General features: G+C 61.9%; 45 protein-coding genes and 2 riboswitches. Of the genes, 23 read left to right on the plus strand and 22 right to left on the minus strand.

Features of this window, described 5'->3' with window-relative positions:
* Positions 1–107: 107 nt before the first annotated feature.
* The 5 genes from cobM to fabF form a co-directional block, all read right to left on the minus strand.
* The gene (gene cobM, locus A462_RS27120) at positions 108–854 is read right to left on the minus strand and encodes a precorrin-4 C(11)-methyltransferase (protein WP_008431975.1); all 747 of its coding nucleotides are present in this window, start codon (positions 852–854) and stop codon (positions 108–110) included.
* A gap of 83 nt (positions 855–937) precedes the next feature.
* Positions 938–1330, minus strand: a complete 393-nt coding sequence (locus tag A462_RS27115) for a cobalamin biosynthesis protein (protein ID WP_003217881.1) — start codon at positions 1328–1330, stop codon at positions 938–940.
* Positions 1327–2025, minus strand: a complete 699-nt coding sequence (locus tag A462_RS27110; protein WP_008431977.1) for a CbtA family protein — start codon at positions 2023–2025, stop codon at positions 1327–1329. Before A462_RS27110 ends, A462_RS27115 begins: the two co-directional genes overlap by 4 nt.
* An 11-nt stretch (positions 2026–2036) precedes the next feature.
* Entirely contained in the window at positions 2037–2225 is a 189-nt protein-coding gene (locus tag A462_RS27105) for a CbtB domain-containing protein (protein WP_003217883.1), read from the minus strand.
* A gap of 97 nt (positions 2226–2322) precedes the next feature.
* A riboswitch (cobalamin riboswitch) is annotated at positions 2323–2538 on the minus strand.
* A 36-nt stretch (positions 2539–2574) separates the two neighbouring features.
* Positions 2575–3843: a beta-ketoacyl-ACP synthase II gene (fabF, locus tag A462_RS27100; protein WP_008431982.1), complete on the minus strand. Its 1269-nt coding sequence runs from the start codon at positions 3841–3843 to the stop codon at positions 2575–2577.
* 113 nt (positions 3844–3956) lie between these two features.
* On the opposite strand from fabF, the gene A462_RS27095 reads away from it, so the two are divergent.
* From A462_RS27095 to A462_RS27075, 5 genes are all read left to right on the plus strand, one after another.
* A complete protein-coding gene (locus A462_RS27095; protein WP_008431984.1) occupies positions 3957–4475 on the plus strand; it encodes a winged helix-turn-helix transcriptional regulator in 519 nt (172 codons plus the stop codon).
* Positions 4472–4673, plus strand: a riboswitch (cobalamin riboswitch). (Overlaps the previous gene by 4 nt.)
* Positions 4674–4766: 93 nt before the next feature.
* The gene (cobW, locus tag A462_RS27090; protein ID WP_003217887.1) at positions 4767–5828 is read left to right on the plus strand and encodes a cobalamin biosynthesis protein CobW; all 1062 of its coding nucleotides are present in this window, start codon (positions 4767–4769) and stop codon (positions 5826–5828) included.
* Between the two features lie 3 nt (positions 5829–5831).
* Complete coding sequence (gene cobN / locus A462_RS27085) at positions 5832–9605, plus strand: cobaltochelatase subunit CobN (protein WP_008431985.1); 3774 nt, start codon at positions 5832–5834, stop codon at positions 9603–9605.
* On the plus strand, positions 9605–10603 hold the full coding sequence (locus tag A462_RS27080) for an ATP-binding protein (protein WP_008431987.1): 999 nt from the start codon (positions 9605–9607) through the stop codon (positions 10601–10603). Before cobN ends, A462_RS27080 begins: the two co-directional genes overlap by 1 nt.
* 53 nt (positions 10604–10656) lie before the next feature.
* Positions 10657–11259: a vWA domain-containing protein gene (locus A462_RS27075; protein ID WP_032898884.1), complete on the plus strand. Its 603-nt coding sequence runs from the start codon at positions 10657–10659 to the stop codon at positions 11257–11259.
* On the opposite strand, the gene A462_RS27070 is transcribed toward A462_RS27075, so the two are convergent.
* Entirely contained in the window at positions 11216–12202 is a 987-nt protein-coding gene (locus A462_RS27070) for a DUF1853 family protein (RefSeq protein ID WP_008431991.1), read from the minus strand. The two genes, A462_RS27075 and A462_RS27070, sit on opposite strands and share 44 nt — an antisense overlap.
* Before the next feature lie 143 nt (positions 12203–12345).
* On the opposite strand from A462_RS27070, the gene A462_RS27065 reads away from it, so the two are divergent.
* The 6 genes from A462_RS27065 to pepN are packed head-to-tail and all read left to right on the plus strand — an operon-like array spanning position 12346 to position 18853.
* The gene (locus A462_RS27065; RefSeq protein WP_003217892.1) at positions 12346–13236 is read left to right on the plus strand and encodes an NAD(+) kinase; all 891 of its coding nucleotides are present in this window, start codon (positions 12346–12348) and stop codon (positions 13234–13236) included.
* Positions 13233–14207 (plus strand): metallophosphoesterase, encoded by a 975-nt coding sequence (locus A462_RS27060; protein ID WP_161635726.1) that lies wholly within the window; start codon positions 13233–13235, stop codon positions 14205–14207. Before A462_RS27065 ends, A462_RS27060 begins: the two co-directional genes overlap by 4 nt.
* Positions 14204–15079, plus strand: coding sequence for a rhomboid family intramembrane serine protease (locus tag A462_RS27055; RefSeq protein ID WP_008431996.1), 876 nt, complete (start codon positions 14204–14206; stop codon positions 15077–15079). Before A462_RS27060 ends, A462_RS27055 begins: the two co-directional genes overlap by 4 nt.
* A gap of 15 nt (positions 15080–15094) precedes the next feature.
* Positions 15095–15355 carry a YeaC family protein gene (locus A462_RS27050; RefSeq protein WP_003217900.1) on the plus strand — a complete coding sequence of 87 codons (261 nt, stop codon included), beginning with the start codon at positions 15095–15097 and terminating at the stop codon, positions 15353–15355.
* Positions 15352–16182 carry a DUF2797 domain-containing protein gene (locus A462_RS27045; protein ID WP_003217902.1) on the plus strand — a complete coding sequence of 277 codons (831 nt, stop codon included), beginning with the start codon at positions 15352–15354 and terminating at the stop codon, positions 16180–16182. The genes A462_RS27050 and A462_RS27045 overlap by 4 nt, the downstream gene beginning before the upstream one ends.
* 13 nt (positions 16183–16195) lie before the next feature.
* Positions 16196–18853: an aminopeptidase N gene (gene pepN / locus A462_RS27040; protein WP_008432001.1), complete on the plus strand. Its 2658-nt coding sequence runs from the start codon at positions 16196–16198 to the stop codon at positions 18851–18853.
* Positions 18854–18974: 121 nt separating this feature from the next.
* On the opposite strand, the gene A462_RS27035 is transcribed toward pepN, so the two are convergent.
* A complete protein-coding gene (locus tag A462_RS27035) occupies positions 18975–20030 on the minus strand; it encodes an aldo/keto reductase (RefSeq protein WP_008432003.1) in 1056 nt (351 codons plus the stop codon).
* Positions 20031–20212: 182 nt separating this feature from the next.
* On the opposite strand from A462_RS27035, the gene A462_RS27030 reads away from it, so the two are divergent.
* From A462_RS27030 to A462_RS27015, 4 genes are all read left to right on the plus strand, one after another.
* On the plus strand, positions 20213–20929 hold the full coding sequence (locus A462_RS27030; protein ID WP_032898885.1) for a helix-turn-helix transcriptional regulator: 717 nt from the start codon (positions 20213–20215) through the stop codon (positions 20927–20929).
* Between the two features lie 52 nt (positions 20930–20981).
* The gene (locus tag A462_RS27025) at positions 20982–21323 is read left to right on the plus strand and encodes a nuclear transport factor 2 family protein (protein WP_008432007.1); all 342 of its coding nucleotides are present in this window, start codon (positions 20982–20984) and stop codon (positions 21321–21323) included.
* A gap of 22 nt (positions 21324–21345) precedes the next feature.
* On the plus strand, positions 21346–22479 hold the full coding sequence (gene zapE, locus A462_RS27020) for a cell division protein ZapE (protein WP_008432009.1): 1134 nt from the start codon (positions 21346–21348) through the stop codon (positions 22477–22479).
* A gap of 91 nt (positions 22480–22570) precedes the next feature.
* Positions 22571–23062 (plus strand): GNAT family N-acetyltransferase, encoded by a 492-nt coding sequence (locus A462_RS27015; protein WP_008432012.1) that lies wholly within the window; start codon positions 22571–22573, stop codon positions 23060–23062.
* A 98-nt stretch (positions 23063–23160) separates the two neighbouring features.
* Here A462_RS27015 and A462_RS27010 read toward each other — a convergent pair whose 3' ends face one another.
* From A462_RS27010 to A462_RS34190, 4 genes are all read right to left on the minus strand, one after another.
* Complete coding sequence (locus A462_RS27010; RefSeq protein ID WP_003217916.1) at positions 23161–23376, minus strand: hypothetical protein; 216 nt, start codon at positions 23374–23376, stop codon at positions 23161–23163.
* 150 nt (positions 23377–23526) lie between these two features.
* A complete protein-coding gene (locus A462_RS27005; RefSeq protein ID WP_008432014.1) occupies positions 23527–25776 on the minus strand; it encodes a TonB-dependent siderophore receptor in 2250 nt (749 codons plus the stop codon).
* A 155-nt stretch (positions 25777–25931) separates the two neighbouring features.
* Positions 25932–27671, minus strand: coding sequence for a phosphoethanolamine transferase CptA (locus tag A462_RS27000; RefSeq protein WP_008432015.1), 1740 nt, complete (start codon positions 27669–27671; stop codon positions 25932–25934).
* A gap of 154 nt (positions 27672–27825) precedes the next feature.
* Complete coding sequence (locus A462_RS34190; RefSeq protein WP_157222824.1) at positions 27826–28002, minus strand: DUF6026 family protein; 177 nt, start codon at positions 28000–28002, stop codon at positions 27826–27828.
* 244 nt (positions 28003–28246) lie between these two features.
* On the opposite strand from A462_RS34190, the gene gnd reads away from it, so the two are divergent.
* Genes gnd through A462_RS26985 form a run of 3 tightly spaced genes read left to right on the plus strand, consistent with a single transcriptional unit; the run spans position 28247 to position 31595 of the window.
* Positions 28247–29254: a phosphogluconate dehydrogenase (NAD(+)-dependent, decarboxylating) gene (gene gnd / locus A462_RS26995; RefSeq protein ID WP_256579633.1), complete on the plus strand. Its 1008-nt coding sequence runs from the start codon at positions 28247–28249 to the stop codon at positions 29252–29254.
* Positions 29251–30774, plus strand: a complete 1524-nt coding sequence (gene zwf / locus A462_RS26990; RefSeq protein ID WP_003217928.1) for a glucose-6-phosphate dehydrogenase — start codon at positions 29251–29253, stop codon at positions 30772–30774. Before gnd ends, zwf begins: the two co-directional genes overlap by 4 nt.
* A complete protein-coding gene (locus A462_RS26985) occupies positions 30771–31595 on the plus strand; it encodes an HAD family hydrolase (RefSeq protein ID WP_003217930.1) in 825 nt (274 codons plus the stop codon). The genes zwf and A462_RS26985 overlap by 4 nt, the downstream gene beginning before the upstream one ends.
* 137 nt (positions 31596–31732) lie before the next feature.
* Here the strand turns inward: A462_RS26985 and A462_RS26980 are convergent, their stop codons facing one another.
* Positions 31733–31993: a hypothetical protein gene (locus tag A462_RS26980; protein ID WP_003217933.1), complete on the minus strand. Its 261-nt coding sequence runs from the start codon at positions 31991–31993 to the stop codon at positions 31733–31735.
* Positions 31994–32336: 343 nt separating this feature from the next.
* Between A462_RS26980 and A462_RS26975 the strand changes: the two genes are divergently transcribed.
* The gene (locus A462_RS26975) at positions 32337–33665 is read left to right on the plus strand and encodes a sigma-54 dependent transcriptional regulator (protein ID WP_003217935.1); all 1329 of its coding nucleotides are present in this window, start codon (positions 32337–32339) and stop codon (positions 33663–33665) included.
* 65 nt (positions 33666–33730) lie between these two features.
* Here the strand turns inward: A462_RS26975 and A462_RS26970 are convergent, their stop codons facing one another.
* The 7 genes from A462_RS26970 to A462_RS26940 form a co-directional block, all read right to left on the minus strand.
* On the minus strand, positions 33731–35044 hold the full coding sequence (locus A462_RS26970; protein WP_008432025.1) for an autotransporter domain-containing protein: 1314 nt from the start codon (positions 35042–35044) through the stop codon (positions 33731–33733).
* A gap of 49 nt (positions 35045–35093) precedes the next feature.
* Positions 35094–35843, minus strand: a complete 750-nt coding sequence (locus A462_RS26965; protein WP_003217939.1) for a hypothetical protein — start codon at positions 35841–35843, stop codon at positions 35094–35096.
* A 37-nt stretch (positions 35844–35880) separates the two neighbouring features.
* Positions 35881–36561 (minus strand): C39 family peptidase, encoded by a 681-nt coding sequence (locus A462_RS26960; protein WP_003217941.1) that lies wholly within the window; start codon positions 36559–36561, stop codon positions 35881–35883.
* A 61-nt stretch (positions 36562–36622) separates the two neighbouring features.
* The gene (locus A462_RS26955) at positions 36623–37318 is read right to left on the minus strand and encodes a hypothetical protein (protein WP_008432027.1); all 696 of its coding nucleotides are present in this window, start codon (positions 37316–37318) and stop codon (positions 36623–36625) included.
* Between the two features lie 79 nt (positions 37319–37397).
* A complete protein-coding gene (locus tag A462_RS26950; protein ID WP_008432029.1) occupies positions 37398–37955 on the minus strand; it encodes a hypothetical protein in 558 nt (185 codons plus the stop codon).
* A 1-nt stretch (position 37956) separates the two neighbouring features.
* Positions 37957–38403, minus strand: a complete 447-nt coding sequence (locus tag A462_RS26945; protein ID WP_008432031.1) for a hypothetical protein — start codon at positions 38401–38403, stop codon at positions 37957–37959.
* 317 nt (positions 38404–38720) lie between these two features.
* Positions 38721–39716, minus strand: coding sequence for a FecR family protein (locus tag A462_RS26940; RefSeq protein WP_008432032.1), 996 nt, complete (start codon positions 39714–39716; stop codon positions 38721–38723).
* A 152-nt stretch (positions 39717–39868) separates the two neighbouring features.
* On the opposite strand from A462_RS26940, the gene A462_RS26935 reads away from it, so the two are divergent.
* Entirely contained in the window at positions 39869–40138 is a 270-nt protein-coding gene (locus tag A462_RS26935; RefSeq protein ID WP_003217951.1) for a PepSY domain-containing protein, read from the plus strand.
* 41 nt (positions 40139–40179) lie between these two features.
* Here the strand turns inward: A462_RS26935 and A462_RS26930 are convergent, their stop codons facing one another.
* Positions 40180–45294, minus strand: a complete 5115-nt coding sequence (locus A462_RS26930; protein WP_008432037.1) for a dermonecrotic toxin domain-containing protein — start codon at positions 45292–45294, stop codon at positions 40180–40182.
* A 170-nt stretch (positions 45295–45464) separates the two neighbouring features.
* Here A462_RS26930 and A462_RS26925 point away from each other — a divergent pair, with 170 nt between their 5' ends.
* Positions 45465–46502 (plus strand): Ldh family oxidoreductase, encoded by a 1038-nt coding sequence (locus tag A462_RS26925; protein ID WP_032898881.1) that lies wholly within the window; start codon positions 45465–45467, stop codon positions 46500–46502.
* A 40-nt stretch (positions 46503–46542) separates the two neighbouring features.
* Here the strand turns inward: A462_RS26925 and A462_RS26920 are convergent, their stop codons facing one another.
* Positions 46543–46863, minus strand: a complete 321-nt coding sequence (locus tag A462_RS26920) for a DUF883 family protein (protein ID WP_003217958.1) — start codon at positions 46861–46863, stop codon at positions 46543–46545.
* A 175-nt stretch (positions 46864–47038) separates the two neighbouring features.
* On the opposite strand from A462_RS26920, the gene A462_RS26915 reads away from it, so the two are divergent.
* Positions 47039–47290 carry a hypothetical protein gene (locus tag A462_RS26915; RefSeq protein WP_003217960.1) on the plus strand — a complete coding sequence of 84 codons (252 nt, stop codon included), beginning with the start codon at positions 47039–47041 and terminating at the stop codon, positions 47288–47290.
* On the opposite strand, the gene A462_RS26910 is transcribed toward A462_RS26915, so the two are convergent.
* On the minus strand, positions 47265–48182 hold the full coding sequence (locus tag A462_RS26910; RefSeq protein ID WP_008432042.1) for a LysR family transcriptional regulator: 918 nt from the start codon (positions 48180–48182) through the stop codon (positions 47265–47267). The genes A462_RS26915 and A462_RS26910 overlap by 26 nt on opposite strands.
* Before the next feature lie 92 nt (positions 48183–48274).
* Between A462_RS26910 and A462_RS26905 the strand changes: the two genes are divergently transcribed.
* On the plus strand, positions 48275–49201 hold the full coding sequence (locus A462_RS26905; protein ID WP_008432044.1) for a carbon-nitrogen hydrolase family protein: 927 nt from the start codon (positions 48275–48277) through the stop codon (positions 49199–49201).
* Positions 49202–49324 lie beyond the last annotated feature (123 nt).

Here is a 49324-nt window from a genome sequence, read left to right on the forward strand (position 1 = left end):
TTTTGCTTACTTTTGCGCTCTTCAAAAGTGAGCCGCTGTAAGAGCGGAACCAATAGTCGCCGTTACCTAAATAACGGATATGTACACCATCACCACCGCCACCACCCTCAGGGCCGATACAAATGCGCATGCCCCGCACGATACAACGACGACTCACCAAAACTGTCACTGGCCAAAACCCGACCCACCAGAATCAACGCCGTACGCCGAAACCCCTTGGCTGCCACCTTCCCGGCAATATCCGCCAGCGTACCAATGGCCCAATCCTGATCCGGCCAGGTCGCCCGATGCACCACCGCAATCGGACAATCCTCCCCATAGTGAGGCACCAACTCAGCCACGATCTTCTCCAGATGATTCACCCCCAGGTGAATCGCCATGGTCGTCCCATGCTGCGCCAGGCTACTGAACACCTCACCCTCAGGCATCGCCGTCTTATCCGCATACCGCGTCAAAATCACACTCTGCGCAATGTCCGGCAACGTCAGCTCAGCCTCTAACAATGCCGCACACGCCGCCACCGCCGTCACCCCGGGAATGATCTGAAACCCAATCCCAAGCTCCCGCAACAGCCGAATCTGTTCCCCAATCGCCCCGTACAAACTCGGATCCCCGGAATGCACCCGCGCCACATCCTGGCCTTTCTCATGGGCCGTCTTGATCAACCCAATGATCTGCTCCAGATGCAGCTCCGCACTGTTAACCACCAGCTCCGCCTGATGCCCCTCAAGCACCGCCGCCGGTACCAGCGAGCCGGCATAGATAATCACCGGGCAACTGCGAATCAGCCGCTGCCCCTTGACCGTGATCAATTCCGGATCGCCTGGGCCTGCGCCGATGAAAAAGACAGTCATGGATTCATTCCTGTGAAAAAAAGCACGCGAGCAGCCCTCCAGATGAAGATTGCTCATGATCAAAGCTGACGATTATCGGGAATTCAGCCGGCGCAAGCCAATGCAAAGGTGGCCTGGGCGGTTTTTTTGCGGGTGATCAGCAGGGTGGCAGGGCTTTGAGACAGCTGTTCTGCCAGGGCCAGGGCGGCACTTTCAGCAATGCCGTAGCAGCCGGTATGAGCAAAAACCGTCTCGGACTTATGGCTCAGTCGATCTTCATAGGGCGCCAATTGCTCCGCACTGAAAAATACCAACGGCAAATCCAGAACCTGAGCCAGTGCCAGCAACCCCGGCTCATCCCGCTTGCGATCAAGACTGGCCAGCGCAGTGATGCGCTGACGCTCAATGCCACCCTCGGCGAGGGCGGCGTTGAACAGTTCACGCAGGATGTCGACAGAACAACCCCGCTGACACCCCAGGCCAACCGCCAGGATCATGCCGAATACTGACCATCACGGTTACGGCGAAACAGCCAGGCACTGATCAAGCCCAGCGCCAGCCAGAAGGCAACGTTGGTCAACTGCGAGGCGATCTTGAATTGAGCTTCCAGAGCCTCCGGCGCCAGCATCGAGTGGACTTCCGGCTGTGGTGCGCCAATCACATGGGGCACAGCCAGGATCGCCACGCCCAGGATTTTCAGCAGCCAGTTACGACCGAACACGATCAGCGCGATACCGGCAGCGGTAGAGGCGGCAGTGCCGATCCACCAGATTTGCCGTTGCGCCAGGTCTGCCGCCGCAGTCCCCGGCAATTCAGGCGGCAAGCCCAGGGTCGGCGCCAACACAAAGGTGGCGTAACCGGCCAGGCCCCATAGCAGGCCTTGGGCCGTACGGGTCGGTGCACGCAGGGTGTACAGGCCGGCAAGCATCAGGGCAAAACCTACGGCGACCACCAGGTTACCGCCCGTAGTCGACAGCACACGCTGCCAGCCATCTTCCGGCTCCCAGGCTTCAGCGTCGTGGGTGTGGGCCGTGGCTTCGGCATGTTCATGCACTTCGGTCGCGGCCGGGGCGTTTTCGAAGGTTTCCGCCTGCAGGATCAGCGGGGCAACCCAGAAGCTTTGCAGCAAGGTCAGCAGCAAGGCGGCCAGGAGGCCGGTGAAACCTGCGGTTTGGGCAATACGCTTGATCATGTCGGCAGGTCTCAGTGGCACGGGAACGCAGCGCTGTGACGGGTATCGTGGGCGGCGTTGTGCACCGCTTCGATGTGCGAGAAACCGGCGAAATACACCAGGCACGCGCCGAGGATCGACGCGCCGATGGCGGCAGTCAGGCGTTGGCTCAGGGTGGCGGTGGTGCTGGCGGTAGAGGCGGTGCTGCTGATGATCGACATGGCGCGTCCCTTCAGGGTTTCAGGGTGACACGAGCGCATGAAAACCCCGCGAGCCAGGCACGCAGGGTTCTGAACAGCGCCCGCCCACCGCGGGTTTGTTATCTGATTTTTTCGGGCCGGTCTCCGGGCTTGCGAGGGGCCTGGGCCTTGAAAGCATCACCTTCCCATGCCGTAGAGGCACAGTGGTTTTGATGCTTCACTCGCTTACCGTTGCGGGGGCAGCACCGGACTCGTCACGCCCTTGAGTAAAGGAACATGATTCACCGGTTTCCCGTTTCACCCTGTGAAGGGCACCCGAAACAAGATGTGTAGGAGAGCATGGGCGGGCGATGGGCGTCAAATCGCCGGGTTATTGCCAGCGTTTGAACAGCACGCTGGCATTCACGCCGCCGAATCCAAACCCATTGGAAATCGCGTATTCAATCGGCAACGACCGGGCTTGGCCTCGGACCATATCCAGTCCTTCGGCAGCGGGGTCCGGGTTGTCCAGATTGAGGGTCGCCGGGGCAATCTGGTCGCGCAGGGCGAGCACGGTGAAGATCGCCTCGATCCCGCCCGCGGCGCCCAACAGATGGCCGGTCGCCGACTTGGTGGCGCTGATCGCGACGCTGGCATTTGCACCGAACAGCGTATTGATCGCTGCCAGTTCGCCGTTGTCGCCTACGGGGGTCGACGTGGCATGGGCGTTCAAGTGCTGGATCTGTGCGGCGCTGATCCCTGCCTGCGCGATCGCCAGTTCCATTGCCCTGCGTGCACCCGAGCCATCTTCCGGGCCCGAGGTCATGTGATAGGCGTCGGCGCTGGTGCCGTAGCCCACCAGCTCTGCAATAGGCGTCGCCCCGCGAGCCAATGCATGCTCCAGTTCCTCGATCACCAACAGCCCGGCACCTTCGCCCATCACAAACCCGTCGCGGCCTTGATCGAACGGGCGGGAAGCCAATGCCGGCGTGTCGTTGTAATCGCTGGACAGCGCACGCGCCGCAGCAAAACCGCCGAGGCTGACTCGGTGGATACAGGCTTCGGCGCCGCCACACACGGCGATGTCGATTTCGCCGGCACGGATCATGCGCGCAGCATCACCAATCGCCTGTACGCTGGCGGCGCAAGCAGTGACGGGGGAGCCCAGCGGACCTTTAAGTTGATGCTGGATCGACACGTGCCCGGCCGCCATGTTGCCGAGGAATGACGGGATCGTGAACGGCGACAGGCGGCGAGGCCCTTTGCTGTCAGCCGTACGAACGGCCTCGGCAATCGCGGGAAAACCACCCACGCCGGAGGCGATGATTGTCGCGGTACGTTCCTGCTGCGATGGCGTCTGCGGACTCCAGCCTGCCTGGGCCAGGGCCTCTTGCGCGGCTGCCAGGGCAAACACGATGAACCGGTCCATCTTGCGTTGTTCCTTGGCCGGGATGACAGTGTCCGGGTCAAAGCCGGCTTCAGGGTCCTGGATGCGGTCCAACACTTGGCCGCCGATGCTGATTGCCAGGTCGCCGATCAATGCCTCGGGTAGCCTGCGAATCCCGGATTCACCGGCCAGCAGGCGCTTCCAGGTCTGTTCCACGCCGGTTGCCAGCGGTGTCACTGCACCCATGCCGGTCACAACAATTCGCTTACTCATGATCGCTTAGCTCCGCAAATTTCAGGTTGGTAGCAATGCATGGACGAAACTATCATTATGAAAGTAACATCCGATAGCTGAAATTTCCGTAGCCGCCCCACAGAGGAACTGCAATGCAACGTAAGTCGCTGGTGAATGCCGAATGCCCGGTAGCCCGTGGAGTGGAACGGGTAGGCGAGTGGTGGAGCATCCTGATCATGCGCGACGCGCTGCAAGGTTTGCGGCGTTTTGACGAGTTTTCCCAGAGCCTGGGAATCGCTCCGAATATGCTCACCCGCCGGCTCAACAGCCTGGTCGAGGCGGGGCTGCTGGAGCGCCGGCAATACAGCGAGCGGCCGCCCCGTTTCGAGTACGTACCGACGCCGGTTGGCGAGGATTTCCGGGTGGTGATCATGGCGTTCGTCGGTTGGGGCAACCGCCATTTCGCCAACGAAGGTGAAAGCCTGCAATTGGTTGACCGGGAAACCCGGCGCCCGGTGGAAGTGGCGGTGGTGGACGCCGACGGTGTGCGCGTGTCCGTCGAGCAATGCAGCGTTCAAGCCGGGCCTGCTGCCAGCGAGGGCATGCTGGAGCGCCTGGCGCTGCTTCGCGCCAAACGCTCGGACATTGACCCGTCCCCGCGCACTGCGTAGCCTTGCACCTTCGAGGTTCTTCGGCCCAGGCCGAAGCTAAGAAGGGAACGCGGTCAATGCCGCGGCTGCCCCCGCAACTGTAAAGGGTTTGTCTGACTGCCACGCCACTGCCTGAACAAGGCGGGAAGGCGCAGCCAGCGCCGGCCTCACCGCCGGCAAGCCCCAAGCCAGGAGACCTGCCTCGCAACCGATTTTCTACTTCAACCGGGCGGGGTGATCCGGTGGCGAATTCTGCTTCTGCGCACCCGCGCAGGGCCACTCGTCCCGTATGCCCGCCCCAAAGGGCATCCGATGAAAACACTGGCCAAACTCCCCGTCACCATCGTTACCGGCTTCCTCGGCTCGGGCAAGACCACCTTGCTGCGCCACATGCTGGATAACGCCCAGGGGCGCCGCATCGCGGTGATCGTCAACGAGTTCGGCGAGCTGGGCATTGACGGTGAAATCCTCAAGCAATGCTCCATCGGCTGTACCGAAGAAGAGGCGAACGGCCGCGTCTACGAATTGGCCAATGGCTGCCTGTGCTGCACGGTCCAGGAAGAGTTCTTCCCGGTGATGCGCGAACTGGTGGCCCGTCGCGGCGACCTCGACCATATCCTCATCGAAACTTCGGGCCTGGCCCTGCCAAAACCCTTGGTCCAGGCATTCCAGTGGCCGGAAATCCGCAGCGCCTGCACCGTTGACGCAGTGATCACCGTGGTCGACAGCCCGGCCGTGGCCGCCGGTACTTTCGCCGCCTTCCCGGACCAGGTTGACGCCCAGCGCAAACTCGACCCGAACCTGGACCACGAATCGCCGCTGCACGAGCTGTTCGCCGACCAACTGGCCAGCGCCGACCTGGTGATCCTCAACAAGTCCGACCTGATCAGCCCTGAAGACCTGGCCCGTGTGCGCCTGGAAGTGGCAGAAGAACTGCCGCCGGCGGTCAAAATCATCGAAGCCAGCAGCGGTCGCCTGCCGCTGGACGTATTGATCGGCCTGGGCGCGGGCTCGGAAGAACACATCGATGGCCGCCACAGCCATCACGATCATCACCACGAAGGTGAAGACGACCACGACCACGATGCCTTCGACTCCATCTCCATCGAACTGCCCCAGGCCGACGAAAGCCTGCTGCTGGACGCCCTGACCCAACTGGTGGTCAAGCACGGCATCCTGCGGGTCAAGGGCTTCGCGGCGATCCCGAACAAGCCGATGCGCCTGCTGATCCAGGGCGTGGGCACGCGTTTCGACAAGCACTTCGACCGCGCCTGGCGCGCCGATGAGCCGCGCGCCACGCACCTGGTGCTGATCGGCCAGGAACTCGACGCCGCGTTGCTCGAAGCGCAACTGCGCGCTGCCCTCAGCGTTTAAACCATGCATCTGCTCAGGACCCAGCCCGGCGGTTTCGTTTCGGATGACAACATCGCCGACCTTGGGCAAACCCCCGCCGAGCTGGTGATCCTGTGCAGCGGTGATTCCAGCCTGGCGCTGCTGGCCGAAGCGGCCCAGCAGTTGCCCGAGGATTACCCGAGCCTGCGCCTGGCCAACCCGATGCAGGTGCAGAACCATGCTTCGGTCGACCTGTATGTGGACGAGGTGCTGCGCCACGCCAAGGTCATCCTGATTTCGCTGCACGGCGGCATCGGTTATTGGCGCTACGGTATCGAGCGCCTGGTGGAGTTGGCCGAGCGCGGCGTGCAGCTGATCCTGGTGCCGGGGGATGATCGCCCGGACCCGGAACTCAGTGGCCTCAGCACCGTGGGTGCCGAGGAACGTGACCGGCTCTGGCACTTCCTGCGCCAGGGTGGTTTGGGGAATGCGCTGGATTTCTATCGTTGCCTGGCCGCCGGCTACCTTGGCCGCGATTACGCCTGGAGCGAGCCGCAAACCCTGCCGCGCACGGCGATTTATCACCCGCATAAAGCCAATGCCCGTCTCAACGATTGGCAGGCTGACTGGCAAGCTGATTTTCCCGTGGCGGCGGTGCTGTTCTACCGCTCCCATTTGCAGGCGGCCAACACCGGCTTTATCGATGTTTTTTGCCAGCGCTTGCAGGCCGCGGGTCTCAACCCGCTGCCGATGGCGGTGGCCAGTTTGAAAGAGCCCGGTTGCCTGACCGTGGTCGAGGATTTGCTGGACGAGGTGCACGCCTCGGTGATTCTGAACACCACCGGTTTTGCCCAGTCCAGCCCCGAAGCGCCGCACCTGCGGCCGTTTCGCCGCAATATCCCGGTGATCCAGGCGATTTGCGCCCAGGACAACGAGCCCGGCTGGCAGGCCAGCGAGCAAGGCCTCGGCCCACGTGACCTGGCGATGCACATCGCGTTGCCGGAACTGGACGGGCGCATCATCAGCCGGCCCATCAGCTTCAAGGACCTGGCCTGGCGCAGTGAGCGCAGCCAGTCGGATGTGGTGTGCTATCGCGCACAACCGGAGCGCATGGACTTTGTCGCCGAACTGGCGCGGCGCTGGGTCGAACTGGCGCGGGTGCCGAATGGCGAAAAGCGTATCGCGCTGATCCTCGCCAACTACCCGACCCGGGACGGACGTATCGGCAACGGCGTGGGTCTCGACACCCCAGCCGCCGCGCTGAATATCCTGCGGGCACTGAAAATCCAAGGTTATCCGCTGCCGGACGAGCTGCCGGAAAGCGGAACGGCACTGATCCAGGCGCTCTTGGGCGGCGTCAGCAACGACCTGGACAGCCTCGACTTGCGTCCGTGTCATCAGAGTCTGGCGCTGGATGACTACGAGGCGATGTTCAACCGCTTGCCCGAGTCCAATCGCCAGGCCGTGTTGGCACGCTGGGGTACGCCTCATAGCGATCCGATGTTCCGCGACGGGCGCATGATGATCGCGGGCCTGCGTTTGGGCCTGACCTTCGTCGGCATCCAGCCGGCCCGGGGTTACCAGGTGGACGCGAGTGCGGTCTATCACGACCCGGACCTGGTGCCGCCCCATGGCTACCTGGCGTTCTACTTCTGGTTGCGCCACACCTACGGCGCCCACGGCGTGATCCACGTTGGCAAGCACGGCAACCTGGAATGGCTGCCGGGCAAGGGCGTCGGGCTTTCCGAGAACTGCTGGCCCGACGCACTACTGGGGCCGCTGCCGAATATCTACCCGTTTATCGTCAATGACCCGGGCGAGGGCGCCCAGGCCAAGCGCCGCACCCAGGCCGTGATCATCGACCACCTGATGCCGCCGCTGACCCGCGCCGAAACCTACGGGCCGCTGCGCGACCTGGAGTTGCTGGCCGACGAGTATTACGAGGCACAACTGCTCGACCCACGGCGTGCCCGCGAGCTGCAAAAGGACATCCTCAAGCTGGTGCGCGAAACCCGCATCGACCAGGAACTGGCCCTGGACGAAAACCTCGACAGCGACGCCGATGCGGCGATCTGGCTGCCGCGCCTGGACACCTACCTGTGTGACTTGAAGGAGTCGCAGATTCGCGATGGCCTGCACATTTTCGGCGAGTCACCCGAGGGCCGCTTGCGCATCGACACCTTGCTGGCGTTGTTGCGTATTCCGCGTGGCGATGGGCGGGGGCCGCAATCGAGCCTGCTGCGGGTATTGGCTAAGGCCTTCGACCTGGGCTTCGATCCGCTGGACTGCGCCCTGGCCGAGCCGTGGACGGGGCGCCGGCCAGTGGTGTTGCAGAAGATCGACACGCAGTTGTGGCGCACTGCCGGCGACACCCGTGAACGCCTGGAGCTGTATGCCGCGCGCTTGATCGAGCAGGCGCTGGAAGGTGCCGTGGAGCAGCTTGAAGAGCCCGGCTGGGAAGACGTCAAGGCGGTGATCGAGAGCTTGCGCATCGTCGTCGCGCCACGCCTGGATGCCTGCGGCCCGGCGGAAATGCGCGGGTTGCTGGATGCCTTGAGCGGGCGCTTCGTCCCGGCCGGGCCCAGCGGCGCGCCGAGCCGGGGCCGTCTGGACGTGTTGCCTACCGGTCGTAACTTTTTCTCGGTGGATGTGCGCAACCTGCCCACCACCACTGCCTGGCGCATCGGCTTCCAGTCGGCGAACCTGATTCTTGAGCGTCACCTGCAGGATCATGGCGACCACTTGCGCCAGCTCGGCCTGTCGGTGTGGGGCACCGCCACCATGCGCACCGGTGGCGACGATATCGCCCAGGCCATGGCGCTGATGGGCGTGCGCCCGGTGTGGGCCACCGGCAGCCAGCGGGTGGATGACTTTGAAATCCTGCCGATCAGTCTGCTGGACCGGCCACGGGTGGATGTGACCTTGCGCGTGTCGGGGTTCTTCCGTGATGCATTCGCCAACCTGATCCGCCTGTTCGATGCGGCGGTGCAAGCCGTGGCTGCGCTGGACGAACCGGATGACCTGAACCCGCTGGCCGCCAAGGTGCGCAGTGAGCGCGAAGCGTTGCGCCTGTCGGGCCTTGACGAGGACGCGGCGGCGAAGCAGGCCGGTTGGCGGATCTTCGGCGCCAAGCCCGGTGCCTATGGTGCCGGCGTGCAGGGCGCGATTGATGGGCGCTTGTGGCAGAGCCGCGAAGACCTGGCCGAGGTTTACCTGAACTGGGGCGGCTACGCCTATGGCGGCTCCGACGAAGGCACCGCCGCCCGCGAACAGTTTGCCCAGCGTTTGAGCCAGGTGCAGGCGGTGTTGCAAAACCAGGACAACCGCGAGCATGACCTGCTGGACTCCAATGATTACTACCAATTCCAGGGCGGCATGCTCGCCGCCGTGGAAACCCTGAGCGGCGACAAGGCTGCCAGCTATCATGGTGACCACAGCCAGCCGGACTTGCCGAAGATCCGCACGTTGAAGGAAGAGTTGAACCGGGTGATTCGTGCCCGGGCGGCCAACCCGAAGTGGATCGAAGGGGTGAAGCGCCACGGCTACAAAGGCGCGTTCGAGATGGCGGCCACCGTGGATAATCTGTTCGCGTTCGACGCTACGACGGCGTTGATCGACGATCATCAATATGCATTGCTGGCGGATGCCTACTTGCTGGACCCGGGCACCCGCGCCTTTGTGCAGCAGCACAACCCGGATGCCCTGCGGGACATGACCGAACGCATGCTCGAAGCCCAGCAACGCGGCATGTGGCAGGAGCCTGGGGCGTACCGCGAGGCGTTGGAAAACCTGTTGTTGGATATAGAAGAAGGCAGTTGATGACCGACATTCCACATTTCCCGCTGTCCGCCGTGGTCGGCGCCGACGACCTGAAACTGGCCCTGTGCCTGACCGCCATCGACCCGAAGATCGGTGGCGTGCTGATTGAAGGCCCGCGCGGCATGGCCAAGTCCACCCTGGCCCGTGGCCTGGCGGACCTGCTCGCCAGCGGCCAGTTCGTCACGCTGCCGTTGGGCGCCACCGAAGAGCGGCTGGTGGGCACACTCGATCTGGACGCGGCACTCAGTGAGGGCCGCGCACAGTTTTCCCCCGGCGTGCTGGCCAAGGCCGACGGCGGCGTGCTCTATGTCGATGAAGTCAACCTGCTGCCCGACCACCTGGTGGACCTGCTGCTGGACGTGGCCGCCAGCGGCACCAACCTGATCGAGCGCGACGGGATTTCCCACCGGCATTCGGCGCGTTTTGTACTGATCGGCACCATGAACCCGGAAGAGGGCGAGTTGCGCCCGCAATTGCTCGACCGGTTTGGTTTCAACGTAGCGCTGAGCGGGCACACCCAGCCGGCCGAACGCGGGCAGATCATCCGTCGCCGCCTGGATTTCGACAGCGACCCTCAGGGTTTCTGCGGGCAATGGGCCGACCGGCAGGCCGCGTTGCGTGAGCGCTGCACCCGGGCCCGCGCCTTGCTGGATAGCATCCCGTTGGATGACCAGGCGCTGGCGCAGATTACCGAGCGCTGCTTTGCCGCCGGGGTCGATGGCTTGCGCGCCGACCTGGTCTGGCTGCGTGGCGCACGTGCCCATGCGGCCTGGCGGGGCGCGACGGCTATCAGCGAAGAAGATATCGAAGCGGTCGCGGAATTTGCCCTGCGCCATCGTCGTCAGGAGCAATCCCCGCCTGCAACGCCGCCCGCTGGCGGTCAATCACCCAAGCCCAATGATGCACCTGAAGGCCAGGGCCAATGGGGCGACATGCCCGCACCCGCCTTGCCGATAGGTGCTCGCCGTGATGTGCCCACCTGGCCAAAAAAGCCCTAGGCATCCGCCCCAAACCTGACGTGGGGGCGGATGCACGGCCCAAGGCGGGTCGACTGAACAAGGGCCGGCGAGGCCAGGCGCGCAGCGCGGCCGAAGGTTCGATCAACTGGCCGGGCACCTTGCTCGGCGGGCGGCCGCAACGCCGCGAAGATTTGTTGTATCAACTGCGTAGCCGTACGCCCCATGAACTGTGGCTGGTGATTGTCGATGCTTCGGCGTCCACCCGGCGGCATCAGGCGCTTAGCGATGCCAAGGGATTACTGGCCCAACTGTTCGACGATGCCTATCGACAGCGGGCGCGCATGGCGTTGCTCACCGCGAGCGGGCAATCGCCAAAGTGGCAGGTGCAGGGATTAAAGGCGGCAAAAGGGCTTGGTCATTGGCTTGATGGCCTCGGTGCAGGCGGTGGCACGCCATTGTTGGCAGCGCTGAACGAAGCGGGGCACTGGTTGGCGGCTCGTCGCAAGCGTTACCCGGTGGAGCAGCAGCGGTTGCTGGTGATCACCGATGGGCGGCTGAAGGATGTGGCGGGTTTGCCGCCGCTGGACTGCCCGGGTTTGCTGGTGGACATCGAGCGCGGCCCGATTCGGTTGGGCCGTTCAAAGCAGCTGGCTATGGGGTTACAGATTGACTATCGGCATATCGATAACCTGTAAGCGCCGGCACGTTCGGCCAAAGATCCGCCACCAGAAACAACCGTTCGGCTTCTTCCCATTCGCCTTCGCTGTTTTCCACCAGGCGCACCAGCAACTGCGCGGGCGCCATGGGGTCCAGTTCGGTTAGCCAGTGCTGCATCCGGGCCGCGTCCCAGGCTTCGTCCGCCGGGTAGTGCGCCGGCGCCAGCCATGCGTGGCGGGGCAGCGGTTGCCAGCGTCCTGCCGGGCTTTGCTCGATAAACCTCGACCAATCGCGCTGATGCAGCCAACGGCCATTCAGGTGTTGGGGATGCGCGCCCTGCGGCGCCTGCGCCATGCCCGGCCATGGGTAGAGCAGATAACCGCCCAGCCACAGATGGGCATCAAAAGCCTGGATATCCAGCGCGGCCAGGACTTCGCGGCTCTCCGGCCGGGCGGAAATCGGCAGTTGGTGCTGGGCCAGGTGGGCCAGCTTGCGGTCGAGCCGGTCATGACAGCCGGGGCCGAGCCATTGCGCGGTGTCCCGGCCATTACCGTCCTGGGGCCCGAGGTAGAGTTTGATCGCCAGTTCCAGATGATGCACACCGTCACGGTCGCGCAGCAGCATGTCCAGCTCGCCCAGGGTATGCCCGGCCTGGCGGATCGGCAGGTTGGCCGCCAGCAGTTCCACGCCCGGCGCATGCTGCACGGCGAATTGCCACAGCCGTTCGTAATACAACCCCAGCCGGCGGGTGCGTGCCTGGCTCAGCCAATGCAGCAAGGCACTGCTGTCCTGGTCCAGCTGGCGCAGCCACTGCTCCAGCAAATGCGGGGCCTGCACCCAGTCGCTGCCGGTCAGCGGGTGGCGTTGTGGCCACGGCGTTTGCGCGAGCATCGGCGGGGCGAGCATCACCCACGCGAGATCGCGCACCTCGGGGTGACGCAGTTGGCGGGGCAGGTGCTGCAAATCAGGGAACAGAGTCATGGTCCGAGCATAGCCTTTTACAGCCGGGAAGGGGGCTGAGAACCGTTGTCGTCTGGGGTTTGCGGCGACAAAGGATTTTGTGTAACGCCGGCTTTCGCCCATAATCGTTCTTTTTTGCAGAACCCGAACCCCGCAGGAGCCCCATGGAGCAATTTCGCAATATCGGCATTATCGGTCGCCTGGGCAGTACCCAGGTGCTGGACACCGTCCGCCGACTGAAAAAGTTTCTGCTCGAGCGCCACCTGCACGTGATCCTCGAAGACACCATCGCTGAAATCCTCCCGGGCCATGGCCTGCAGACCTCGTCGCGCAAGATGCTCGGTGAAGTCTGCGACATGGTGATCGTGGTGGGCGGCGACGGCAGCCTGCTGGGCGCCGCCCGGGCGCTGGCGCGGCATAACGTGCCGGTGCTGGGGATCAACCGCGGAAGCCTGGGGTTCCTCACCGATATTCGCCCCGACGAGCTGGAAGTCGAAGTGGCCAAGGTGCTGGACGGCCACTACCTGGTGGAAAACCGCTTCCTGCTGCAAGCCGAAGTGCGCCGCCACGGCGAAGCCATCGGCCAGGGCGACGCCCTCAACGATGTGGTGCTGCACCCCGGCAAGTCGACGCGGATGATCGAGTTCGAGTTGTACATCGACGGCCAGTTCGTGTGCAGCCAGAAGGCCGACGGCCTGATCGTCGCCACGCCGACCGGGTCCACGGCCTACGCGCTGTCGGCCGGTGGGCCGATCATGCATCCCAAGCTGGATGCCATTGTGATCGTGCCGATGTATCCCCATATGTTGTCCAGCAGGCCTATCGTGGTCGATGGCAACAGTGAGCTGAAAATCGTGGTGTCAAAAGACATGCAGATCTACCCGCAAGTCTCCTGCGACGGGCAGAACCATTTCACCTGCGCCCCCGGTGACACCATCACCGTGAGCAAAAAGGCACAGAAGTTGCGGTTGATCCACCCGCTGGACCACAACTACTACGAAGTGTGCCGGACCAAGCTGGGCTGGGGCAGCCGCTTGGGGGGTGGAGGCGACTGATGCTCGATCCCGCGCGTAGCTACGACCTGATTGGTGACGTGCACGGTTGCGCTCATACCCTTGAGCACTTGCTCGACCGATTGGGTTACCACAAGCAGGGCGGTACCTGGCGGCATCCGTCGCGAATGGCCGTGTTCCTCGGCGATATCATCGACCGTGGCCCGCGCATTCGCGAGGCGCTGCATATCGTCCACGACATGACCGAGGCCGGCCAGGCGCTGTGCATCATGGGCAACCATGAGTTCAACGCGCTGGGCTGGAGCACGCCCGCCGCCCCGGGCAGCGGCAAGCAGTTTGTGCGCGAGCACACGCCACGCCACGCGCGGTTGATCCACGAGACCCTGACCCAGTTCGAACAGCACCCGGCAGACTGGCACGATTTCCTCGGCTGGTTCTATGACATGCCGCTGTTTGTCGACGCCGGGCGATTCCGCGTAGTGCACGCTTGCTGGGACAACGGCTTTATCGAGCCCCTGCGCGCGCATTTCCCGGACGGCTGCATCGACGAACACTTCCTGCAAGCCGCCGCCGTGCCTGGCAGTTTCGCCAGCAATGCCTTCGACCGCCTGTTGCGCGGCACCGACATGCGCCTGCCGGACGGTTTGACCCTGACCGGCGGCGACGGCCTGACGCGTTCGTTCTTCCGCACCAAGTTCTGGGAAGACGACCCGAAAACCTACGGCGATATCGTGTTCCAGCCCGATGCGCTGCCGGAACCTGTGGCCGCCACGCCGCTGTCGTCCACTGAAAAGAATTCCCTGCTGCGCTACGGCGTCGACGAGCCATTGCTGTTCGTCGGCCACTACTGGCGCAGCGGCAAACCGGCGCCGATCCGCCCGAACCTGGCCTGCCTGGACTACAGCGCGGTGCTGTACGGCAAGCTGGTGGCGTACCGGCTGGATCAGGAAACCCGCCTGGACCCGCGTAAATTTGTTTGGGTCGATGTCGAGCGCCCTGAGGTTATTTCATGAGTACCGTTGCTGTGTTACGCCTGCCGCTGGCGGTGGATTTGAGTGGTTTCGTCAAGCTTCTGCAACGCATGCAAGTGCCCCATCGCGTCAGCGAAGAAGCCGGGGAGCAGGTGCTGTGGGTGCCTGACTCCATCAGTGAAGACGTGAAGGTCCTGTACCAGCGCTTTCCGGCCGGTGACCCGGACCAGCAACTGGACATTCCCGAGCAGGCGACGTCGACCAGGCGTCCCGGGTTTGCCCAGCAGCTTCGCCACAGCCCGGTGACCGCGTTGGTGTTGCTGCTGAGCATCATCGTCGGCGCCGTTACGTTGCTGGGGGATAACCTGCAAGCCATGAGCTGGCTGACCTTCCTGCCGTTCAGCGTGGCAGGCGAGTACATCCGTTTCACGCCATTGACCGACAGCCTGGCGTCGGGACAGTGGTGGCGCCTGGTCACGCCGATGTTGATCCACTTCGGCATCCTGCACTTGGCCATGAACGGCATGTGGTACTGGGAACTGGGGCGACGCATCGAGTTGCGCCAGGGCAGCATCAACCTGCTGGGCCTGACCCTGCTGTTCAGCCTGGTGTCGAACTACGCTCAATACTATTTTGGTGGTCCCGGCCTGTTTGGCGGGTTGTCCGGCGTGCTGTATGGCTTGCTCGGGCATTGCTGGATCTATCAGTGGGTGTCGCCGAATCCGGTGTATCGCCTGCCTCGCGGGGTGTTGGTGATGATGCTGGTGTGGCTGGTGCTGTGCCTGTCGGGCCTGGTCTCGATGATCGGCTTCGGCGAAATCGCCAACGCGGCCCACGTGGGTGGCCTGGTGATGGGTTGCCTGACCGGTTTGTTGGGTGGCTTGTACAGCCGCCGCAAAATGTCTCCTATTTAGTTAAGGAAGAGTCTTATGTCCTCTTTTGTCGAAATGATCGAAAACATCACCCCGGACATCTACGAGAGCCTCAAGCTCGCCGTGGAAATCGGCAAATGGTCCGATGGCCGCAAGCTCACCGCCGAGCAGCGTGAATTGTCGTTGCAGGCGGTGATCGCCTGGGAACTGCAGAACCTGCCGGAAGACCAGCGCACCGGCTACATGGGCCCGCAGGAATGCGCCTCGAAGTCGGCGCCGGTGCCGAACATCCTGTTCAAGTCGGATGCCATCCATTGATTGAGATTGGCCGTGGTGCAGTCAGCAAGATGTCGGCGCAGCTGGGTGAGCCGACCGTTCAATACGCGTTTCGCCTGGGCGACACCGAGGTGCCGGTCAATCCATTGATCGGCACTACCGTGCGCCTGGAATACCTCGGTGCGATCCATTGCACCCATTGCGGTCGCAAGACCAAGACCAGTTTCAGCCAGGGTTACTGCTACCCGTGCATGACCAAACTGGCCCAGTGCGACCTGTGCATCATGAGCCCCGAGCGCTGCCATTACGACGCCGGCACCTGCCGCGATCCGGCCTGGGGTGAAAAATTCTGCATGACCGACCACGTGGTGTACCTGGCGAACTCGTCGGGGATCAAGGTCGGCATCACCCGCGCCAGCCAGCTGCCGACCCGCTGGCTCGACCAGGGTGCCAGCCAGGCGCTGCCGATCATGCGCGTTGCCACGCGCCAGCAGTCGGGCTTCGTCGAAGACCTGTTCCGCAGCCAGGTGGCCGACAAGACCAACTGGCGCGCGCTGCTCAAGGGCGATGCCCAGGCCGTCGACCTTGCGCAGGTGCGCGACGAACTGTTCGCCAGCTGTGCCGAAGGCATGCTCGGTTTGCAGGAACGCTTTGGCCTGCAGGCCATCCAACCGGTGACCGACATCGAACCGATCGAAATCCGCTACCCGATCGAGCAGTATCCGACCAAGATCGTCAGCTTCAACCTGGACAAGAACCCGATTGCCGAAGGCACGCTGATGGGGATCAAGGGCCAATACCTGATCTTCGATACCGGCGTGATCAATATTCGTAAATACACGGCCTACCAGCTCGCCGTGCATCAGTAGAAGGACGACAGACATGCGCACCGAACAGCCGAAGATGATTTACCTGAAGGACTATCAGGCGCCGGACTACCTGATCGACGAGACGCACCTGACCTTCGAGTTGTTCGAGGACCATAGCCTGGTCCACGCGCAGCTGGTGATGCGCCGCAACCCCGAGCGCGGCGCCGGCTTGCCGCCGCTGGTGCTGGACGGGCAGCAGCTGGAGCTGCTGTCGGTGAACCTGGCCGACCAGGAACTGACCGACGCCGACTACCAGTTGAGCGACAGCCACCTGACCGTGCACCCCACCAGCGCGACCTTCACCCTCGACACCACGGTGAAGATCCACCCGGAAACCAATACCGCCCTGGAAGGCCTGTACAAATCCGGCGGCATGTTCTGCACCCAGTGCGAGGCCGAGGGTTTCCGCAAGATCACCTATTACCTCGACCGTCCGGACGTGATGAGCGTGTTCACCACCACGGTGATCGCCGAGCAACACAGCTACCCGGTGTTGCTGTCCAACGGCAACCCGATTGCTTCCGGCCCTGGCGAAGACGGCCGGCACTGGGCGACCTGGGAAGATCCGTTCAAGAAGCCGGCGTACCTGTTTGCACTGGTGGCCGGTGATTTGTGGTGTGTCGAAGACACCTTCACCACCATGACCGAGCGCACCGTGGCGCTGCGTATCTATGTCGAGCCGGAAAACATCGACAAGTGCCAGCACGCCATGAACAGCCTGAAGAAATCCATGCGCTGGGACGAGGAAGTCTATGGCCGTGAGTACGACCTCGACATCTTCATGATCGTCGCGGTCAACGACTTCAACATGGGCGCCATGGAAAACAAGGGCCTCAACATCTTCAACTCCAGCGCCGTGCTGGCCCGTGCCGAAACCGCCACCGACGCCGCGCACCAGCGAGTCGAGGCGATCGTTGCCCACGAATACTTCCACAACTGGTCGGGCAACCGCGTGACTTGCCGCGACTGGTTCCAGCTGTCGCTGAAGGAAGGCTTCACGGTGTTCCGTGATTCGCAGTTCTCTGCCGACATGAATTCGGCCACCGTCAAGCGCATCCAGGACGTGGCTTATCTGCGCACTCACCAGTTCGCCGAAGATGCCGGCCCCATGGCCCACGCCGTGCGTCCGGACGGCTTTATCGAGATCTCCAACTTCTACACCCTGACCGTGTACGAAAAGGGCTCGGAAGTCGTCCGTATGATCCAAACCTTGCTTGGCGCCGAAGGGTTCCGCAAAGGCAGCGACCTGTACTTCGAACGCCACGACGGCCAGGCTGTGACCTGCGATGACTTCATCAAGGCCATGGAAGACGCCAACGGCGCTGACCTGACCCAGTTCAAGCGCTGGTACAGCCAGGCAGGTACGCCACGCCTGGCGGTGAGCGAGTCCTACGACGCGGTGGCTAAAACCTACAGCCTGACCTTCCGTCAAAGCTGCCCGGAAACCCCGGACAAGGTGGAAAAACTGCCGTTCGTGATTCCGGTTGAGCTGGGCCTGCTGGACGGGAAGGGCGCGGGCATCGCCTTGCGCCTGGCCGGTGAAACCGCTGCCGGCGCCACGTCCCGCGTGATCTCGGTGACCGAAGCCGAACAGACCTTCACCTTTGTCGACATCGCCGAGCACCCGCTGCCGTCGCTGCTGCGCGGCTTCTCGGCGCCGGTGAAGCTGAGCTTCCCGTATAACCGCGACCAACTGATGTTCCTGATGCAGCACGACAGCGATGGCTTCAATCGCTGGGACGCCGGCCAGCAGCTGTCGGTGCAGGTGTTGCAGGAGCTGATCGCCCAACATCAGCAGGGCAAGGCGCTGGTGCTGGATCAACGCCTGATTACTGCACTGCGCAGCGTATTGAGCGACGAAAGCCTGGACCAGGCGATGGTCGCCGAGATGCTCTCGCTGCCGAGCGAAGCCTACCTGACTGAAATCAGCGAAGTGGCGGATGTCGACGCCATCCACGCGGCCCGCGAGTTTGCTCGCAAGCAGTTGGCCGACAACCTGTTCGAGGGCCTGTGGCTGCGTTACCAGGCCAATCGCGACCTGTCGAAGAAAACCCCGTACGTGGCCGAGGCGGAACACTTTGCCCGTCGCGCCTTGCAGAACATTGCGCTGTCGTACCTGATGCTCAGCGGCAAGCCGGAAGTGCTGGCGGCGACCCTTGAACAGTTCGACGCGTGCGACAACATGACCGAGCGCCTGACGGCCCTGGCGGTGCTGGTCAACTCGCCGTTCGAAGAAGAAAAAGCCAAGGCGCTGGCGGTGTTTGCCGAGAACTTCAAGGACAACCCGCTGGTCATGGACCAGTGGTTCAGCGTACAGGCGGGCAATGGTTCGCCGGGCGCGCTGGAGCGGGTCAAGACGTTGATGCAGCACCCTGCGTTCAACATCAAGAACCCGAACAAGGTGCGGGCACTGGTGGGCGCGTTTGCCGGGCAGAACCTGATCAACTTCCACGCGGCGGATGGTTCGGGTTATCGGTTCCTGGCGGACCTGGTGATCCAGTTGAATGGCTTCAACCCACAGATTGCTTCGCGGCAATTGGCGCCGTTGACCCGCTGGCGCAAGTACGACAGCGCGCGGCAGGCGCTGATGAAAGGCGAGCTGGAGCGGATTCGCGCTTCGGGCGAGCTGTCCAGCGATGTGTTTGAAGTGGTGAGCAAAAGCCTCGCTTAACTGAGGCTGAGTACTGCATCTGTGGCGAGGGAGCTTGCTCCCGCTGGAGTGCGCAGCGCTCCCAAGATTTTGGGGCCGCTACGCAGCCCAGCGGGAGCAAGCTCCCTCGCCACAACGGGTCTTAGATAACCGGCGGCCAGCGCAGGTCTTGTGCATCATCGTCCGTATAACGTGGGAAGCGCTCCGCGATCATCTCGTGGGGCACGCCCAGCGGTATCGCGCTGGCAGCATCCAGGCGGGCCACTTGCTCAGCCGAGAGTTGCACACTCAACGCACCCAGGGTGCCGTCCAGTTGTTCGCGGGTGCGCGGCCCCAGGATCGGGATCAGCGCGGTAGTGGAACGACGGGCCTTTTCCCGCAGCCAGGCGATGGCGATGTGAGTCGGCGTGGCGTCCAGTTCACCGGCAACCGCCAGCAGGGTGTCGAGCACTGCGGTTTCCCGTGCGCTTTTTTCAGCGTGGACCAAAATCCCCAGCTTGCTGGCGCGGGTATCGTCCTGGCTGTTGCGGTACTTCCCGGTCAGAAAACCACCCCCCAGCGGTGACCATAAAGTCGCGGCCAGGCCCAGGGCCTCGGCCATGGGCAGCAGCTCGCGGTCAGCGGTGCGTTCGGCCAGGCTGTATTCGGTCTGGATCGCTACCAGGGGTGCAAAGCCGCGCACTTCAGCGAGCAGGTCGGCGCGGGCAATGCGCCAGGCGGGGAAGTTGGACAGCCCGGCGTAGTGGATCTTGCCGGCACGCACCAGGTCATCAAACCCCCGCAGGATCTCTTCCATCGGCGTGACGTTGTCGCTGATATGCGCCCAGAACAGGTCGATGTGGTCGGTGTTCAAGCGTTTCAGGCTTTCTTCGACGGCGCGCACCATGTTCTTGCGGTTGTTGCCAAGCTTGAGGGTGCCTTCGTCTTGAGGCTGGGTGCGCAGGGTGTATTTGCTGGCGATCACCAAGCGGTCGCGTTCCGAGGCAATGAACTCGCCGAGCAGCACTTCCGATTGGCCGAACTGGTAGCCGTTGGCAGTATCGAGGAAGTTTCCGCCGGCCTCCAGATAGCCGTCGTAGATTCGCTTGGACTCGTCGCGCTCGGCGCCGTGGCCCCAGCCTGTGCCGAAATTGGCGGTACCCAGGGCCAGCTCTGAAACCCGCAGGCCGCTGCGACGGCCAAAGACTTTATTGCGCATACCGAAACTCCTGACGCTGTGGTTGGTTTAAATGTTTCGCAACATCTATTAAATATGATGCTAGTCATATATTTCGTCAAGGGGCTTTTTTGGCGGCTGAAGGGAAGGGTGCCTGCTCCTGACACTTTCTGACGGAGGCCTCTGCTAAGCTGCACAACCTTTCTTTTTCGAGCATGATCAACGTGTCGCGTACCAGTCGTCTGTTGACCTTGTTGCAAGTCCTGCGGGGCAAAAAGCGCCCGGTGACGGCCGCCGTGCTGGCGGCAGAACTGGAGATTTCCGAGCGCACGCTGTACCGCGATATCGCCGAACTGACCGCGTTGGGCGCACCGATCTACGGCGAGGCGGGCGTGGGCTATGTGCTGCGTGCGGGCCTGTTCCTGCCGCCGCTGATGCTCAATGCCGACGAGACCGAAGCCATCGTGCTGGGCTTGCGGTATGTCGACCAGCGCGGTGATGACGTACTGAGCCAGGCGGCGGCCAATGCGCTTGCAAAGATCGCCGACGTGCTTGACCCGGCTGCCCAGGAAGCCTTGCGCAATCCGACGGTGCTGCCGGGCCCGCCAGGCTTCGGCTACCCGGAAAACCGCGTGCCGTTGAATGTGTTCCGCGAGGCCATTCGCGGCCAGGCCAAACTGCACATCGACTACGCCGATGCCAGCCAGACCGCCAGCCAGCGCCTGATCTGGCCCCTGGCCCTGGGTTTTCTCAACGAAGTGCGGGTGATCGTCGCGTGGTGTGAATTGCGTGGGGCCTATCGCACCTTCCGCACCGACCGAGTGGCCGCCGCGCGCCTGCAAGGTGAACGTTATCCTGGCCGCCGCAGCGACTGGTTGCGGGGCTGGCGCAAGCTGATGGAACAGAACGAATCCGGGCCGTTCACTCCTGACAAGAACTGACACAACGCTGCTTTAGGATGGCTCCATAAATCACTAAAAAGGAGCTGTCACCATGTCCCAACCCACCCCTGAACTGGCCCCGGCTATTGCAACCTACATTGCCGCGGCGAATGCCGGCGACACCTCGCTGGTGGCCGACTGTTTCGCCGAAGATGCCAACGTGTTCGACGAAGGCGAGCACCGGGTCGGTACAGCCGCCATCGCCCGCTGGATGGAAGACACCGGGCGTCGTTACCAGCCCAGGGTCCAGGTGCTGAATGTGCAGCACCGCACGGGCAAGGTGCTGGTCAGCAACCTGATCACCGGCAGCTTTCCCGGCAGCCCGCTGGAGCTGCGCTATACCTTCCGCCTCAATGAACACGGCAAGATTGCCCGATTGGATATTTCCCTGTAGCCGTCATGGCATACTGCCGGGCATGACTTTCGACTCGCCACTTGCCGCCTATCAGCACGCCATCACCGAACAGGGTTTTATCCCCGACGACGCCCAGCGTGAAGCGGTGCAAGCCCTGCAGGACTGCCATCAGGCCTTGCACCACGGCCATGGGCCCATCACCGGGGTGTACCTGTGGGGCCCGGTCGGCCGGGGCAAGACCTGGCTGATGGACCAGTTCTACCAAAGCCTGGGAGTGCCAGCGCGGCGCCAGCATTTTCATCACTTCATGGGCTGGGTGCACCAGCGTTCATTCCAGCTCACGGGCACCCACGATCCCTTGCAGGCCCTGGCCCGCGAACTGAGCCGGGAAGTGCGGGTGCTGTGTTTCGATGAGTTGTTCGTCAACGACATTGGTGACGCCATCATCCTCGGCCGGCTGTTCCAGGTGATGTTCGAGGAAGGCGTGGTGATGGTCTGCACGTCCAACCAGCCACCGGACCAGCTGTACGCCGACGGTTTCAACCGGGATCGTTTCCTGCCGGGAATCGAAGCGATCAAACAGCATATGCGGGTGGTGGCAGTCGATGGCGGGGAAGATCATCGGCTGCACCCGGGCACCGCACTGCAGCGTTACTGGGTCGACCAGCCCGACGCGTTGGCCGAGGTGTTTCGCCAGTTAAGCGCCGGGCAGGCAGTGAGCAGCGACCCGGTTGCGGTCGGCTACCGTTCCATCGTGGCAGTGCAGTCCGGTGAAACCGTGCTGTGGTGTCGCTATGCCGACCTATGCGAGCAGCCATTGGCGGCGATGGATTTCATGCTGCTGTGTGATCGGTTCAAGGCCATTTTGCTCGGCGAGGTGCCCAACCTCAGCGCGCAAAAGCGCCCGGGGCGAATCGCCCGTGGCACCGAAGACGCTGCCGAACGGGTGGACGCCGGGGACCGGGAACTGCCGGAACTGTCGGTGCATGACGACAGCGTCCGGCGTTTCATCGCGCTGGTGGACGAGTGCTACGACCGCAAGGTGCCGCTGTACATCGAGGCCCGGGTGCCGCTGGAAAGCCTCTACACCGAGGGTTACCTGGAGTTTCCATTCCGCCGCACCCTGAGCCGCCTGCAGGAGATGCAACTGGCACGGTTTGGCGAGCCTGGCGCGCTTTCACGCGGGCAAATGTAGTTAATCTCCTTCATCTAATGCCTGCACCACGCTTACAATCGAGCCCTTTTATGGGGACCGAGTCCCTGTCGCACCGTCAACGAGGAAGGAAATGGACAGCGCAGACATCCTGGTGCTGCAAGCCAGCTACACCAATCCGGTACACGCCGAGGCCATTGGCCTGGTGCTCAATCATTACGCCGAAGACCCCATGGGCGGTGGCCACAGCCTGCCGGCCGACCGCTTGCAGCAACTGCCGGCAGAGCTGGCCAAGCGTGCCCACGCGTTCAGTGTGCTGGCCTTTGTCGGCGGTACGCCGGCCGGCCTGGTGAACTGCTTTGAAGGGTTTTCCACCTTTGCCTGCCGCCCGCTGGTCAACGTGCACGACGTGGTGGTGATGGATCAATTCCGTGGCCTGGGGCTGAGTCAGAAGATGCTGCAAAAGGTCGAGGAAATTGCTCGCCAACGCGGTTGCTGCAAGATCACCCTCGAGGTGCTTGAAGGCAACGCCGTGGCGCAGTCGGCGTATCGAAAGTTTGGGTTTGATGATTCGGTATTTGATCCGCAACATGGCCGGATGTTGTTCTGGAGCAAGCCGCTTTAATTAATGTTTATTTAATTAAAGGCAAAAAAAGGCGCCAGCAAGTGGCGCCAAATTGACCTTGGCTATCAGAGCGGAATAGCACAGGTATTGCGGGTAAATCAGCTGTTCGGTGTGTTGGTAGTTTGGTCGGCCGTTGCCGGCTTTTCGGTCTTGCCGTCAGCCATTGCGGTTTGCTGGGCAGCACCGTGAGTCTGTTCCTGAACGAAGGTGAAGTTGTTGTAGAACTCCTTCGAGCGCTCTGATCCGCCCTCTGCAAAGGCGGCTACGGAAGTCATGGTCATCAGGCCGGCAAGGATAACAGTCGAAAATTTCATGGCAGTGTCTCAGTAAGTGTGTTGGGTCCGCGCGTTGTCATCAGCGGCGGGATGGGGAGACTGTGGGCCAATGATATTAAGTAAGGGTTAACCTCGCGCTGACCGAAAGTTAACGATTTCGTTAACTTCCAATCTTTAGCAGCGATGAATTCAGAGCTTCCAGTCCAGTGCGACGCTGATAGAGCGCGGGTCTCCCCAATACACGCCGTTATAGAAGCCGACGCGCTCGTAATATTTTTTATCAAATAGGTTGTTGATATTAAGTGACGCCGACAAGTGGTCATCGAACTCATAGCGGGACATCAGGTTGACCACGGTATAGGCCTGCTGGGTGATCCGGGTGCGCTCCCTGATCAGGGCTCCATTGGTGTCCCGGCCAACCGGGCGATAGGCGAAGTCGTAGAAGTCACTTTGCCAATTCACCGCGCCGCCGACCGTCAGCGCGTGCCATTCGCCGGGCAGGCGGTAGGCCGTGGACACGCGCAACAGGTTCAGCGGCAGGTGGGTGTTGTTGCGCTGCTTGTCACCGTTCAGGGAGTGGGTGTAGGTGTATCCGGCGGTCAGGTTCCAGTCGGGGCGCACCTCTCCGGACACCTCTACCTCGAAACCCTGAACCTTGTTGCCTTTGCCGCCGGATGTGAAGAACTGCTCACCGGTCTCTGGATCCGGTGGGGTCAAACTGTCCAGTTCCGCGACGTTGTCCTGTTTGCTCCAGAAGTACGCGGCCGCCAGGTTCAGGCGCTCTTCCAGCAGGCTGCCCTTGATGCCCACTTCATAGTTGCTGCCTACCACCGGCTCCAGGTATTGCTTGCCGGCGTTGCGTTCTTCCTGCGGGTTGAAGATGTCGGTGTAGCTGGCGTAGACGGTGTACTCCGGGGTCAGGTCGTAGAGCAGGCCGGCGTAGGGTGTCCACATGTCGTTGTGGGTCTGGCTGGATTTTGACGTACCGAGGAACTGGTCAGTGTCCCTGTTGTAGTTGTAGGTGGTGCTCTCGATCTCCCAGCTGCCGTAGCGGCTGCCCAATACCGCATGCAGGCGATCGGTCAGGCTCAGGCGGGTGGCCAGGTAGCCGGCCTTTTGGCGGGTGCTGCCTTGTTCGCCCTTGAGGCCGGTGTTGGTGTCGGGGAATTTGCCGATCCCGCCCATGTGTTTCCAATCGTCGATGCTGGTGTAGTCCTTCGGCACCGTACCGCTGCGCAGGTGTGGCGAAGCGTCACGCTGCTCGGACTCGCCGTAACCCACCATCAATTCGTGCTCACGACCCAGCAGGGCATAGGACCCGGACAGGTTCAAGTCGACCACGTCCATTTTCGAGGTGCCGAGCATGTGGCTGGTCCAGGCGGTCATGCCGCCGCGGTCGGCATTCGGGAAGCCTGAGCCGCCGTAATAGACCTTGCCGTCGGTGTCGCTTTCACGGTGGGTATAGGCGGCCTTCAGGTGCCAGTCACCCGCCAGGCGGTGGTCGAGGGTAGCGAAGGTGGTTTCATCTTTCAGCGGCCAGGAACTCCAGTGGGCCGCGATGTTGGCGGAGCGGGGCAGCCTGGCTTTGCTGCCGTCGCTGTTCCAGTAGGGCAAGGTGCCCCACGCGGTGCCCTGCACATGCTTGTTCTGGTAATCGAAGCCCACCGCCAGCACCGTGTCGTCGGTCAGGTCGCCTTCGAGGATGCCGTAGCCGACTTCCCGTTGCAGCGCGTAGTTGTCGCGGTAGGACTGGGTGTCACGGTAGGCGAGAACCGTGCGGCCGCGCAGGCGCCCGTCAAATGCCAGGGGGCCGCCAACGTCCAGGTAGCTGTAGTAATTGTCGTGGGAGCCGCCACTGACGCCTGTCTTGGCCTGCCACTGTGCGGTCGGGCGTTTGCGCACCATGTTGACCGTGGCCGAGGGGTCGCCGGCGCCGGTGGTCAGGCCGGTGGCGCCGCGGACCACTTCGACCCGGTCGTAGATGATGGTGTCGGCATCGGACTTCATGCGGCCGAAGGTGTTGAGCATGCCGTCAATCTGGAAGTTGGTGATGCCGTAGCCGCGCGAGGAATAGCCGACCCGGTCGGAGTCCAGGTGCTGCACCACCACGCCGGTGGTCTGGCGCATCACTTCGGTCAGGGTGTTGAGGTTGAAGTCGTCCATCTGCTGGCGGGTGATCACCGAGACCGACTGCGGGGTTTCCTTGATGGACAGGTTCAGCCGGGTGGCGGTGCCCATTGAGCCTGTGGTGTAGGCACCGGTGTGTTCGGTGTTGGCGCCAAGGCCTTCGGCGGTGATGCTGGTGCTGCCCAGTTCCAGGGCTTTGGCCGGCGCTTGGGATTCCTGGTCGGGGTCGTTTTCGGCCAGCAGGTCCGGGCTCAGCGCCACGCTGAAGAGGCCCAGGGTCAAGGTCATGGAACGGGTAATAGGCGCGAACATCGCGGCGAACTCCTTGTCGTCTATGAAAAATGCCATTGGCTCAAAGACGAAAGGAGACGGGGAACTTTAGCGCTAAACGAGAATAATTATTATCTTTACGTTACAGCTAAATCGGGTTTCACCGCATTGCGCGGATGAAACCCGGGCGATTCAAGCTACTTGACGACCACGTTGGCGGCGTCTGGCTTGGGCTTGATCAGGCTGAAATCAATCAGCGGTTTTTGCTGGCGTGCATACGGGTCGCCAATCATCCGTGGCCGAGGCTTGAAGCTGTCACTGACCAGGCTCTTGCTGTGGTCCAGTTCGTCGAAGCTCAACCCGGCCATGTCGGCCCAGGTATGGATCAGCTGCGAGCTGGTGTAAGGGCGCTGCAAGTCACCGGCAAAACTCCAGTCATGGCTTTCACGCCACTTGGGTGATGCGTAGGCCATGAACGGAATGGTGTACATCGGTGCTGTCGGCTTGCCTTCGTTGCGGCCCAGGGTGTTGTGGCCGGCCGAATCGAACACGTCTTCGCCGTGGTCGGAAAGGTACAGCAGGAATCCGTTCGGATCGGTCTTGGCGTAGTCCTTGATCAGGCTCGACACCACGAAATCGTTGTAAAGCACCGCATTGTCGTAGCTGTTGTAGGTCGGCAACTGTGCGTCGCTGACCCCCTCAGGCACGCCCTGGCGGTCGGTGAACTTGTCGAAGGTCGGCGGGTAGCGGTACTGGTAGCTCATGTGGGTGCCCAGCAGGTGCACCACGATGAATTTGCGTTCGGCAGTGTCGGACATGGCCTTGGCAAATGGCTCCAGCACGTCGCCGTCATACTGGCGCGCATTCTGGTTGCGGTTGTTGTTCAGGTACACCTGCTCGTCGGCCTGTTCGGAAAAGGTCGTGAGCATGGTGTTGCGCTTGGTCATGGTCTGCTGGTTGGTGATCCAGAAGGTCTTGTAGCCGGCCTGCTTCATCACGCTGACGATGGACGGGGTCTTGAGGTACAGGTCCGGGTTTTCTTCGTCGGCGAAGGTCAGCACCTGTTGCAGCGCCTCGATAGTGTACGGGCGCGGGGTAATGACGTTGTCGAACACCGCCAGTTGGTCCCGCAGCTTGTCCAGTTCCGGCGTGGTGTTGCGCGGGTAGCCATACAGGCTCATGCGCTGGCGGTTGGTGGACTCGCCGATCACCAGCACCAGGGTCGACGGCTGGCCGGCCATGCTGTCCTTGAGGTTGGTCAGGGGCGGGATCTTGCTGGCGCTGGTCAGCATGCCTTGCATGTTATCCAGTTGTTCGGTGTAGCGGCGGTAGGCGACGATCATCTGCCATGGCACTGCCGGCTCGATACGGGTTTCGAAGCGGTCGATGGCCAGTTCCATGGTCTCGCTCTTGGCGATCTGCTTGACCAGCGGGTAGCCGACGATGGCAATCACGATTGCGGCAGCCGCCAGCATGGCCTGGCCACGTGGCAGGTAAACCGGGCGTACGCGGGTCCACAGGAAAACGGCCATGGCGGTGTGGGCAATGAACGCCAGCACGATCCACCAGGCAAAGTATTGGGTGGCGTATTCGCCGGCTTCAGAGATGTTCGACTCGAACATGATGAAGATGACGCTTTGAGAGAATTCCTGCTGGTAGATGAAGAAATAACCCAGGCTGGCCATGGAACAGGCCCACAGCACCACGCCAATCAACCCCGCCACCAGGCGCGCGCGACGTGGGAACAACAGCATCGGCGCCAGCCACAGGGCGCTCATGAAGAATGCCTGGCGGAAACCACTGAAGCCGGAGGTGCCGGTCAGTTGGATCAGCAGTTGGGTAATGCCCGAGAAATACCAGAAGAACAGAAACATCCAGCCGAGGCCGGCCCAATCAAAACCTTTCGCAGACGTAGTGCTGCGTTTGAACATCGCCATCCAGCGCTCCAACCCGATAATTTCAGTGTCAACGCGCAGGGATGCACGCAAACAGAGGGCCTGCGCACGTAGCGCGGCCCTATTCGGCGGGAGTATCGGGAGGGGGATGTGAAAACTTCGTGAGTTATTCCTGAACGGTTCGTTCAGCCCACGTTCAGCAAAGTGCGGGCTGGGTGTCGGACGGCTGATTGAGCTGGCCCTGCAGGTGCGAGCGCAAACGCATGACTTCCTGCTGCAGTTGGTCGCGCTCGTTTTTCAACTGGCGCAATTCATCGCGGCGAATGGTGACGTAGAGGGTCTGTGGCGGACGGGTCATGTGTGCAGTGCTCATTGCTTACCTCGCAAATAGCCGGTCTATCGCGGTGCCAGAGCGCTTGAATCGAGGCTCTCGGCAACAGTCGGGGCAATTCTGAATTCTTTTTTTAATGAAGGGAACTTTTTTATTTTTGATGGTCGTTGTGACTTTTAACCCACTGAAGGCGAAAGGATGGCCACTTTTTGTCATGAAACTATGCCAATCCGCTCTGGACTAACCCTCATTAGCCTCATTGCGCTATAAACTGTGACACACATTTATTCGTAGTAAGGAGCATCAGCACATGCAACTGGGGATTATTGGACTAGGCCGCATGGGTGGCAACATTGCGCGGCGCCTGATGCTCAATGGGCATACCACCGTGGTTTACGACCGCAATGAAGCATTCGTAAAAGGTCTGGCAGGCGAGGGCGCCACGGGCGTTGCTGACCTGGCAGGCCTGGTGGCCGGGCTGCAAAAGCCCCGGGCGATCTGGGTGATGCTGCCGGCAGGCGACCCGACCGAGAACACCATTGAAGAACTGAGCCAACTGCTTGAAGACGGTGATGTGATCATCGACGGCGGCAACACCTTCTATAAGGATGACATCCGTCGGGCCAAGGCCCTGTCGGAAAAAGGCCTGCACTATGTCGACGTCGGCACCTCCGGCGGCGTCTGGGGCCTGGAGCGCGGCTACTGCATGATGATCGGCGGCGACGCCGAGACCGTTAAGCTGCTGGACCCGATCTTCGAAAGCCTGGCACCGGGCCTGGGCACCATCCCGCGTACCAAGGACCGTTCCGCCGCAGCGGACAGCCGTGCCGAGCGCGGCTATATCCACGCAGGGCCTGCCGGTTCCGGGCACTTCGTCAAGATGATCCACAACGGCATCGAGTACGGGATGATGCAGGCCTTCGCCGAAGGTTTCGACATCCTCAAGACCAAGAATTCGGAGAACCTGCCGCAAGACCAGCGCTTCGACCTGAATGTTGCCGATATCGCCGAAGTCTGGCGCCGCGGCAGCGTGGTGTCGTCCTGGCTGCTGGACCTGACCGCCGACGCCCTGGCCACTGATCCGAAGCTCGACGGGTATTCCGGCTCGGTCGCCGACAGTGGCGAAGGCCGCTGGACCATCGAGGCCGCCATGGAACAATCGGTGCCGGTTCCGGTGCTGTCGAACTCGCTGTTCGCACGCTTCCGCTCCCGCCAGCAAAGTACCTACGGTGACAAAATGCTTTCTGCCATGCGCTTCGGCTTTGGCGGCCATGTGGAGACTCCCAAAAAATGACCGCCAACGGCAAGAAACCCAAGGCCGAACCCGCTCCGCCCACCACACTGTTTCTGTTTGGTGCCCACGGTGACCTGGTCAAGCGCCTGCTCATGCCGGCGCTGTACAACCTCAGCCGCGACGGGCTGCTGGGCGATGGCTTGCGCATTGTCGGCGTTGATCACAACGCCATCAGCGACGCCGATTTCGCCAAGAAGCTCGAGGACTTCATTCGCACCGAGGCCGCCAGCAAGGTCAAGGGCAATGCCGAGAACGCCCTGGACCCTGCATTGTGGGAACAGTTGGCCAAAGGCATCAGCTACGTCGAGGGTGATTTCCTCGACGACGGCACCTACGCCGATATCGGCAAGAAGATTGCCGACAGCGGTACTGGCAATGCGGTGTTTTACCTCGCCACTGCGCCGCGTTTCTTCGCCGAAGTGGTGCAGCGCCTCGGCGCGGCCGGCTTGCTGGAAGAAACCCCGGAGGCGTTCCGCCGGGTGGTGATCGAAAAGCCGTTCGGCTCCGACCTCGCCACTGCCGAAGCGCTGAACGCCTGCCTGCTCAAAGTGATGAGCGAAAAGCAGATCTACCGCATCGACCATTACCTGGGCAAGGAAACCGTCCAGAACATCCTCATCAGCCGTTTTTCCAATGTGCTGTTCGAGGCGTTCTGGAACAACCACTACATTGACCACGTACAAATCACCGCCGCCGAAACCGTCGGCGTGGAAACCCGTGGCAGTTTCTTCGAACACACCGGCACCCTGCGGGACATGGTGCCCAATCACCTGTTCCAGTTGCTGGCGATGGTCGCCATGGAACCGCCGGCTGCCTTTGGCGCCGACGCAGTGCGGGGCGAGAAGGCCAAGGTGATCGGGGCCATCCGGCCCTGGTCGCTGGAAGACGCACGGGCCAACTCGGTGCGTGGCCAGTACACCTCGGGTGAAGTCGGCGGCAAGCAGCTGCCGGGTTACCGCGAAGAGGCCAACGTTGCGCCCGACAGCAGCACCGAGACCTTCGTTGCCCTCAAGGTGTTGATCGACAACTGGCGTTGGGTGGGTGTGCCGTTTTACCTGCGCACCGGCAAGCGCATGAGCATCCGCGACACCGAGATCATCATCTGCTTCAAGCCGGCGCCTTACGCGCAGTTCCGTGATACCGAGGTCGATGAACTCAAGCCGACGTACTTGAAGATCCAGATCCAGCCGAATGAAGGCATGTGGTTCGACCTGCTGGCGAAAAAGCCCGGGCCGACCCTGGACATGGCCAACGTGGAACTGGGGTTTGCCTACAAGGACTTCTTCGAGATGCAGCCGTCGACAGGTTACGAAACCCTGATCTACGACTGCATGACCGGCGACCAGACCTTGTTCCAGCGCGCCGACAACATCGAGAACGGCTGGCGTGCGGTGCAGCCTTTTCTCGATGCGTGGAAGCAGGATGACGGCATCCAGGCCTACAAGGCGGGTGAGGACGGCCCGGCGGCGGCTGATGCGTTGCTGGCCCGCGATGGCCGTACCTGGCACAGCCTCGGATGAGTGACTTGCCGAGTCAACCCATCCGTTTTGTGTTGAGTGATATGGATGGCACGTTGCTGCATCCGGATCACAGCCTCAGCCAGCGCACCATTGATACGGTTCGCGCCTTGCGCGCGGCCGGGGTGTTTTTCAGCCTGGCCAGCGGGCGACCGCCCAAGGCCATGCGTCAGCAGGTCGAAGCGCTGGGCATCGATGTGCCGATTGCCGGCTTCAACGGCGGCACGCTGGTCAATCCCGACGGCAGTATTCTGGTGGCGCATCACTTGCCGGCAGAAGCGGCGCTGGTGGCGTTGGCCTTGTTTACGCCGCAGCCGGACGTTGAAGTCTGGCTGTTTGCCGACGGCGACTGGCTGCGTCGCGATCCCGGCGGACCGATGGCGGTTCGCGAGGAGCACGGCCTGGGCTATGGGGCGATCGTGGTGGAGAGCTTCGAGCCGTATCTGGATCGGGTCGACAAGATTGTTGCGGCCAGTACCAATACCCAGCTGCTGATGGAGCTTGAGGCGCAGTTGCAGCCCAGGGTCGAGGGATTGGCCCAGGTGTCGCGTTCGCAGCCGGTGTTCCTGGATGTCACCGCCATGAAGGCCAACAAGGGTGAAGCATTGAGAACCCTTGCGGCGCACCTCGGTGTGCCACTGCAACAGACCGCAGCCATCGGTGATGGCGGCAATGACCCGGCGATGTTTCATGTGGCGGGGTTGTCGATTGCCATGGGCCAGGCAGAAGAGGTGGTCAAGCGCCAGGCCAGCGTCGTGACCGGCAGCAATGTCGATGACGGTGCGGCGGAAGCCATCGAGCGGTTTATTCTCTCGGCCTATTGATCGGTAACCACACTAATAAGTAGTCAGCTATGCAAAGTTGCAACTTGCATGGCTGACTGTCCACTTGAGTTAGTGCGGGTCAATATATTGCGCAGCCGGGCGGCACACTTTCGGGTGCCGTCTCACGCACGCTTCAGTTACTTGGGCATTGCCCAGGATTGCAACTGGTAGCCATCTTTGTCGAGTTCGGCACGGGCCTGCAACAGCAAGTTCTCGAGCTGTGCCGGGTCGGTATAAGTGCTGGAAGACAGCTGCTTGCTACCGATACGGGTATTGGTGCGGTCGATGACGCTCAGGCTCAGGGCGCCGTTGCCGTCGTGCCAGGCCACACATTGAAAGGGCTGGAAAGCACGGTCTGCGATCAAAAGAGCTTCGTTGATGCGGAGCGGGGCGTTCATGGGGTCTTCTCTCTAAATGCCCATTCAAGTGGAAGCCGTTGGTTGGGCGTGCCTAACGACTGGTTACTTGTACTGATGCACGATCACCGGGTGCGGGTCACATGTTAGAAGAAGATTTTTTAACTTTCCCTGATTAAAGTCATGTAAGGGGCTATTTTGAAAGCCTCATGAAAGTTACGCCGCGGCAATTGACCGCACCCGACTGACATAAAAGACCCGGTTCGTTCGCGACTTATAGCGAATCGGTACAAAGGGTGCGTCAAGATCTTGCTAGGGTTACCAGCAGACTTTGCAAATAGTTGTTTTTAAATAACTTTAACGATTTTGACGCCAAGGAATAGTCATGATTGTTACACCTGCCCCGCGCCGCCTGCTTGTGGTCGATCCCTGTGATGACTGCCATCGGCTATTGCCCGGTTTGCGCGCAGCGGGGTGGGACGTGGACAGCTGCGCCCTCGAGTCGGTGGGTGAGCGCTCCTGTGACGTGGGTTTGTTGCGCCTGCAGCCGTTTCACCTGGAGCGACCCGAAGCGGTCAAGGAACTGATCAGCCGCAGCGGCACCGAGTGGATTGCGGTGCTTAACCAGGAAGTGCTGCGCCTGCAGAATGTCGGCGATTTTGTCTGTGAGTGGTTCTTCGACTTCCATACCTTGCCGTTTGACGTGTCGCGGGTGCAGGTCACCCTGGGCCGCGCCTTCGGCATGGCGCGCCTGCGGGGCAAGGGCAACAACGCGCCTGCGGGCCAGCCGGAACACGAGTTGCTGGGGGACAGCCGTCCGATCCGGGAATTGCGCAAGCTGCTCGCCAAGCTGGCGCCCACTGAATCCCCGGTGTTGATCCGTGGCGACAGCGGCACCGGCAAGGAATTGGTCGCGCGTACCTTGCATCGCCAATCCCAGCGCCATGCCAAGCCGTTTGTGGCGATCAATTGCGGGGCGATTCCCGAACACCTGATCCAGTCCGAACTGTTCGGCCATGAGAAGGGCGCCTTCACCGGCGCCCATCAGCGCAAGGTGGGGCGGATCGAGGCGGCGCACGGCGGCACCCTGTTTCTCGATGAGATCGGCGACTTGCCCATGGAGCTGCAAGCCAACCTGCTGCGTTTTCTCCAGGAAAAACAGATCGAGCGAGTCGGCGGCAGCCAGCCGATTGCGGTGGATGTACGCGTGTTGGCGGCCACCCACGTCGACCTGGAAGCCGCGGTGGCAAAGGGCACTTTTCGCGAAGACTTGTATTACCGGCTCAACGTCCTGCAAGTGGTCACCGCGCCGTTGCGCGAGCGCCACGGTGACGTGGCGATGCTGGCCAACCATTTTTCACACTTCTACAGCCAGGAAACCGGCCGCCGTCCCCGCAGCTTCAGTGAAGACGCACTGGTGGCCATGGGCGAGCACGGTTGGCCGGGCAATGTGCGCGAGTTGGCCAACCGCGTGCGGCGGGGCCTGGTACTGGCGGAAGGGCGGCAAATCGAAGCCGTTGATCTGGGACTGCAAAGCCAGCAGGCAATCGCGCTGCCGATGGCTACACTGGAGGATTACAAGCACCGTGCTGAACGCCAGGCACTGTGCGATGTGCTCAACCGGCACAGCGACAACCTGAGTGTCGCGGCCCGTGTGCTGGGGGTTTCCCGGCCGACGTTCTACCGGTTGCTGCACAAACACCAGATCCGCTAGGGCGGGTAAACCGAAAAGCCCCGCAACGACCCTTATCGTTGCGGGGCTTTTCCCGTTGTCATGCCTTAAAAGTAATACGGGAACTTCAGGCTGAAGCTGAACGACGGCGCATCCGGTGTGATCCCGATGGCCAGGTTCGGCACGATGGTCAGGTTGTCGGTCGCCGCAATCGTCATGCCCACGTTGAAGTAACCCGCGTTGGCGTCGCTGGAAACCACCGACTGCCAGTCGCCGCCATCCGGCTTGAGCTTGCTCTTGCGTTGCACCAGGTCGGACACCGAGAACGACATACTCATCTTCTCGTTCAGCGCAAACGCCACGCCAGCGCCGATCTGGAAGCTGTCGCCCAACTGCACTTTCCCCGGGGTCTTCTGGCCGACCTGGGAGCTGATATCGCTGAACGAGTCTTCGAAGTTGTGGGTGTACGACAGCGAGCCAAACAATACCGCCGGGTCGAAGGTCTTGACCAGCGAGATACCCGGCGTGATCGACCACACACCGTTGCCGGTGGGCAGGCTTTCCGGCACGAAAAGGTTGGTGTTGCTGGATGACTGGACCAGCTTGATCCCAAACGGATCTTCGCCGGTGGGCGCCTTGACCCGCACCGACACCACGGCATCCGGCAGGTTGACGCTCTCGTCGAGGAATTTGTAGGCAATCCCGAAGTTGACGTCGCCGATAGTCGGGTCACGCGTGACCGATTGTTCCGAGGTCGCGGTGCCGCTGCCACCGTTGGCACCACCGGACTGATAGGTCGACTCGCGGTACACCACCGGCACGTTTATATCGAACTGCCAGCGGTTGTCGAGGTTGTAGCGGCCCGTGAGGTCGACGGTCCAGTTATCCGACTTGATCCGGTCCAGGTTGATGTTGCCGAGAAAGATCGAGTCCAGCGCCAGGAAGCCGTTGAGGGTCAACTGGCGGGCATCGTAGCGGGAATAGGTGACGCCGGTTTCAAAGCTGAACTTGCCGTTGCCAAAGAACCCGCTGGCCTCGTTATACAAGTTGCTCACGCTCTGTGCCGGGGCCGAATCATCCTTGAGGGACTGGCCGTAGGACGCGCCACCGGCTGCACCGCCCGAGGCCGCAGTCGCGCCGACTCCCGGCGTGTTGCCGGCCACCGTGGTGCCGCCTTTCTGGAAGTCTGCCGGGGATTTGGCCAGGCGTTTGGGCGGCGGCGCCACCGGTTGTTCTTCCACCTGGCGTACCCGTTGCTCCAGCACTGCCAGTGCTTTTTGCTGCACTTCGTAGCGTTGCTTGAGCTCCAGCAATTCCTTTTTCAATGTGTCTATGTCGGTGTCCGGCGCGGCATACAACATGGATGCGGGCAGGAGCGTGCTTAAACAAATTACGGCACGTAACGATAGCGATCGATGCATGGAATAAGCCGTCCCTTTCTAATGCGCAAGTGTCGAGGCACAGCGTAGTTCAATAACCGTTAGGGCGTAGGCCTCTGAGTTGATTCAGGTTCAGGTTCTGCCCCAAATTGTTCAAACCGTTGTTGCCCAGCACCACATTGAGCTGCGTCATGTTGCTCACAAAGTTGCTGTTACCCTGCAAAACCGTGCCTTGCAGGACATTACCGGCGCCGATCTGCTGCAACGAATTGCCCTGATTGTTGTTGGCCAGGATCGCCATTTGCAGCCCGCCATTGGCGGCCGACACCGTGACCTGGCCGGCACCCGTGCTGCCGGTGACCGACTGGCCAGCCACCAGGGCTTGTCCGGACTGGACGACATTGGCCGGCGACAAGCCATTCTGGTTCACATTGATATTCACGTTATTGCTGGCGGTGTTGCCATCGCCGGCGGCGCGCACGCTTTGGGTCACGCCCTGGCCGCTGCCCAGGCCGGCACCACCGACCACCGTGCCGGTGCCATTCGGCTGGTTGGGCGAGACTTTGGTGGGGCTGTCGGTTACCTGCACATAAAACTGCGGGGTGACGGTCGACGCGTTGACGTTCATGCTGGCCGAGCCGGTCACGCTGTCGCCGGCGGCATTGGTCCAGGTACTGCTCATCACGATGCCAAAACTGATGATCCGCCCCGGCATCACGTAGCGACCACGCAGGTCAGCCAGTTCCGAGTCCTTTATTTCAATCGGTTTGAACACCGATGACGCATAAGCGGGCATTGAGGCTGCCAGGCACATGACCGTCAGCCAACGGTAAGTGTTCATCGTTTGCTCCTGGAGCGTCCTGCCCCTTATTGCGCTTCTAGAAGAAGTCGCTCTGGATAAAACCGAAGTCCATCAATTCACTGTCCCGCACCGGACTGAACTCATTGATTCTGTTTTTCGCCGTCAGTGGGGTGGGCGGGTCGAGCAGCACGTTGGTCTTGTCATAACCTTCGCCCAATACCGCGAAGACGATGCCATTCCAGCCTTTGACGAAGTCGTCGCGGGCATAGCGTTTATGGCCCAGTACCGGGTCGCCGATGTACACCCAGTCCTTGTCGGCGCGCTGCATCACCACGAAGTGCTTGTAGCCGCGAATCTCCAGCAACACCACCACCGGGATCTTCACCGTGAGCAGGGTGTCTGCATTGATCCGGTAACCCCGGGCGCGCATGCCGATGCTTTCCAGGTAGCGCTTCATGTCCAACATCGAAAAGCCCTGGGTACGCACCAGGTCCTGATCGGCGTTGACCAGCATGCCCTTGATGATGTGGTCTTCATCCACATCCATCCAGTAGGCCTGGCGCAGGATGGTGGCCAAGGCGGCGGCACCGCAGCTGAAATCGGTTTTCTGTTCCACCAGGTTGGCGAACTTGCGTTCACGGATGCTCTCGACCTTCTTGAAGATCACGCCACCGCCGGGCATGGCGGCAATCGCCATTTGCCCCGCCCAAGTCGGGCCGGTGAGCAATAACAGGAGGGTGAGGGCGATGATCCGCATGATCGAATGGCCTGGTGGACACTGGAATAAAAAGGGGCCTTGTTGCCAAGGCCCCGTTGCATCAGAAACGTACGCCGGAGGAAATCACAGTGGTGTTGCCCTGCTGATTGCCCACGCCTGCAGCAATGTTGGCGCCCAGGTTGCCCGAAGAGCCATTAAGCGAGTTGTTGGCGCTGGCGTTGTTCACGACAGGCAGGTAAGTGTGGCTGCCCCATGGGCCAGACTGAGTGGCCACGGTATTGAGGAAGGTGTTGTCGACGCTGGTTTGAGTGGTGTTGCTCGAAGCAGCGGCGGCGGCACCACTGGCAGAAGCAATTGCCAGTTGGTTTTTCTGTTGGTTGAAGTTACCCGCGGCAACGCTCACACCCAGGTTGCCGGAGCTGCCGTTGGCCGAGTTGTTGAGCGAAGCGTTGTTGTGGGTAGCCACTTGCACCGAGACGTTGTTGCGGTTGTCTTGGGTAATGGTAGCTTGGGCAAACACGGCATCTGCATCACCGGCCGCAATGGCGGTCTGGTTGTCTTGTTGGTTGCCATCACCGGCTGCGATGTTGGCCTGGGCGTTGCCGCTGCTGCCGTTCAACGAGTTGTTGGCCGACGCGTTGTTCTGGGTGCCCAGGTTGAGCACGCCATTGTGGTTGCTCGATTGCGCATCGGAAACGGCGGCTACTGCAGCGGTAGGCTGATGAGTAGGTGGGTTGGCATGTGCGGCGGCAGCCATGATTGCAGCGAGAGCGAAGGCCAGTGGTTTAAGAGCCATTGTAGTTTTCATGGTATTTCCCCTTGCTTCTAATTAGTTGGTTAAGTGTTGGTACGGTCCAGCTTCGAGCTCCAATGAATCATTGGATTTGCACATTCAGGGCGTTAGCCATGCGGTTCCCCACCCCGGCACTCTGATTCACCTGTACCACTCCACGGCTGCCGGTGAAGGCCTGGTCGCTTGTGACGACCTGGCGGCTGCCAGTGGTAGAGGTGAACCCTGAGTTTGGTGACAGCGCCACGTTCTGTTGCGACATGACGCTGTCGTCGATGCTTTGCGGGCCAGCGTTCACGCTGATCCGCACCGCATTGATCATCTGGTTGCTGGCCCCGGCCGACTGGTTGACGCCCAGTACACCGCTGCCATTGCTGAATGAGTTGCCCTGGATCGCCACCTTGGCGTTCTGGGAGCGATCGGCCGGTGCGCCGCCGATGGTCTGGCTGAGGGCGCCGCCCGCCTGGGAGTTGCTGCCCGCCGAAATCGCGCGGCTGTTGAGCTGTTGTTGCTGATTGCCGGCCGCCTGGTTGATCGAGACGATGCCGTTGTATTGCTTGCCGGAGTTGTCGATCACTGCGCTGTTGTCAGCCATGGCTGCCGAGCAGCCCAGGATCGCCAGGAACAACCAGGAATGGTTCATCTCACTGGCCTCCCGTCAGGCTGCCGATATTGTTCAAAGGCGCCATGCCGCGGGAGATTGAGCCGTTGATCTGCCCCGAGAGGCTGGAGCCGCCACCATGGCCGGCCGCTGCGCCGCCACCAAGGCCTACGCCACCCCCGTTGTTGGTCAAGCCGGGAAGGTTGCCGCCAGGCAGGATGGCGCGAGTGATGCTGGAGCCGCTGCTGATGTTGGCGTAGTCGTTGTCGCTCAGCTCGCTGGTGGCCCGCAGGATCTGTGGAGAAGAATTGGCATTGACGGTGACCGGGTTGGGATCGACGCCAGCGGTGCGGCCAGCCATGTGGCCCTGGACGGTGCGCTGAATCACGATCACACCGTCGCCTGCCGCGAGCACCGGGAGGCTCACGCTGGTACTCAGTACACAGCTGATCAGCAGAAGGCTCAACGAGCCTGGATTAAGTGTCTTCACGACGGCATTCCTTATTCTTGGCGCTGACCCTAAACAGCGCTGTCAGGAAGAGAGCAGGAGCTGTGCCGCTTTTGAATTTGTGATGACATACATGGGGTTATGAGCGCGGGGGAAAGAATGCGCAGTGGATGTGTTTCAACTGTGAGACAGCGGGCCCTTGTCCAGCCCGCCTGGCAGGTGTCTCAGGGATGAAACACTGCGCGCCGTAAACCCGGCACTCCGCAGCCGGCTGTCAGCTCAGCCGGTGCAAGTGTTTCAAAAATGGACGATTTGACGCAGGCGGGATCCGGGAGGAGGGCGCAGCCCATGACCCTGGCTCAGCTCTTTGGGGTCTTGCGCGGAATCGAATTGAGTACAGGGTTGCCGTCCTGGTTCTGGGTCAGGTAGACCGGCAGGACCTTGGGCAGGGAGGGGACGAGGTTGGACACCTCGTTGATGTTGTAGATGCCACCAATGCGGATCGCGCCGGTGCCGGCGTCGGCCAGCATCACCGGTTTGCTCAGGTAGCGGTTGATCAACGGCAACGCGTCGGCCAGGGCCAGGTTGTCGAGGATCAGCTTGCCTTCACGCCAGGCCAGGGCCGTGTCGCCCGGGGCAATCGGCTGGGCCTGGGGGCTGGCATCGCCACGGTTGTAGCTGGCCTGCATCCCGGGTGACAGGCGCAGGCCGCTGTGGGCGTCGTCGCTGCTCACCAGCACCGAGCCTTGCAGCAGCATGACCCGCACATGGTCTTCGTATTTCCAGACATTGAACTGAGTGCCGGTCACCCGAACCTGGCCGTCACCGGCGTGGACGATAAACGGATGCTGCGCGTCATGGCTGACCTTGAAAAACGCCTCGCCTTTTTTCAGGGTAACCCGGCGCTGATCCTTGAAGTTGCTGTAGACCAGTTCGGTGCCCAGGTTCAGTTCAACCTGGCTGCCGTCGTCAAGGGTGACCAGGCGCAAGCTGTTTTCAGCTTCGTAATGGTTGTACGAGCTGGGCAGCCAGCCTGCTTCCCAGCCGGTAAAGGCCGCCAGTGGCAAGGCCACCAGGCATATCGCCGCCGCTACCGCGTAGTTCCTCAAACGGCTGCGAGGTTGTCGCCGCGCCACGACGGGGGCCGGCTCGCTGCGGGGCAAGTGATCGGCAACGTCCCAGATTTCCAGCATCGCGGCGTATTCGAAGGCATGCAGTGGATGCGCATCGTGCCACTGCTCGAAGGCCTGACGCTCCGCCGTCGTGCAATCGCCAGCGTGCAGACGCATGCACCAGTGCGCAGCGGCATCGGTGATGGCGTCGTATTCGGCTTCTGATAGGGACTTATCTGTCATTAACTCATCCTGATTTCCGACATTCTAACCTCCACAGCAGGACGGCGAGAACAGCCATCATGGCGAATGCACATCAATTGGAACTAATTCTCGTCTGCAGGGCCCTAAAAAATTCAGGACAGGTAACACTCACTCCCTAATGGAGCACGAAAATGCTTAAGAAAACCTTAGCCGCCGTTGTCGCAACCACCGCCTTGCTCAGTGCTGGAGCCGCCCTGGCGGACAAACCGGGCGCAGGCTGGATCACCATCGAAAAAGCCATCGAGACCGCCAAGACCAAGGCTGGTTACGTCCAGATCTACAAGATCGAAGCCGATAACGATGGCTACTGGGAAGGTGAGGGGCGCAAGGCCGATGGCGTGGTCTATGAGTTCCGCATCGATGGTGAGTCGGGCAATGTGTTGCGCGATCAGAAAGACTGAATGAACTGACGGGTGCGGGCATTCCGCCCGCACCCTGTCCGTTACGGCGTGGCTTCGGCAATCGAAGGCACGGGGTCCAGCTGGCGCCCCAGGGTGGTGATCAGCAAGGTCAGTGAGTCGGCGTTATCCATCTGTGTGTTGAACCGCCGCGTCAGGTTGGTTTTGAAAATTCCCCGCGCATTGCTCAAGTCCACGCCTCCGGTCGTGGCAAGAATCTGCTGCCTGATGTAGTCATCTTCCGGGTCGGTTCCCAGATCAGATCCGGTAGCCCCCCACGCGTCCGCTGATTTGAACAACTGCCCCACTGGCGTGTTGATCGAGTACGCATTCTCCTGCACGTTGCGCAGCCAGTCCTGAAGATCGCGACCGGCTTGGGTCTGTACTTCAATCAGGTCGGAAAAAGGTGATGTGGAATTGAGGTAGGCGACGTCGGCGGTATTGCTCACGATATGAGTCAACTCATGAATCAAGGTGGCCGCGCGGGCATGGGCTCTTTGGTCGAAGTGATTGATCAGGCGCCCTTCGAAATCGGCCGTAGGCGGGTTGAAGAAGTTTTCAGTGAGGTAGATGCGTCGATCCGGGTCGCCGTCGATGGTAAACGCCCAGTGCCGTTCGGGTTCGGCAATATGCGCACCGGAGACGAAACGCCGGGAATTGAGCGAGTAGAGTGTCGGCTCCAGCGCCTCATCGAGGAGGGCGGTCACCGTGTCCATGAGTTTTTGCGCGAGGGCTTCCGGAAACTTGGCCGGGCCGGTGTCGGCGTCTATCGGGATGCCGAAGAAGCGGTTGATAAAGCGATGCACCCGGGTCACGGGCGGATACTGGTGGTCGAGCAGCTTCAGGTTCTGCTGGCAGTTGTGCAGGTAGAAGGTTGCCAGGTCCAGTGCCTCGACGATCGCCTGGGCCCTGGAGGGCGACACACGCCGAATCTCGGCCAGGCCGCGGGCCTCGACGTTCATCACCTGGTCCACGGCTGTCCGCACCTCACGGCGGTCCATCATTGCACTCCATCCGGGGCCGTGGCGGCGAACCGATGCGCCCGGGTCCAGGGTCCATTTGCGGTTGGCATCCAGGCGCACAAACGGTCCTTTGGACCGTGCACTGAAAAGCCGCCAATGGCCTTCGACCTGCCTGGCGCGGTAGACCTTGCCTGCGCACGGCAGGTAATGCCGGTTGTCCGTCGCTGTGTAGACGCCCGTGTTGCCTGCCGTCAGGCCCTCCAGGCTGATGTCGCAGGCTTCGTACGCTTGCAGCCGGGTTCGGGCCCGGGCGGTGACGTCGATGTCGTGCCAGGCACTGGCCGTTTGCGTCGGCGCGGGTTGCGCGGGGGCGGGGCCTGGTGTCGAGGGTTCATCCATCAATGCGCGGATCGAAGCCATTTGCGCGACACCGCCGATGAAGGTTTGCAGCGCCTCGCGCCAGCGGTGTTGCTGCAAGTCTTCGGCAGAGGCCTGGAACAGTTTGTAGCTTTGCCAGATCACCAGCGGCACCATCAGCTTGCCCGGCAGCAACGCCTGCGCGTGCTGCAGTCCGCTGCTGAACAAGGCTTTGAGGGTGTCCCAGGCTGACCGGCCGTTGGCCTGGGATTGCTGTTCAAACAGGTTCGAGATCAATCCGATGTTGTCGCGGTACAACTGCTTGAGGGCGTGGCCCCTGATCGGATTGGCCCCCAGGGTGATTTCCGAGGTTCCCCCGACCGTGCTGGCCCAGAGGTGTCTATACGTGGCTTGCTCAGCCTCTGGCAGGCGACCGATCACCCAGTCCTGCAAGGGGCCGGGCAGGTTGAGCCGGCGAATCAAATCCGCCTCGTTGTCGAACTCCTGGAACGCCTGTTGCGGCCCATAGGGCGCATACATCACCAGCGGAGTGCTTTCGACGGCACTGATCAAGTAGACCCCAAGGGCCTTGATGGACCGGGCCCCCGCCGTGGCGATCAACTCCAGCGGACGCACTGTCGAGGTCGCGCCCTCGACCGCTGCGCGGGCGAGCGCGTCCGGCATGTCGAGGACCTGTTCGACCAGGCTCAGGCCCGCGGGTGATAACAGTTCCTGCAGCCTCAGCGCGTGGGCATTTTGCAACAGTTGCCAGGGCAGTTGCCGAATAAACCGGCGCTCCCGCACGTCTGCGCCCGGCTTGCCCGGGGTGAGTTTTTCGACCAGGCAAGCCTGGTGGTCCTGCTTGAGGGGCAGGCGCGCGAGGATCTGGCGCACCACAGCAGGTGTCAGGCCGGCGGCTGTGGACTCGACATCGAATGCAGCAGCTTGCTGGCTGACGTGATTGAGGGCGTAGTCCACCAGGTTCTGCCGCTGGCCGGCCAATACCAGCTTGGGCAGGATGTAGACGTCTTGCGGGCGCACGTCATAGGGCTGCAACAAGTCGATGAGCTTGCTGCCGAGATACGCTGGCAGCGGCAGGAAATCGTCAAGGTAATCCTTGTCGTCCGTGAGGCTGTGGCGGTATTGCTCAAGGATTTCGACATGGCGACGCTGTTGGCTGACAGACGCCATCCCCAGCCAGGCGGGCAGTGATTGTTGTGCCATGAAGGTCTGGGCGATTTGTGAGGCATGGCCCAGGTCGTTGGCCGGCAGGGCCTTTTCCAGCCCCCCGAGACGCTTCAGCAAGGCGTCCCCTGAGAGCGTCAGGGTGAGGCAGTGAGCCCGTTGTGCCCTGTAATGATCAATCCAGGACTGCTGGCAGTGCTGTGCGACCGCGCCGTTGATCAGCATGAACTGACCGAGTGCGCAGGCCTGGTGCGGTTTGAGATAGCGCGGGTCGAGATTGGCCAGTAGCTGCCTGCGAAGGTCCGGCGCGGCCAGTCGTCGTTGCAGTTCTGTCTGCAATTGGCTGACGTTGGCGAAACTCTCCAGGCCGCGCGCCGGCGTCCACAGCACGGCCCGGCCTGAGTGGGACGGGGCCAGGCCACCGCGTTCGGTGAGCATCAAGCAATGCGCCAGGGGCACCCGTTGCGTCAGGCCCTCGGGTTCGACGGTCAACGCATAGGCATCCGGGATGAATCCACCCAGGCCCTGGCGCCGGCGGCGATCAGGGTGTTGAAGATCAAACACCGTCTGCGCGATCGCCTCATCACGCGCGTCCAGGCTGTTGTTGAGGCGCCTGAGCCTGGCTTCGCCCTGGATCGCCACCGCCATGGCATGGGCCATCGGCGCCTTGAGCTGTTCCAGGTATTCGCGGGGAATATCGGCAATGTTGGAGTGATGAAACTTGACCAGTGCGGCATCGAGCACTGCGTTGGCTTGCGCTATGTCCAGGCCGCCCAGCGGTGTAACAGACCCATCGCCCTGGCTGGCGTAAAGGCCATAGTGCGGCGTTTGCGGAATCGGCCCGCGCTTGTGTATCAGGCGCGCAAGAAAGTAACTGCGCAGGCTCTGGCTTTCCAGGGGCGCAGTGGCGCGTGTCGCGCTTGCGCTGGCGGCGTAGCGATTGACGTAGATCTTGCCGGGATCGTGGCCAGCCAAGCCGCGGCGGTTGAACTCGGCGGTGAGCGCCTGATTGACGGTGTTGGCCAATGTGGGTTGCGCTCGCACCTGGGTTGCCAGCGTGTCCTGGATATCGGTCATCTGCTTTTGCAGCAGGGCGGCACGTTCGGCGGCCAGCGACACCGGGCGAGTCGGGTCGGCCAGTACCGAATGAGGCGTCCAGCGTCCCGCGGTATCCAGGCCCGGGAGGTGGCTGTCGATCATGTACCGCACATCCAGCGCGTAGTCGAGCAAGGCGGAGGGGTCAATGCCGGCGCGGGTGCGTCGGTACAGATCTAGCGCGTAGCGTAGGTTCTGTTGCTGCTTGCCGATGATGGTTTCGAGCACCTGCTCAAACAGATTGCCGGCGATGGGAGTACCGGAAAACTGCGGCGTCTTGAACCCTACAAACAGCGCCCGCTCCTCCAGGGACATCAGGTTGTAGAGGTCGTCTTCATAGCCTGGCGCCTTGACCATGGCCTTGAGGGTGTCCATCAGATCGTCGTAGGTCCCGAGCACCTGCAGGCCCTTCTCGGGGGTGTAGAGAAAGGTCTGCGAATTGCCGATCATCAAGGTGCTGGCCAGCTCGACGGCGTTGCTCGGCTGCTCCCAGATCTGTACGTTCTCGACGCGCAGCGTCTGGCTGTTCGGGGGGGCCTCGTTACCCCGGGAAGAGTACAGCGCTGCCAATGCGCGGCTTTGCTCCGGACTGATGATGGATTGCTGGCGCTTGAACAGCAGATCCAGTTGCGCATTGGCGGCCATGGCCCGGGCGAACCAGGCCCGACGCGACACGCCCGGTGCGATCTCGCTGTTCCAGAACGTCTCCAGTGTACTGTGCAGGAACGGGATCAGTTGGCCGGCTGCTTGTTTGATCGCGGTTTCCCAACGCTGCGTGTCGCGGGCCTTGGCGTCGGTAGGCCGCTTGGGGTGGAAAAACTCCCGGGTTTGCCCGGCGGGCCAGGCTTGTTCACGGTAGTACAACAGCACCGCGTCATTGAGTTGCAGCGAGTCGATCCAGCGAGGCACCGTGTACCCAACGGGCTGTATGGCGAAAAAACTCACGTGGGCTTCGCCGGGGCTGAGCCCGGGGAACAGTGGGCGGCAGACGCTTTCGAGCAGTTTTGAAAGCAGGGCGCCGAGGGCGGGCAACTGTTTCAACGCCGCCAGCAGCGCCTGGCGATTATTCTCCTGATAGCGCCTGAGGGTTTTTTCCTGTTCACCCAATACGTCGCCGAGCATGGCCTCCGGTGTCAGCACCAGTCGGTTGTCGAGTAGCGGCGATGGTTGTTGCTGCAAGGGCAGGAAGTACAGCAGTTGCGTGGCGCTGTCCGGGGTTTTCAAGCGCTCGGTCAGTGCTGTCAGCAAGTGGGCGGGGCTGTCGAATTTTTCCAGGCCGCCGTACGGGGTGTAGAGCCAGGCATGTGGGTAGGCGCTGGTTGAACTCATCATGAAGCTGCCGGCCAGTTCGACGGCATTGGCAGTGCTTTTATTCAACCAGATGCGCTGCGCGATCATTGGCGGCGACTGTTGGCGACGGCCTGCATCGCTGGCAAAAAACACCTTGCCGAGAAACTCGATGTCCCTGCTGTCGATGTTCAGCTGGCGCTCACGGTCCAGCGCCCTCCAGCCCACGCGCATGGCTTCGGGGAAAAAATACGGGAGAGGGGTGTGGCTCATCATCCTGATCCTTGAAGAGTTGCGTGCCTGCAACCTATCCAGGCCTGGCGCCACGAGGGGCTAGATATGTCTGGCGCTCCCTGTCGACAGCCATGGGGCAAACCCTGTCTAATCGACGGACCGATTCTTGTACGCTGTTGCCCATTCCAATAATTAAACGGGAGCTTCAGATGTCTGCATCGCCTTTGGATGTCGAGTCTTCATCAGAGCGACTCAGTTATGCGCAATTGACCGACCTGCTGCGCCAGGTGTTTGTCCGCCACGGTACGTCGGCCGATGTGGCCCAGGTGCTGGCCGAGAACTGCGCCAGCGCCGAGCGCGACGGTGCCCACAGCCACGGTGTATTCCGTATCCCCGGTTACGTCTCGACCCTGGCCAGTGGCTGGGTCAACGGCAAGGCGGTGCCGGTGGTCGAGGATGTGGCCAGCGGGTTTGTGCGCGTGGATGCGGCTAACGGCTTCGCCCAGCCCGCACTGCAAGCCGCCCGTGGGCTGTTGGTGGAAAAGGCCCGCAGTGCCGGGATTGCCTTGCTGGCGATCCATAACTCCCACCACTTCGCGGCGCTTTGGCCGGATGTCGAGCCTTTTGCTGAAGAAGGCCTGGTGGCCTTGAGCGTGGTCAACAGCATGACCTGCGTGGTGCCCCACGGCGCCGACCGCCCGCTGTTCGGCACCAACCCCATTGCCTTCGCCGCGCCCCGCGCCGATGGCCTGCCGATCGTGTTTGACCTGGCCACCAGCGCCATCGCCCATGGCGACGTGCAGATTGCCGCGCGCAAGGGCGAGCGCTTGCCACCCGGCATGGGCGTGGACAGCCTCGGCCAGCCGACCCAGGACCCCAAGGCGATCCTCGAAGGCGGCGCACTGCTGCCGTTTGGCGGGCACAAGGGGTCGGCCCTGTCGATGATGGTCGAGCTGCTGGCCGCGGCCCTCACGGGCGGTAACTTCTCGTTTGAGTTCAACTGGTCCGATCACCCCGGCGCCCGTACGCCATGGACCGGCCAGTTGCTGATCGTGATCGACCCGAGCAAGACCGCCGGGCAGAGCTTCGCCGAGCGCAGCCAGGAGCTGGTGCGACAGATGCATGCGGCAGGGTTGCGGCGTTTGCCGGGGGATCGGCGCCATCGCACACGGGCGAAGTCGCTGTCAGGCGGGATCGAGATCGAAACGCAGGAATTGAGTCGGTTGCGGGTGTTGGCACAGGCGTGAAGCGAGCTGCGCCCGGGGAGGGCGCAGCCGTTGCATCAGATCAGTTGCGGCGGCCCAGCAACAGGCCGACTACCAGGCCAAACCCGGCGGAAATCGCCACGGTCTGCCATGGGTGGCCACCGATATAGGTTTCGGTGGCATCCACCACCGGCTTGCTGCGCTCGCGCACGTTGGACACCGAGTCCAGCGCCTGCTTGAGCTTGATGGCGACCTGTTCACGCAGGGTTTCACCTTCTTCCCCCACCAGTGACGCGCTGCTTTTGAGCAGCTTGTCCGATTCTTCGATCAGTGCGGTCAGCTCACTGAAGGCTTGGTCCTTGATTTGGTCTTCGACGGCTTGGGCGGCAGATTTGCGAGCCATTGGGTTAACTCCTTGCGGGTGAATGTGGCAATGAATGCGCTTGATGAAGAATGGAGTGTTTGAAGCGGGCAAAAGTTGCAGTTTTTTTCCTGTGGTCAGCTTAGGAGAAATCCAGGCCAGGAAATTTCAACCTACAGTGTAAGATGTCACCTATTTGTGCAGCAGGTAATTCAACATGAGCTTCAATCTGGCCAACAAGCCCCTCGCCGAGCGCGCCGCGCTGGAAGATGAAAAGTCCCGTCTCTACGACCTCTGGCAAAGCAACCTGGGCAAGGCCAAGGGTGAGGCCGCCCGCCTGTTTGGCGAACGCGCCAAGCGCAAGGGCAAATGGGCCGAATGGGTGCGTGCAGAACTGGACGGCATGTCACCGCCGGAGTTCTCGAACATGGTGCGCAGTGAAGTCAATCGCCTGATGGCGGCGAAGTAAAACAAGCCTCGATTGCCTCGCGCACCTTGAGCAGCAACGGATCCAGTTGCGCCTGGGTGCGCCAGCCCAGCTCCACCGGGTAACGCGGCAGCGCCAGCGGGCAAGGCAGCTCCCTCAGTCCGGTCATCTGCGCGATGGCCTGGGCCGCATGGCCGGGGATGGTCGCCACCGCCTGGCTGCCCTTGAGCAGGAACGGCAGCGCCGCGAAGTGCGTGGTCGAGGCACCTACGTGGCGGCTCAGCCCCTGCGCGGCCAGGCCCTCGTCGGTGATCCCGATAAACCCGCCGGATGACACCAGCACATGCTCGCGCCTGACGAACTCGTCGAGGTCGATGGCCTGTTGTCCCGGCGCCAGGCTGTCGGGGTCCACCAGGCACGCGTAATGGCCTTCCCCCAATACCTGCCGGCTCAACCGGCGCTCTGCAAACCCGCCGGCGGTGATTGCCAGGTCCAGGCTGCGGTCGAGCAGGGCGTCGGCAACGATCTGGCTGTGGGTCTGGCGGAACATCAACCGCAGCTTTGGCGCACGCCGGGCAATCTCTTCAATCAGCCGCCGGCCGTAGGCGATTTCAAAATCATCCGATAACCCCACCACCACCGAACGGCCCTGATAGTGATTGCCCTGGGGATCCACCATCGCCAGGCTCTGGCGGCAGCGATCCAGGGCTTCGCTGATCACCGGCTTCAACTGATTGGCCCGCAAGGTGGGCGCCAGGCCCCGGCCGGTACGCACGAACAACTGATCGCCGTACACATCGCGCAAGCGGCGCAGGGCTGCACTGATCGCCGACTGCGTGACGCCAAGGCGCAGGGCGGCACGGCTGGCACTGGATTCGTCGTGCAGGGCCTCGAAGGTTTTCAGCAGGTTGAGATCGACGTTGGCGATATTCATATGGCTCATATCAGTTAGCAGCGAAGCGGGCTTTATTCATGATTGCCGCTGGCCGGAGAATGGGCAACCCCCATTGATACGGAGTGATCGTGATGCCTGTTTCTACCGTGGCTGCGCTGCAAATCGGTTCCTTGCCGGGTGGCAAGGCTGAGACCCTGGAACAGATCCTGTCCTACGAGGACGAAATCCTGCGCAGCGGTGCGCAACTGGTGGTGATGCCGGAAGCGTTGCTCGGGGGTTATCCCAAGGGTGAGGGCTTCGGCACCCAGCTGGGTTATCGCCTGCCTGAAGGGCGCGAGGCCTTTGCGCGGTATTTTGCCAATGCGATTGATGTGCCGGGTGTGGAGACCGAAGCGCTTGCCGGCTTGTCGGCGCGTACCGGGGCGAGCCTGGTGTTGGGTGTGATTGAGCGCAGTGGCAGCACGTTGTATTGCACGGTGCTGTATTTCGAGCCGGTTGGCGGGTTGGTGGCCAGGCATCGCAAATTGATGCCTACCGGCACTGAGCGGCTGATCTGGGGCAAGGGTGATGGTTCGACGTTGCCGGTGGTTGATGCCGCGGTAGGGCGCATCGGTGGCGCCGTGTGCTGGGAGAACATGATGCCGTTGTTGCGCACCGCGATGTACGCCAAGGGTGTGGAAGTGTGGTGCGCGCCGACGGTGGATGAGCGGGAAATGTGGCAGGTGAGCATGCGGCATATTGCCCATGAGGGGCGGTGTTTTGTGGTGAGTGCGTGTCAGGTGCAGGCGTCACCCCAGGCGTTGGGTGTGGAGGTGGCGAACTGGCCGGTGGATCGGCCTCTGATCGCGGGGGGCAGTGTGATTGTCGGGCCCATGGGGGACGTTCTTGCCGGGCCATTGCTCGGTGGGGCGGGGTTGCTGGTGGCGCGGATTGATACGGATGATTTGGTGCGGGCGCGGTATGACTATGATGTGGTTGGGCATTATGCCCGGCCGGATATTTTCGAATTGACCGTGGATGAGCGGGTTAGGGCGGGGGTGCGGTTTATTGTTGACTGAGTACATATCCGTTTCTTCGGTAACGGCGGCTTATGGTTCCGCTCTTACAGCGGCTCACTTTGGAAAAGCCCCAAAGTAAGCAAAGGGCTCTGCCCCGCCTGTCGGCACCTCGCTAGTGCTCGG

The sequence above is a fragment of the Pseudomonas sp. Ag1 genome, from assembly GCF_000278565.1.
GTDB lineage: Bacteria > Pseudomonadota > Gammaproteobacteria > Pseudomonadales > Pseudomonadaceae > Aquipseudomonas.

Excerpts from the sequence above, each read along its gene's own strand:
- A462_RS26940 (WP_008432032.1), bottom strand. The coding sequence starts at position 39,716 with ATGACAGATAAGTCCCTATCAGAAGCCGAATACGACGCCATCACCGAT.
- A462_RS26965 (WP_003217939.1), bottom strand. The coding sequence starts at position 35,843 with ATGAACACTTACCGTTGGCTGACGGTCATGTGCCTGGCAGCCTCAATG.
- A462_RS26910 (WP_008432042.1), bottom strand. The coding sequence starts at position 48,182 with ATGAATATCGCCAACGTCGATCTCAACCTGCTGAAAACCTTCGAGGCC.
- A462_RS27000 (WP_008432015.1), bottom strand. The coding sequence starts at position 27,671 with ATGGCGATGTTCAAACGCAGCACTACGTCTGCGAAAGGTTTTGATTGG.
- A462_RS27050 (WP_003217900.1), top strand. The coding sequence starts at position 15,095 with ATGTCCTCTTTTGTCGAAATGATCGAAAACATCACCCCGGACATCTAC.
- A462_RS27110 (WP_008431977.1), bottom strand. The coding sequence starts at position 2,025 with ATGATCAAGCGTATTGCCCAAACCGCAGGTTTCACCGGCCTCCTGGCC.
- A462_RS27065 (WP_003217892.1), top strand. The coding sequence starts at position 12,346 with ATGGAGCAATTTCGCAATATCGGCATTATCGGTCGCCTGGGCAGTACC.
- A462_RS26905 (WP_008432044.1), top strand. The coding sequence starts at position 48,275 with ATGCCTGTTTCTACCGTGGCTGCGCTGCAAATCGGTTCCTTGCCGGGT.
- A462_RS26980 (WP_003217933.1), bottom strand. The coding sequence starts at position 31,993 with ATGAACGCCCCGCTCCGCATCAACGAAGCTCTTTTGATCGCAGACCGT.
- cobM (WP_008431975.1), bottom strand. The coding sequence starts at position 854 with ATGACTGTCTTTTTCATCGGCGCAGGCCCAGGCGATCCGGAATTGATC.
- A462_RS26950 (WP_008432029.1), bottom strand. The coding sequence starts at position 37,955 with ATGAACCATTCCTGGTTGTTCCTGGCGATCCTGGGCTGCTCGGCAGCC.
- zwf (WP_003217928.1), top strand. The coding sequence starts at position 29,251 with ATGACCGCCAACGGCAAGAAACCCAAGGCCGAACCCGCTCCGCCCACC.
- fabF (WP_008431982.1), bottom strand. The coding sequence starts at position 3,843 with ATGAGTAAGCGAATTGTTGTGACCGGCATGGGTGCAGTGACACCGCTG.
- A462_RS27005 (WP_008432014.1), bottom strand. The coding sequence starts at position 25,776 with ATGTTCGCGCCTATTACCCGTTCCATGACCTTGACCCTGGGCCTCTTC.
- A462_RS26960 (WP_003217941.1), bottom strand. The coding sequence starts at position 36,561 with ATGCGGATCATCGCCCTCACCCTCCTGTTATTGCTCACCGGCCCGACT.
- A462_RS27010 (WP_003217916.1), bottom strand. The coding sequence starts at position 23,376 with ATGAAATTTTCGACTGTTATCCTTGCCGGCCTGATGACCATGACTTCC.
- A462_RS27080 (WP_008431987.1), top strand. The coding sequence starts at position 9,605 with ATGACCGACATTCCACATTTCCCGCTGTCCGCCGTGGTCGGCGCCGAC.
- A462_RS27025 (WP_008432007.1), top strand. The coding sequence starts at position 20,982 with ATGTCCCAACCCACCCCTGAACTGGCCCCGGCTATTGCAACCTACATT.
- A462_RS34190 (WP_157222824.1), bottom strand. The coding sequence starts at position 28,002 with ATGAGCACTGCACACATGACCCGTCCGCCACAGACCCTCTACGTCACC.
- cobW (WP_003217887.1), top strand. The coding sequence starts at position 4,767 with ATGAAAACACTGGCCAAACTCCCCGTCACCATCGTTACCGGCTTCCTC.
- A462_RS26930 (WP_008432037.1), bottom strand. The coding sequence starts at position 45,294 with ATGAGCCACACCCCTCTCCCGTATTTTTTCCCCGAAGCCATGCGCGTG.
- A462_RS27035 (WP_008432003.1), bottom strand. The coding sequence starts at position 20,030 with ATGCGCAATAAAGTCTTTGGCCGTCGCAGCGGCCTGCGGGTTTCAGAG.
- A462_RS26955 (WP_008432027.1), bottom strand. The coding sequence starts at position 37,318 with ATGGCTCTTAAACCACTGGCCTTCGCTCTCGCTGCAATCATGGCTGCC.
- A462_RS27115 (WP_003217881.1), bottom strand. The coding sequence starts at position 1,330 with ATGATCCTGGCGGTTGGCCTGGGGTGTCAGCGGGGTTGTTCTGTCGAC.
- A462_RS27055 (WP_008431996.1), top strand. The coding sequence starts at position 14,204 with ATGAGTACCGTTGCTGTGTTACGCCTGCCGCTGGCGGTGGATTTGAGT.
- A462_RS26985 (WP_003217930.1), top strand. The coding sequence starts at position 30,771 with ATGAGTGACTTGCCGAGTCAACCCATCCGTTTTGTGTTGAGTGATATG.
- A462_RS27070 (WP_008431991.1), bottom strand. The coding sequence starts at position 12,202 with ATGACTCTGTTCCCTGATTTGCAGCACCTGCCCCGCCAACTGCGTCAC.
- A462_RS26935 (WP_003217951.1), top strand. The coding sequence starts at position 39,869 with ATGCTTAAGAAAACCTTAGCCGCCGTTGTCGCAACCACCGCCTTGCTC.
- A462_RS26970 (WP_008432025.1), bottom strand. The coding sequence starts at position 35,044 with ATGCATCGATCGCTATCGTTACGTGCCGTAATTTGTTTAAGCACGCTC.
- A462_RS26915 (WP_003217960.1), top strand. The coding sequence starts at position 47,039 with ATGAGCTTCAATCTGGCCAACAAGCCCCTCGCCGAGCGCGCCGCGCTG.
- A462_RS27095 (WP_008431984.1), top strand. The coding sequence starts at position 3,957 with ATGCAACGTAAGTCGCTGGTGAATGCCGAATGCCCGGTAGCCCGTGGA.
- pepN (WP_008432001.1), top strand. The coding sequence starts at position 16,196 with ATGCGCACCGAACAGCCGAAGATGATTTACCTGAAGGACTATCAGGCG.
- A462_RS27015 (WP_008432012.1), top strand. The coding sequence starts at position 22,571 with ATGGACAGCGCAGACATCCTGGTGCTGCAAGCCAGCTACACCAATCCG.
- A462_RS26925 (WP_032898881.1), top strand. The coding sequence starts at position 45,465 with ATGTCTGCATCGCCTTTGGATGTCGAGTCTTCATCAGAGCGACTCAGT.
- zapE (WP_008432009.1), top strand. The coding sequence starts at position 21,346 with ATGACTTTCGACTCGCCACTTGCCGCCTATCAGCACGCCATCACCGAA.
- A462_RS26975 (WP_003217935.1), top strand. The coding sequence starts at position 32,337 with ATGATTGTTACACCTGCCCCGCGCCGCCTGCTTGTGGTCGATCCCTGT.
- A462_RS26920 (WP_003217958.1), bottom strand. The coding sequence starts at position 46,863 with ATGGCTCGCAAATCTGCCGCCCAAGCCGTCGAAGACCAAATCAAGGAC.
- A462_RS27105 (WP_003217883.1), bottom strand. The coding sequence starts at position 2,225 with ATGTCGATCATCAGCAGCACCGCCTCTACCGCCAGCACCACCGCCACC.
- cobN (WP_008431985.1), top strand. The coding sequence starts at position 5,832 with ATGCATCTGCTCAGGACCCAGCCCGGCGGTTTCGTTTCGGATGACAAC.